This is a genomic window from Pseudomonas sp. D4002 (assembly GCF_013385665.1).
In the GTDB taxonomy this organism is placed as follows: Bacteria; Pseudomonadota; Gammaproteobacteria; order Pseudomonadales; family Pseudomonadaceae; genus Aquipseudomonas.
Map to the genome: position 1 here is coordinate 1 of NZ_JACAPN010000034.1, position 55894 is coordinate 55894.

Below are 55894 nucleotides of genomic sequence, written 5' to 3' on the forward strand. Positions count from 1 at the left end.
GAACCATAAGCCGCCGTTACCGCAGCAACGGATATGTACTCGATCAACCAACCAACCAACCCAAAACCCAAGCCCAAATAAAAGGCCTCGAACTAGCGAGGCCTTTTATTTGGGCTTCAATCTCTTCAACTCTGTGGCCTCATCCCTTGGGACATCCCAAACATGAACAACAACAACTCATGATCAGGCTTGGCCGCGACACCGACCTTGGCGATCCGCGGCATCGGGCATTGCTGCCCGACACCCTGCACCGCACTGAGAACTTGTGTCCGGGGCTGCTCCCAGGCAGCCAGGGCCAGGGCAGCTATGCCCAACGCCCCCAACAGAAACAAACCTCGTGCAATTTCTAGCTTCATTACGTTAAACCCTTGATAGCGCTGCCAAACGCCGTCTCGTAAAAGTAGCTCAGTTTTTGCCAGTCCGTAGCATTCCACGACGAATGGCGGCGCAACTGCAACATGTCATGCCGGGCCGCCCGCAAAGCGGTCAAGCGCTGCCGGCACTTCTCGAAATCCAGCAACGCCACCTCAACCTTCGCCGCGTCACCCTCACCCGTCACCCGCACAAAGATATGCTTGATATACAGGCAACCATGCTGCCAACGCCCCTTGTGCATCCGCGCCAACGTACCAGCCAGTTCCTTGAGCAAACGCTCATGCACCAACTCGCCATACTGCTCACGACCACCGGCGGCGTACCAGTTTTCGATCTCGTCGAAACCGTCCAGCGACGCCGTCACCAACAACGCCTTCCATTGGTGCTCAGGATCGCGACGGGCCTCGCAGAACACCAACTCCGGCACGCGTACATCCAGTAAACGCAGGCCCTTCAGGGCATCACGCTCACGCAACACAGTGGGGCGTCCAAAAGGATGGAGCCAACTGCGGTAGATATGGCCCGTCTGGCGCTTGCTATAGAGCAAACGCCCATGGGTGCCCGTTACCCGTTGCACACCACTTTCACCGCCACGACGACGATTGGGCTCTTCGACCCACTCGCCCTGCTGGCGCCAGAAATAATCAAATCGCTCCTCGGGAGCTACTTCACTACCTGGTAAACACTCGACAGCCATCCTGTTACCTCTTGCGCAATACATACACTCGCCACATGGCGTAGAGCGGTATGAAGTCCAGGGATTCCTGAACACGGAAACCGGCTTGCTCAAACTCTGCCTCAACAGTAGCAGCCGGTAACACGAACCGATTTTGGTAACCTTCCTGCTCACCTTTTTTGCGACGGCGCACTTCGGCACGCTTGCGTTTCCACGCCTTGAAGTTGCCGTCCACCCACAGCGAGATAATCACGCTGTCACGGGTAACACGCTGAAATTCGCGCAGTATTGCCAGCCTGTGCTCGGGGTCACCAATGTGGTGCATCAAGCGCATGCAGAAAATACTGTCGACCGCATTATCTGGCAAATCGATATCAAAGGCAGACGTTTGCAAGGGGCGTACCCGTTTCACCACATCCGCCGGTTGGGCGACGGTGGCAATCTTCAACATCGACGCGGAGTTGTCGGCGCCGATGATCACGCGGTTGGGCTTTTCTGCCAGCAACGGCCAGAAACGCCCGGCACCACATGGCAGGTCCAGCACCAGGCCAGGCTCACCGGCCATGGCCAGCGCACCACGGGCCAATTGCTCGTCGCGTTTGTGGGACAACCGGCGAGCCAGATTGTCCTGGTGTTTGAGTAAATAATTCTGCGCGTGCTGATCGTCGTACTTTTCGGAAAATTCGAGCTTGATCGGGGTAGGCATCACCGGGTCTCCAGTTACTGATGCCTACAACCTTAAAAAGAATCCTGTGATCAACAGGTCAACACGTTGTGAAAAACTTGTCCTGTCGAATCGTATACATTACAAAACTTTGCAGACACAAGTCGTGGCATGGTGCCATCTTCGGCGAAAATCAGGAAGTCTGCCGCAGCTTAGCGGCAGGGCAGGCATCAGGCTTTGACCTGACTCAATTCGACGTGAAAGCGGCAGCCGTTGGGCTCCATGGTGCTGAGGCTGACGCTCCAACCCTGGTTCTCGCAGATGCGCTGAACCAAGGACAAACCCAGGCCAAGGCCTTCACCGCGCTTTTCACTGCCACGCACAAACGGTTCGAACATCGCTTCGCGCTTGTCCTCGGGAATGCCCACGCCAGTGTCTTCCACCACAAAACCGCTCGGTTCCAGGGTAAGGCGGATCAAGCCATGCTCGGTGTAGTGCAGGGCATTACGCAACAGGTTGCCCATGACCGCGTGCAGGAAGGTCGCGTTGTAGCGGGTATCCAGTGGATTGCCCGGTTGATAGATCAGCTCAAGGCCTTTGCGCTCGATCGGCTCGCGCCAGATCCCCAGCAGGTCCTCGGCCACCTGGGCCAGGTTGGCCTGGGGCGACATGCCGGCCTCCTCGCGCTGGGCACGGGCCAGCATCAGGAAGGTCTGCACCAGTTCGCGCATTTCTTCACAGGCCCGCGCAATGCGCTCGACCTGCTTGCGGCCGCGCTGGTCAATCGCGGGGTTCTCCAGCAACAGTTCGCAGGAACTGGCGAGCACCATCAGCGGGGTGCGCAATTCGTGGCTCACGTCACTGGTAAACAGTTGCTCCCGGGACAATGCCTGGCGCAAACGGCCCAGGGTGGCATCGAAGGCCACAGCCAATTCGCCGACTTCATCCGCGGCGTAATCCGGCGCCAGCGGTGGTGCCAGGCCAAGTAACTGGTCGCGGTGCCGCACCTGGCGGGCCAGGCGTACCACCGGCGCCATTACCTTGCGCGCCAGTACCCAACCGAGAAATACCGCCAGCGCCAGGCTGAGTACAAACCCCACCAGCACGACAGCAAACAGCACGCGCTCGCGTTCTTCGAAATCGCTCTGGTCTTGCAGCAGGACATAACGGCGACCGTCAACGATTTCGACCATTGCGTGGTAGGAAAGCTGTTCGCGGAACACCTCGTGAAAACCGGCGTCGAGGTGGCGCAAGTCCTTGGGCAGTTCAAAATCGCCGGGGCCGCCGCTGAAGTAGAACAACTGGTCGGGCTCGGGGCGATGGCTCCAGTCCTCGACGCTGTCCATCAGCAGCAGCCGTTGCAAGTCACCGCCCAGGCCTGCCGATATGAGTTTTTCTTCCACCAGGTGCACCGTAGCGACGATACCCATGGCGAAGGCCCCCGCCACCAACGCGCTCATCAAGGCGAAGGCGATGATGATCCGTTGGGCAAGGCTTTGCTTAAACTCCATCACGACCCTCGGCCAGGCGATAACCCACACCGTGCACCGTTTGCAGCAACGGCTTGGCGAAGGGTTTATCAATCACCTGACGCAGTTGATGGACATGGCTGCGCAGGCTGTCGCTGTCCGGGCAGTCATCGCCCCACAGGGCTTCTTCGAGAATCTCACGGCGCAATACATGCGGGCTTTTCTGCATCAACACCGCCAGCAGCTTCAGGCCGACCGGGTTGAGCTTGAGCAGGCGCCCTTCGCGGGTGACTTCCAGGGTATCGAGGTCGTAGTTCAGGTCACCCACCTGCAAGGCACGGCGCCCGCCGCCCTGGGCACGACGCAGCACTGCTTCGATACGCGCGGCCAGCTCCGACAGCGCAAACGGCTTGAGCAGGTAGTCATCGGCGCCGGACTTGAAGCCCTGCAGCCGGTCATCCAGCTGGTCGCGGGCGGTGAGCATGATCACCGGCGTGTCCCGGCGCGCGTCTTCACGCAGGCGTTTGCACAGGGTGTAGCCATCAATGCCAGGCAGCATGATGTCGAGCACGATCAGGTCGTAATGTTCGGTGGCAGCCAGGTGCAGGCCCGACAAACCGTCCTGCGCACAGTCTACGGTGTAGCCCTTCAGCCCCAGGTAATCGGCCAGGTTGGCCAGAATATCGCGGTTGTCTTCAACCAATAAAATTCGCATGGGCAGTGTCTCCGTACGCGGTAACGGCCGTGTTGGCTCGCGCAGCTTAAGGCCAAGTATGGCTCACGGCTAGGCCTGAAGGCCGCGCCGATTACTGTTTTCAACCGATTGCGAGACTTAACGAGTTTTTCACTATAGGTTCACAACCTGACTACAGTGTCAGCGCGAAGATCGCGCCCATCGAAAATAAGGAACATTGACATGGGTTTTCCCAAAACAGCGCCAATGCGCTATTTGCTGTTGGTAACCGGTGCCTGGCTGGTGGTTTTTCTACTGACCCGCAGCGTGCTGCTGGTAACCCATCTGGATGAAGTGAGCGGTAACCTGCTGCCGGTATTCGGCGTGGGCCTGCTCTATGACCTCGGCTTCCTCGCCTATGCCGCCCTGCCCCTGGGCCTGTATTTGCTGCTGTGCCCGCCAGGCTTGTGGCGCCGTCGCGGCCATCGCTGGTTCCTGCAGGCGGTACTCACCGTCAGCCTGTTCGCCATGCTTTTCACCAGCGTGGCCGAATGGCTGTTCTGGGACGAGTTCGGCGTGCGCTTCAACTTCATTGCCGTGGATTACCTGGTCTACTCCAAGGAAGTGCTGAACAACCTGCTGGAGTCGTACCCGATCGGCAAGCTGCTGAGCCTGCTGGCCGTGATGGCGATCGTCTTGAGCGTGGTCTTGCGTAAACCGTTCAACGCGGCCATGGACGCGCCGTTGCCTGCGATGCGCAAGCGTCTGCTCAGTGCCCTTGGCCTGTTGCTGGTGGCCGGCCTGAGCCTGCAACTGATCAACCAGGACAGCCCGCGCAGCCAGGGCGGCAACGCCTACAACAACGAACTGGCCAGCAACGGCCCCTATCAGTTCTTCGCCGCCTTCCGTAACAACGAACTGGACTACACCCAGTTCTACAAGAGCCTGCCGGCGGATGTAGTCGCCAAGCAGTTGCGCGCCGAACTCAGCGAGCCCAACGCACGGTTTATCGGCACGGATCCGCTGGATATCCGTCGCGCCATTACCAACCCGGGCACGCTGCGCAAACCCAACATCGTGCTGGTGACCATCGAAAGCTTCAGTGCCAAGTACATGGGCAGCAACGGCGACCCGAATAACCTCACGCCCAACCTCGATGCGCTGCGCAAACAGAGCCTGTACTTCAATAACTTCTACGCCACCGGCACTCGCACCGACCGCGGCCTGGAAGCCATCACCCTGGCCATCCCGCCGACGCCCGGGCGTTCCATCGTCAAGCGCATCGGCCGGGAAAGCGGTTTCGGCAGCCTCGGCCAGCAGCTCAACGCCATCGGCTACGACAGCGTGTTTGTCTACGGCGGCCGGGGCTACTTCGACAACATGAACGCGTTTTTCAGCGGCAACGGTTACCGCGTGGTCGACCAGAGCAGCGTGCCCGAATCCGAAATCAGCTTTAAAAACGCCTGGGGCATGGCCGACGAAGACCTCTATAAACAGACGCTGAAACTGGCGGACGCCGACTACGCCAAGCAGCAACCATTCCTGCTGCAACTGATGACCACCTCCAACCACCGTCCGTATACCTATCCGGCTGGCCGCATTGATATCAAATCCGGTGACGGTCGCGACGGCGCGGTGAAGTACACCGACCATGCCATCGGCCAGTTCCTGGAGGCGGCGCGCCAGAAACCCTGGTTCGACAACACGATCTTTATTTTCGTCGCCGACCACACGGCGGGCAGCGCCGGCAAGGAAGACCTGCCGATGGTCAATTACCAGATCCCGCTGTTCATCTACGCACCCAAGCTGGTAGACGCCGGCGAGAACGCGAAGCTGGCCAGCCAGATCGACCTCGCCCCGACCCTGCTGGGCTTGCTGAACCTGAGCTACGAGTCGACGTTTTTTGGCCGCAACCTGCTGCAGGACAACCCGCTGCCGCCACGGGTAGTGGTCGGCAATTACCAGTACCTGGGGTTGTTCGACGGCAAGGACCTGGCGATTCTCAGCCCGCGCCAAGGCTTGCGTCGGCATGACCAGGCCCTGGGCGACAGCCACGAAATCCGCGTTGGCAGCGATGACCCGTTGATCCAGCGGGCCATCACCTACTACCAGGGTGCCAGTTATGGCTACAAGCAACAGTTGCTGAGCTGGAGGGTGCCCAAGGACGAGGTTCCCCAAGTGAGTACACGCTAACCAAAATGCCCCGGCCAGGTCTGACCGGGGCTTTTTTTAGAGTCTGAGTTCGCCATGCACGCAATCGCTGTTCGTCCGTTATCCCTACCCCTCAACTTCTGGCTGTGCCTCGGTGTGCCTGCCGTTCTGGCGGTGGCCATGTTGCTGCTGGAGCTGACGTCGCTGGACATGGACATCGCCAGGCTGTTTTACGACGCGTCCGAAGGCGGCTTCGTGGGCCGGCACAGTTTTTTTCTGGAGGACATTCTTCACGATCGCGCCAAGCAGATGGTGATCGTGTTTTCGGTGCTGGCAATCGCCGGGTTTGCCGGGGCCTTTGTCTTTGAGCGACTCAAACCCTATCGCCGAGAACTGGGCTGCCTGGTGCTGTCGCTGGCACTGGCCACCTCGTTCGTTTCACCGTTGAAGACGGTGACCGGGGTGCAATGCCCGTGGAGCGTCAAGGAGTTTGGCGGCCAGGAGACGTACAGCGAACTGCTGAGCCCCAGGCCGCCGACCGACAAGCCTGGCCGTTGCTGGCCGGGCGGACATGCGGCGACCGGGTTTGCGCTGTTTGCGTTGTTTTTTGCCCTGAGGGATCGCCGACCGCGGATGGCGCGCTCGGCGTTCATGTTTGCGCTGGGCCTGGGCACGGTGCTTTCGGTGAGCCGCACGATGCAAGGGGCGCACTTTCTTTCCCACAACGTGTGGACGGCAATTTTCAGCTGGCTGATTTGTTTGGGCGCCTATTACTTCCTGCTGTACCGGCCGGTGAAAACACCGCAGCCCGCCTTCCGCAAGCAGCCCGTGACGCCGTGATGAACAGCCCTTGCCTAGCCGGGGGCAAGGGCGCAACACTCTGCGCACTTTTTGGCAACGATCCTGCTGAGCCATGTCCGATACCCTGTTGCTGATCGAAGACGACCTGCCCCTGGCGGCACTGACGGCCGAGTTCCTGCGCGCCGAAGGCTTTACCGTCGCAGTGGAACACCGTGGCGACCACGCCGCCCAGCGTATCCAGGATGAACAACCGGCACTGTTGATCCTCGATGTGATGCTGCCGGGCATCGACGGTTTTACCCTGTGCCGACAGATTCGCGACCACTACCCTGGGCTGATCCTGATGATGACGGCCCTGGACGAGAACGCCGAACAATTGGTGGGGTTTGCCGCCGGGGCCGACGACTACGTGGTCAAGCCAATCGACCCGCAACTGTTACTGGCAAGGATCCGCTCGCTGCTGCGCCGCCATCCCCAGGCACCTCGCAGCTACTATCAGTGGGGCGCTTTTCGGCTGGACCTGAACAACCACTTCGCCTGGCTTGGCGAGGCGCCCTTGCAGTTTTCGGTGGCCGAATTCGAGTTACTCGCCATCTTTGCCCGCCATTGCGGCGTATTGCTCACGCGGGAAAAGCTGCTCCAGCGCCTGCGCGGCCTGGAGTACGACGGGCTGAACCGATCGATTGATATGCGGGTGTCGCGCTTGCGCAAGAAACTCATGAGCCTTGAGTGCCCCGTGACCATCCAGACCATCACGGCGCAGGGATACCTGTTCGTCGAAATCCCGAGCGGGAGTCAACATGCTGTCTAAAGTGCGCCCCTGGATGGCAATCGCGGCCGGCACCAGTTGGGCCGCCCTCACCCTTTACCTGTTGTGGCTGTGCACCAACGCTGCGGTGTTTATCGGCGACTACAGCTTTCTGCGCCTGATGGCCGGGCCGGGTTATCTGGTTGCCGAGCAACTCAAGACCCTGCCCCCCGAACAATGGGAGGCGCGTGTCGAGTCGCTGCAAGCACGCTTTCAGTACCCGGTGAGCGTGGTGAAAAAGGACGATATCGAGCTGCCACCCGAAGCCATTGTGATGCTCGACCACCATCAGCCGGCGCAGAACAGTGATGAGGACGTCACCTACTTCCCGCTGGACGATGACACGGTGATTCAATTCGGCCCCTTGTGGGGAACCGCCGAAGTGAAGGACTTGCTGCAATATCCGGTGTACTGGGTGACCGCCTGTGTCGCCGGCCTGCCGGTACTGCTGTTTCTCTGGATTGCCCTGCGTGCCCGGCGCAAATACACCCATGACCTCGATGCCCTTAATGCCTGCATTGCTACCCTCGCCCGCTCGCCCAACACGCTGCTGCCCGCGATGAGCCAGGAGTGGGCGCCGCTGCTGCTGACCTTGCAACGGCACGCGCTGGATATCAGCTCGATGGGCGAACGCCACCGGGAGGTTTCCCAGGCGGTGTCCCACGAACTGCGCACACCCCTGGCGCGGATGCGTTTTGCCCTGGCACTACTGAGTAAAAGCGCCGACCCCGACACCCGCACCCGCCTGCAAGAGCGCCTGCACACCGATATCGAAGAACTGGAGTCGCTGGTTCGCGCCAGCCTCGCCTTTGCCCGGCTGGCCGATGCACCCAGCGACCTGCAGCATGAGCCAATCAATCTCCATGCCTGGCTGCAGCAGGAGTTTGCCCTGCTGGACGGGCACCATCGCTTGCTGACCCTGGACACCGACCCGGCCGACCTGGAACTGATCGGCGACCGCGCCCTGCTGCATCTGATCGTGCGCAACCTGTTAAGCAACGCCATTAACTACGCCCGCGAACGGGTGAATGTCAGCGCAGCGTGCCAGGGCCAGCACCTGGTGCTGCATGTGGATGATGACGGCCCGGGCGTGCTGCCGGAAAACCGCGAAAAGATCTTCGAACCCTTCGTGCGCCTGGCCATGGGCGGCGACGAGCCCAGCGGTTTTGGCCTCGGCCTGGCACTGGCCAAGCGCGCCACCCATTGGCACGGGGGTGAGCTGTCGATCACCCGCAGCCCGTTGGGCGGCGCACGCCTGACCCTGACCCTGGCACTGCGCCCGGCCTAGGCTGTTACAGCCTGTGACAGTGGAACATCCGCGCTGCCGCTAACCTCGCGACCTTGCCCTTTGGATCAGGTTGGAGAGTCAGCTCATGCGTCACCCTAGACGGCATCTGCCCACGCTGCTGTTATCACTGTGCATGGCCGCCGGTTCATGGTCAGGCGGCGTTGCGGCCCAGAATGTCCACGCGCCCTACTACCCCGGCACCATCCTGCCCAATCGCCAGCCCCAGGCGACCATGGATCAACAACTGGTCACGTTCTACAAGGACTGGAAGGCGGTTTACCTGTCGGGGGAATGCGGCAGCGGCCGGTATTTCATCAAGGTCAACGCCGACCACAAATCCGTGGGTGGTGGCGCCGCGCCCAACACCATCACCGTGTCCGAGGCCCATGGCTACGGCATGCTGCTCACTGTGATGATGGCCGACTACGATGACCAGGCCCAACGAACTTTCGACGGCATGGTGCGCTACTTCCAGGATCACCCGGCAGCGTCCGATCCCGGCCTGATGGCCTGGAACCAGATCGAGGGATGCGGTGACTCCACCGATCCTTTCCGTGGTGACGTCAGTGCCACCGATGGCGACCTGGACATCGCCTACGCCCTGCTGCTGGCCGATCAGAAATGGGGCAGCGAGGGCACCATTGACTATCGCAGCGAGGCCAACACGGTGATGGCGGCGATCATGAAACACGAGGTGCACCCCAGGACTCAGCACCTGATGCTCGGCGACTGGGCCGGTACCGACGGTGACGCAGAGCTTGAGTACACCACCCGCAGCTCGGACTTCATGCAGTCGCACCTCTACAGCTTTTTCGCCATGACCGGGGACAAGCGCTGGCAGGCGGTGCGCGACAAGACCTATTCGATCATCAGTGACTTTACCCAACGGTACAGCGCCAACAGCGGGCTGGTGCCGGACTTCATCAGCCACCTGGACACCTCGATCACCCCGGCGCGGCCCGATCTGGTGGAAGGCCCATACGACGGCAGCTATTCGTGGAACGCGGCCCGCTACCCGTGGCGCATCGGCCTGGATTACCTGATGTACGGTGACCCGCGTGCGCTGTACACCTTGACCACCTTCAACCGCTGGGCACGCGCCACCACCCACGATGAGCCGGGCAACTTCAACAGTGGTTACCGGATCGACGGCAGTTCAATCGAGGAAGCGCAGAATGAGCCAGCCTTTGTGGCGGCGCTCGGGGTCAGCGCAATGATCAGCCCCGACAATCAGCTGTGGCTCAATAACCTTTGGGACAACCTGCAACGCCGGTCCATCCGTGACCATGACTATTACGGCAATACCCTCAAACTGCTGGGCATGGTGGTCATGTCCGGCCATTGGGAGCGGTCCCAACCGGCGCCCCTCAAAAAAACCGCACACGTGCCTGTCCATCCGTCATCCGGCACTGCGGCACCGGGACCCGTGGCATCTTTGCCGCCCGCCTCGCACCTGATGCTGGCTCGCGGCTTCATGTTCAAGAAACTGCTGGGGCGTCGCGGCGTCAGCTGAGGCGTGCGCGTAAAGAGAGACGCGGAGCGTCCCTGGCGGCATTCCCACGCAGAGCGTGGGAACGATCAGCATAAAAAAACCCCGCCTGCATCGCTGCAGGCGGGGTTTTTCAGTATCGGGGTAAGGCTGGCTTACATCATGCCGCCCATGCCGCCCATACCGCCCATGTCTGGCATACCGCCGCCAGCTGGAGCATCTTCTTTGATCTCGGCGATCATTGCTTCAGTGGTGATCATCAGGCTGGCAATCGACGAAGCCGCTTGCAGAGCCGAACGAGTCACTTTAGCCGGGTCCAGGATGCCCATTTCGATCATGTCGCCGTATTCGCCGGTAGCAGCGTTGTAACCGAAGTTACCCGAACCCTGCTTGACCTTGTCGACCACTACGCTTGGCTCGTCGCCGGAGTTGGCAACGATCTGGCGCAGAGGTGCTTCAACAGCACGACGCAGCAGAGCGATACCGACGTCCTGGTCAGCGTTGTCGCCTTTGAGCTCGGAGATAGCCTGCAGAGCGCGAACCAGCGCCACGCCACCGCCAGGTACCACGCCTTCTTCAACGGCTGCACGGGTAGCGTGCAGGGCGTCTTCAACGCGGGCTTTCTTCTCTTTCATTTCAACTTCGGAACCCGCGCCAACCTTGATCACTGCAACGCCGCCGGACAGCTTGGCCAGACGCTCTTGCAGTTTTTCACGGTCGTAGTCGGAAGTGGTATCAGCCACTTGAGCGCGGATCTGGGTAACACGTGCCTGGATGTCAGCTTCAACACCGGCACCGTCGATCACGGTGGTGTTTTCCTTGGTCACGGTGACGCGCTTGGCATTACCCAGGTGTTCCAGGGTAGCGCTTTCCAGGCTCAGGCCGATCTCTTCGGAGATAACGGTACCGCCAGTCAGGACAGCGATGTCCTGCAGCATGGCCTTGCGACGATCGCCGAAACCAGGTGCCTTGACAGCAACCACTTTCACGATACCGCGCATGTTGTTCACAACCAGAGTCGCCAGGGCTTCGCCTTCAACGTCTTCGGAAACGATCAGCAGTGGGCGGCCGGCCTTGGCAACGGCTTCCAGAACTGGCAGCAGTTCACGGATGTTCGAGATCTTCTTGTCAACCAGCAGGATCAGCGGGCCGTCGAGCTCGGCGGTCATGGTGTCTGGCTTGTTGACGAAGTACGGGGACAGGTAGCCACGGTCGAACTGCATGCCTTCAACAACCGACAGTTCGTTTTCCAGGCCCGAGCCTTCTTCAACGGTGATCACGCCTTCTTTACCGACTTTTTCCATGGCTTCGGCAATGATGTCGCCGATGGAGCTGTCGGAGTTGGCCGAGATGGTGCCGACCTGAGCGATTGCCTTGGTGTCAGCGCATGGCTTGGACAGGGACTTCAGCTCTTTGACAATGGCGATGGTCGCCTTGTCGATGCCGCGTTTCAGGTCCATCGGGTTCATGCCGGCAGCGACGGCTTTCAGGCCTTCGTTGACGATCGACTGGGCCAGGACGGTCGCGGTGGTGGTGCCGTCGCCTGCGTCATCGTTGGCACGGGAGGCAACGTCTTTGACCAGCTGCGCGCCCATGTTTTCGAAGCGATCTTTCAGCTCGATTTCTTTGGCGACGGAAACGCCGTCCTTGGTGATGGTCGGAGCGCCGAAGCTCTTCTCGATGATCACGTTACGGCCTTTAGGGCCCAGGGTCGCTTTTACTGCGTCAGCCAGGACGTTCACACCGGCGAGCATTTTCTTACGGGCGGAATCGCCGAATTTAACTTCTTTAGCAGCCATGATCGATATTCCTTAAATACTTTGTAGTAACGGGAAGATGAGCGGGGAAATCAGCCTTCCAGAACAGCGAGAATCTCGTTCTCAGCCATTACCAGCAGGTCTTCGCCGTCGATTTTCACAGTGTTGCTGCCGGAGTAAGGGCCGAAAACAACCTTGTCACCCACTTTCACAGCCAGCGCACGCACTTCACCGTTTTCCAGGGTCTTGCCTGGGCCAGCAGCGAGAATCACACCGTGGTTGGCTTTCTCAGCAGCCGAACCCGGCAGCACGATACCGCCAGCGGTTTTCTTTTCTTCTTCACTGCGACGGATGACGACGCGGTCATGCAGAGGACGAAGCTTGCTCATTGTCGATCTCTCCTAATTGTGTTTTTCATCGGCCGGTGTCAATTCCGGCTAGTTAAATTCCGGCGGTGCCGGTCGCGGTTCGCGGTGCGAAACGCGGAAGTCTGTCTGGTGTCGCCACCAGAAACCTTGCGGTGACCGTTACATAAGGGCGCATAAGCTTATTACAAGGGTACCGAGATGAAAATTTTTGTGTCGGGGGGCGTCTTCAAAAGCCGCACGGCACCCGCGGGTGCCGTGCCAGTGAGGGGATTACTTGGGGTCGCGGTGTTCGAACTCGCCTTCGATCACGTCACCCTCACGCCCCAGGGGCTGGCGCGGGGCCGGGCCGCCACGGGGTTGCAGGTCGTCGGCAAAGGCGCGCTGGCGAATGGCAGCCTCTTCGGCACGCTGGCGCATCTTGCCCGCCAGCACTTTGCGGGTGAACGGCAGCAACATCACCAGGCCAACCACATCGCTGATAAAGCCCGGCAGGATCAGCAGGCCACCGGCCAATGCCATCATCAGGCCTTCGAGCATGGTCTGGGCTGGCAGCTCGCCGCGATTCAGGCTTTCACGGGCACGCAGCGCCGTGGCCAGGCCGGCGACGCGCAGCACCAGTACGCCGAGCATCGAGCCGAGAATGATCAGCAGCAGCGCCGGGAAAAACCCGATTGCCCCGCTGACTTGTACGAATACGAACAGCTCAAGCACCGGAAACAACAAAAAGAGCAACAAAAAAGGGCGCATCAAATGGTTCCTCAACGCAAGAATGCCTTGCTACTCCACCTTAGATGACGTCGCCGTTTCGTGAATTCAAGCTTCAGCGGCTGCTTTTTTCGGCCAGACCTCGGCGTGAGCCAGGAAAACCAAGGCTTCGCGTACTTGTGTCGGCGTGTTGCAAGGCTCGGCAAAGGGCAGCCAGTAGAGGGCCTGGCCAATGCGCAAGTGCATGCCTTCGCTGTCGATACCGGCCAGTTGCGCAGGCTCGGAGGTCGGCAGGCCGGCCAGTTCGACATAGTGGGCAATCGCCTTGGTGTGGTCGCTGTTCATGTGCTCGACCATGCTCAGTTCGGCCTTGCCGGCAAACGGATTGGCCAGGGTCAGTTGGTCGACCCAGTGGATCGCGCCGAATCCGCCGATATAACGATGGCGCACCGGCTTGAGCACCCAGAAGTCAAAATCATGGGCCTTATGGTAGTTCGCCGAGTCCGGGAAATAGCGGTAATAACGCTCGGCGGCGGCTTCAATCGCAGCGCCGTCTTCGAGCTTTTCGGCCTCGGCGAGGTAGGTCAGGCGCCCTACCGCTTGCACGTCGTCGGCCTCACGCTCACCGACCAGCAACGAGCACTTGGGGTCTTTCTGCAGGTTATGGGTGTGCTGGGCGATACGGCTGATCAGGATCAGCGGCCGGCCCTCGGCGTCCAGGCAATACGGCACCACCGAGCCAAACGGGAAACCGGGCATGGCCTTGGACAAGGTGGCGAGTGCCCCACGGTATTCCTTGAGCAGTAGTTCTCGGGCATTCTTGGCAACGTGCGCGCTCAACTTATGACTCCTTCGATAAATTTCGTCAAAAAACAAACTTGGATAGCCGCTTAATTCTGCCCACAGGACTTGCGAATGCATCTCAACGACAAAGTAATCATTATCACCGGCGGTTGCCAGGGTTTGGGCCGCTCCATGGCCGAGTATTTTGCCGCCAAAGGTGCCAACCTGGCGCTGGTGGACCTCAATCAGGAAAAACTCGACCAGGCGGTGGCCGCCTGCCAGGCCCATGGAGTGAAGGCCCGCGCCTATCTGTGCAACGTGGCGAATGAAGAGCAGGTGACCCACACCGTGGCACAGATCGCCGAAGACTTCGGTGCGATCAACGGCTTGATCAACAACGCCGGGATCTTGCGTGATGGCTTGCTGCTCAAGGTCAAGGACGGCGAGATGACCAAGATGAGCCTGGCCCAGTGGCAGGCGGTGATCGATGTCAACCTTACCGGGGTGTTCCTGTGCACCCGTGAGGTGGCGGCAAAAATGGTGGAGCTGAAGAACCAGGGCACCATTATCAATATCTCGTCGATCTCGCGGGCCGGCAATGTCGGGCAGACCAACTACTCCGCCGCCAAGGCCGGTGTAGCGGCCGCCACTGTGACCTGGGCCAAGGAGCTGGCGCGCTACGGCATCCGCGTGGCGGGCATCGCACCGGGGTTTATCGAGACCGAGATGACGCTGGGCATGAAGCCCGAGGCCTTGGAGAAGATGACCGCCGGCATTCCCCTCAAGCGCATGGGGCGGCCTGAGGAGATTGCCCATTCAGCGGCGTATATCTTCGAGAACGACTACTACACCGGGCGGATTCTGGAAATGGACGGCGGGTTACGCCTTTAATTACCAGGCGGCTCGTTACCAGGCGACGCCGAACCCTGCGGTGTAGCGGGTCTTGCTCAACGCGCTTTCCGAGTCGCCACTAATAATGTCGCGCTCGGCCTTGAGGTTGAGGGAGGCCCACTCGGTGACTTTGTAGCGCAAGCCCATTTCCGCATCCAGGGAGTACTCGGACGGCCCGGCCAGCGGCTTGCCCACTTCGCCATTGGTGAAGAATTCAACGGTCTTGCCCACCAGGTAGCGGTTGTAGTTCCACTTCATGGCCAGCGAATAGAAGTTGTCCTTGCCGCCGTCCTGGTATTCATAGTCGGTGCGGTTGACCAGCGAACCGAGGGAGAACGCGCCCAGTTCGTCATCCCAGAATTGGTAGCCCGGGCCGGTACCCACGGTGCGCTGGCGGGACAGGTCCTCGACCTTGTCGCGCTTGTAGGTCAAGCGGCCCTGCCAGAACCAGTGTTCGGTAATAAACCGGTCCAGGTCGTACTCCAGCGCCCAGTTGTCGGTGGTGGTCACGTCGTCCTGGAATTCGCGGTTGTACTCGCCCTCGGCGGTATGGCGCCACTGGCCATGGCGGGCAGTGGTCTTGAAGTCGATGTCGTAGTCGTTGGTGTCTTTTTCCGCGCGCTTGTAGTCCAGCGCCATATCGACATTGCCCTTCCACACCAGGTCCTCGATCACCGGCTTGGGCTTGATGATCTGCTGGATGCTCGCCAGCTCGACGGTCTTGGGCGCCTCGCCGTTGGCCAGGATGACCTTGCCATCGTCGGCCGGCTGCAGGGACTTGGCCTTCTCACCGCTGTAGGCATCCTGCTTGACCAGCAATTCCTGATCGCTCTCCAGGGTCTTGACCTGCTTCCAGTCCACCGGGATCGCGCCGGCATAGTCGGTCTGGATCAGCAGCTTGCCACCGTCGAAAACCTTGATCTTGCCGGTCAGGCGGTCACCGTTCTTCAACCAGACGGTGTCGGCGAGCAACGGGGTGGAGGCGCTGAAGACAGCGAGGCACAGCAGGGTTCTGGACAACATAAGCGGATATGGGGCTCGAGTTTGACGAAAAAACGGGCATTATCGGGGTGGATAACTTCTTAGCAAGGACTGACTCGGGTATTCGTATCGAGTTCCGCTCTCAGCCCCCCATTTTGCAGAAATTTCTTACAAATAGACGGATATTTTCATCGGATATGCCACCGTGAACGAACTGACCGACGCTCCGCAAAGCCCCGCTGAAATGCGCCGCACCGTGCTGTACCTGACCCTCGCCCAAGTGCCCGAAGGCTGCGTGATCAGCTACGGGGAGCTGGCACACCTCGCCGGTTTGGGTCGCGCCGCACGTTGGGTGGGTCGCACCCTGAGCCAACTGCCCGAGGACACCAAACTGCCCTGGCATCGCGTGCTGGGTGCCGGTGGTCGGATAAGTCTGCCGGTGGGCAGTGCCTCGGGTGACGAGCAACGTGCGCGTTTGCGCGGCGAAGGCGTCAGCATCCTGAACAATCGTGTTGATATTCAGCGTCATGGCTGGCGCCCGGTAGAGCACAGCGGTTAGAGTGCGCGCTTTATTTGCGTAATTCTGAGGCAGACTCCAGCCCATGCCCCGTAAAACCTGGCGCGCCGCGCTCGCCGCCTATGCCAGCCCCTCGACGTTAGTGCTGTTGCTGCTCGGCTTTGCTGCCGGCTTGCCTTACATGTTGGTGTTCTCGACGCTCTCGGTATGGTTGCGCGAGGCCGGCGTGGCCCGCGAAACCATCGGTTATGCGAGCCTGATCGGCCTGGCCTATGCCTTCAAGTGGGTCTGGTCGCCCCTGCTCGACCAATGGCGCCTGCCACTGCTCGGCAAGCTCGGACGTCGTCGCTCCTGGCTGGTACTGTCCCAGACGCTGGTGATCCTCGGATTGATCGGCATGGGTTTCTGTGATCCGCAAAAGCATCTGTCCTGGCTGATCGCCATCGCCGTGATCGTGGCCTTCGCTTCCGCCACGCAAGATATCGCCGTAGACGCCTACCGCCTGGAAATCGCCAGCGACAGCCAGCAGGCCGCGCTTGCCGCCAGCTATATGTCCGGTTATCGCGTGGCCGCGCTGCTTGCCACCGCAGGTGCGCTGTTTTTTGCCGAAGGCTTCGGTTCCACCGGGTTCAACTACAAGCATTCGGCATGGGCCGGTACGTACGTGCTGTTTGGTGCACTGATGGTGCCTGCGCTGCTGACCACGCTGTTCATGCGCGAACCCAATGTGCCGCTGCGTACCCAATTGCAGGCCGGGCGCTACAGCTTTGCTCACCAGCTGGTCTCGGTGTTCGTGTTGATCGTGCTGCTGGTGTCGGTGCCGGCGATGTTCACCCAGCTGTACAACACTGACTTCGCCAGCGTGCTGTTCCATGGGGTCAGCCTGCTGGACCTGCTGCTGGAAGATCGCGCGTTCCTGCGGGCCATCCTCTACATCATCCTGACCACGCTGTGCCTGTCGACCATGGGCCGCCGAGGCCTGGCGCCGGTGCTCACGCCGGTCAACGATTTTATCCTGCGCTACCGCTGGCAGGCCTTCCTGCTGTTGGGGCTGATTGCCACCTACCGCATGTCGGACACGGTAATGGGCGTAATGGCCAACGTGTTCTATATCGACCAGGGCTTTACCAAGGACCAGATCGCCGGTGTCAGCAAAGTCTTCGGCCTGATCATGACCCTGCTGGGTGCCGGCATGGGTGGCCTGTTGATCGTGCGCTTCGGGATTCTGCCGATCCTGTTCATCGGCGGCATTGCATCGGCCGGCACCAACCTGCTGTTCGTGATGCTCGCCGACATGGGCCCGGACCTGCAGATGCTGATTTTCACCATCTCCCTGGACAACTTCAGTTCCGGCATGGCGACCTCGGCGTTTGTCGCGTACCTGTCGAGCCTGACCAACCTGAAGTTCTCCGCCACCCAATACGCCCTGCTCAGCTCGATCATGCTGCTGCTGCCGCGCTTGATCGGCGGGTATTCGGGGGTGATGGTCGAGAAGTTCGGTTACCACAACTTCTTCATGATCACCTGCCTGCTGGGTGTGCCGACGTTGGTCCTGATCGCCTTGCACTGGTTTCAGGAAAGCCGGCGGATTCGCTTGAATCCTCCCGAGGAAAACGAATCACTGTAGGAGCTGGCTTGCCTGCGATTGCATCACCGCGGTGTAACTGACACACCGTGTTGCCTGCATCGCAGGCATGCCAGCTCCCACAGAAGCCCTGCTCCAGCAACCAGATGCCTGTACGTCGGCAGCAAGCGCCCGTACAATCCCAAGTCATTTCAAGTCCAAGCAACCGACAACGGCCTACCATGCGCACCAGTCAATATTTGCTCGCCACACAGAAAGAAACGCCTTCCGACGCGGTCGTGATCAGCCATCAGCTGATGCTGCGCGCCGGCATGATCCGCAAACTGGCCTCGGGCCTGTACACCTGGCTGCCCATGGGCTTGAAGGTGATGCGCAAGGTCGAAGCCATCGTTCGTGAAGAAATGAACGCTGCCGGCTCTCTGGAAGTGTTGATGCCGAGCACCCAACCGGCTGAGCTGTGGCAGGAATCCGGGCGCTGGGAAGAGTACGGCCCTGAATTGCTGCGCTTCAAGGATCGTCATGGTCGGGACTTCTGCGCCGGCCCGACCCACGAAGAAGTGATCACCGACCTGATGCGCAACGAGTTGAGCAGCTACAAGCAGCTGCCCCTCAACCTGTATCAGATCCAGACCAAGTTCCGTGACGAAATCCGCCCACGCTTCGGTTTGATGCGCGGCCGCGAATTCATCATGAAGGACGCCTATTCGTTCCACGCTGACCAGGCGTCCCTGCAGGTCACCTACGACCGCATGCACACCGCCTACTGCAATGTGTTCACGCGCCTGGGCCTGAAATTCCGCCCGGTTGAAGCGGACAACGGCTCCATCGGCGGTGCCGGCTCCCACGAGTTCCACGTGCTGGCCGAGTCCGGTGAAGACGACATCGTGTTCAGCAACGGTTCCGACTACGCGGCAAACATCGAGAAAGCCGAAGCCGTGCCACGGGAAACTTCCCGCCCTGCGCCAAGCGAAGAGCTGCGCCTGGTGGACACACCCGAGACCAAGACCATCGCGGCCCTGGTGGAGAAATTCAATCTGCCGATTGAAAAGACCATCAAGACCCTGATCGTGCGCGCCGAGGAAGAAGGCAAGCTGATCGCCCTGGTAATCCGTGGCGACCACGAGCTCAACGAAATCAAGGCCGCCCAGCAGCCAGGCGTTGCCAGCCCGCTGGTCATGGCCACCGACTCAGAACTGCGTGATGCCATTGGCGCCGGCGCTGGCTCCCTCGGCCCGCTGAACCTGCCACTGCCGATCATCATCGACCGTTCGGTAGAGCTGATGAGCGACTTCGGCATCGGTGCGAACATCGATGACAAGCACTACTTCGGCGTGAACTGGGAACGCGACCTGCCGGTTCCGACCGTGGCCGACCTGCGCAACGTGGTGGCCGGCGACCCAAGCCCGGACGGCAAGGGCACCCTGGAAATCAAGCGCGGCATCGAAGTCGGGCACATCTTCCAGCTGGGCAACAAGTACAGCAAGGCGATGAAGTGCGAAGTGCTGGGCGAGAACGGCAAGCCGATCACCCTGGAAATGGGCTGCTACGGCATTGGCGTATCCCGCGTGGTTGCGGCTGCCATCGAGCAGAACAACGACGAGAAAGGCATCATCTGGAGCGACGCCCTGGCGCCGTTCCAGGTTGCCCTGGTACCGCTGCGCTACGAAACCGAGCAAGTACGCGAAGCCACCGACAAACTGTATGCCGAACTGACGGCTGCCGGTTTTGAAGTGCTGCTGGATGATCGGGACAAGAAAACCAGCCCGGGCATCAAGTTCGCCGACATGGAATTGATTGGCATCCCGCACCGGATCGTGGTCAGTGACCGCGGCCTGGCCGATGGCAATCTGGAATACAAGAGCCGGACCGAAGCCGAGGCCCAACCGTTGCCGGTGGCTGACGTGCTGTCTTTCCTTCAGGCGCGTATTCGTCGCTGAAAACCAGATCAAGAGTCGTCATGTTCAAGCGAAACACCATAGCCCTGGGGGGCGCCACGTTATGTGGCGCCCTGCTGGTCAGCGGCTGCGCCAACCAAATGTCGCAACGCAGCGAGCACGAGGAACGCATCGAGCGCAAATTGCTCGATCACAGCCTGCAGATCGACGTGGGCGAGCCGAAGGTGCTGGAGCTGCCGCAACGCCGGGTGCGCATTCACGAGCAAAAGACCTTTGAGGTCACCGAGTTCGAAGTTACCCGTCGCTACGACCGCTACACGCCCTACCAGCCCTGGCGCAAACTCTATGAGATGCCCCTGGGCGCGGTCGCGCTCGTGGCGGGCGTCGGCGCCAACGTGGCGAATGTGTTTGCCCTGGGCAACCTGCCTGCCAGCATGACCCGGGATTGGCTCAGCTATGGCGTGGACGGGCTCAACCCGTTCATGAACGTGCAATCCAACGGCCGTGCGCAACAGAACCTGGCGGGTATCGATGAAGTCCAGCGCGACAAGCGCGTGGAGTATTCGAGCCTGCCCTGGAGCGAGCGCCCGGTACAGGTGACTGCCGGCAAGCAAACCCATGAGCTGACCACCGACCGCGATGGCGTGCTGCGCCTGAACCTGTTGGACAGCCCGTTTGCCGAGCAGGACCTGAACCGCATCAGCACCCTGAAGATCAGTGTTGAAGATGCCCAGGATGACGTGCACTCGGACTCATCCCTGGCCATCAGCGGCACCCTGCGGGGCAAATTGCTCGAAGCTCACGGTTTGATCTATGACGACCTGGAAGACGACGAGGTCAACGAGTGGGTGCACCGGGTCAAGCGCCTGTCGGAGCTGGGCCTGGAAGAAGAAGCCAGCGAGCTGGAACAGAGCCTGATCGAACTGACCCGCAATGATCCGGAGTTGCAGCAGGAATTCCTGCAGGCCTTGACCAAGGATGCCGGACGCCTGGTGGCGGATCCCGGAGCACGCTGAAGCCTTTAAATGTGGGAGCGGGCTTGCTCGCGAATGCGGCGTGTCAGCCAGCACATGCGTCAACTGACACACCGCATTCGCGAGCAAGCCCGCTCCCACATTTGGTTTTCGGTTTCTACCAGGGGAATTGGAGCTGCTCGTTGCCGTTGCTCAAATCCAGCAAACGCACGCCTATTCCCAACAATCGCACCGGCTTGTCGCCGCGATTGAACGCCTGGGTCAGCAACTGCCGGTAGCTCTCCAGGTCCCGCCCCGCCCCCGCCTGCTCCAGGGTCGTCTGGGTGAAGTCGTGAAACTTCACTTTGACGAACGGCTTGCCCGCCCGATAACTGCTGTCGATGCGCGCCATGCGCCCGGCCAGGGTGTCCATCAGCTCCGGCAGTTTTTCCAGGCAACTGGGCAAGTCCGGCAGGTCGACATCGTAGGTATTTTCCACGCTGATGGATTGCCGGCGGCTGTCGTTCTGCACCACCCGGTCATCAATCCCACGCGCCAGGCTCCAAAGCCGCTCGCCAAAACTGCCGAACTCTCGCACCAGCGCCAACTTGTTCCACTCCCGCAGTTGCAGGCAGTCCTCGATCCCCAGCCGCGCCAGCTTGTCGGCCGTCACCTTGCCCACGCCGTGGAGCTTTTTCACCGGCAGCGCCGAGACAAAGTCTTCCACCTGGTCGGGGGTGATCACAAACAGTCCGTTGGGCTTTTTCCAGTCGCTGGCGATCTTGGCGAGAAACTTGTTCGGCGCCACGCCCGCGGAAACGGTGATGTGCAACTGGTTGGAGACCCGCCGGCGAATGTCCTGGGCAATGCGCGTGGCACTGCCGCCGAAATGCGGGCTGTCGGAGACGTCCAGGTAGGCTTCGTCCAGGGACAACGGTTCGATCAGGTCGGTGTAGTCGCGAAAGATCGCCTGGATTTCCTTTGATGCTTCTTTATAAGCATCCATGCGCGGCTTGACGATGGTCAGGTCCGGGCACAGCTTCAGGGCATGGCGGGACGACATGGCCGAACGCACACCATAGGCCCGTGCTTCATAGTTGCAGGTGGCGATCACCCCGCGACGGTCTGCCGAGCCACCGACAGCCAGGGGCTTTTGCGCCAGGGTCGGGTCGTCGCGCATCTCGATGGCGGCGTAGAAGCAATCACAGTCGACGTGGATGATTTTGCGCTGCGTCATATATAAGGCAGTGGTTCTGGGCAGAAAACGGACAGGCCGGCAGTATCTCACTCACACCTGTATATAGCACCAGTAGTTTGAATCTTCCGCTTAAGCGGTAGGAAAATTCACAGGTGAATTCATTTTCTCAATCGAAACACACCCCCCAATAGAGCTGAAAGCCTCGGCCAGACTGGCCCCGCGGCCTATCAAGGGGCCACCTTGGAGAGCTAACCGATTGAACCACAAGCGCTTTTCTTTGAATCAGCGGTTGACACACTCGCGTTCCTCTGTAGAATGCCGACACACAGACGCGGGATGGAGCAGTCTGGTAGCTCGTCGGGCTCATAACCCGAAGGTCGTCGGTTCAAATCCGGCTCCCGCAACCAAACATCAAAAAAGGCTACTCGAAAGAGTGGCCTTTTTTGTGCCTGTCTGTTTTAGCCCTCGCGTCGATTGTCTGACAAAAAACCTTTCCCAATCGCGCACTTACCGCACCCGCGTGACAATCCGACGCTAAATTGCACTTATTTGACCCATCGTTCGATTAACGGTTGACACCCCGCCGTTGCTCTGTAGAATGCCGCCACACAGACGCGGGATGGAGCAGTCTGGTAGCTCGTCGGGCTCATAACCCGAAGGTCGTCGGTTCAAATCCGGCTCCCGCAACCAAACATCAAAAAAGGCTGCTCGAAAGAGTGGCCTTTTTTGTATCTGACGAAAAAGTCCTTTTGAAACAATGGCATGGCATCTTTCATGAAACCGTACACGGTTTGTAGAGTCCATCTCATTGCAAGCTATGCTAAGTCTTCAAGCACTGTCCTTCTACGACCAATGGGCGCTGTCGCCGCACTTCGCGATACGCGTTAATATTTGTAATTATTTTGTCCATAGGGATTGGTAACTTGGCTGGATACCTCCATCCTGTCGCGCACAATCCACGAGGTGATTGATGCGCGCCAACTCGTCTGAACCACAAGACTCTGTCACAGCGACACAACCGATCACTCCCACCCGTTTGCGCTGGCTGGATCTGTTGAGCAAATACCGCCAACCCATCGGGCTGGCCGTCACCTTGTTGCTGTTCGCAATCGCCCTTATCGCCTGTCGCCACCTGCTGCTTGAACTGGATCTGTACGCGCTCCACGATTCGATCCTTGAAGTACCCAAGCCCGCACTGCTGGGTGCGTTCGGTGCCGCGGTCGCCGGCTTTATCATTTTGTTGGGCTATGAATTTTCCGGTGCCCGTTATGCCGGCGTGAAGCTGCCTGCCAAGACCCTGGCCTACGGCGGCTTTACCGCATTCGCCATCGGTAACGCGATTGGTCTGTCGATGCTCTCGGGCGGCTCGGTACGCTACCGTTTATATGCACGGTATGGCATCGGCGCTTCGGAAGTGGCGCGCATGACCGTGTTTGCCAGCCTGGCCCTGGGTTGCGCCCTGCCGCCGCTCGCTGCGCTGGCCACCCTGAGCAACCTGCCTGCCGCGTCCAATGCCTTGCATCTACCCGCCAGCCTGCTCGGCGGCATCGCCGGCGCTGTGTTGCTGTTAACAGCCGCACTGTGCATCGGCATCTACCGCCGCCGCCTGCCGGAACAACCGTATCCGGACAACCTGCTGGTCAAGGCTGGGCGTCGCACCTTGCGCCTGCCGGGCCGTCGCCTGACCTTCCTGCAACTGATCATCACCGCCCTCGACGTGGCTGCGGCCGCTACCGTGCTGTATATGTTGCTGCCGGAAGCGCCGCCCTTTGGCCCGTTCCTGCTGGTGTACCTGCTGGCCCTGGCCGCCGGTGTGCTCAGCCATGTACCCGGTGGCGTCGGGGTGTTCGAAGCAATCCTGCTGGCTGCCTTCGCCGACAAGCTCGGTGCCGCGCCACTGGCGGCCGCACTGCTGCTGTACCGGATGATCTATGTGGTGCTGCCGCTGTTGATCGCTTGTGTGTTCCTGCTGGTCAACGAAGCCCAGCGCCTGTTCCATACGCAACAAAGCCTGCGCGCGGCCTCGGGCCTCGCTGCGCCGATCCTGGCCGTACTGGTTTTTTTGTCAGGCGTGGTCCTGCTGTTTTCCGGCGCAACCCCGGAAATCGACTCACGCCTGGAAAACATCGGCTTCCTGATTCCTCATCGCCTGATTGACGCGTCGCACTTTGGTGCCAGCCTGATCGGCGTGCTCTGCCTTCTGTTGGCCCAGGGCCTGCGTCGACGGTTGTCCGCGGCGTGGATGCTGACCATGGTGCTGCTGCTGACCGGCGCCCTGCTCTCCCTGCTCAAGGGTTTCGACTGGGAAGAAGCCAGCCTGATGACCATGACGGCGGTGCTGCTGGCGATCTTCCGGCGCTCGTTCTATCGCGCCAGCCGCCTGACCGAACTGCCGTTCTCGCCGCTGTACCTGGTGGCCAGCGTGTGCGTACTCGGTGCGTCGATCTGGCTGCTGTTGTTCGCCTACCAGGACGTGCCCTATAGCCATCAGTTGTGGTGGCAGTTCACCCTCGACGCCAACGCCCCGCGGGGCCTGCGTTCGCTGCTGGGCGCGGCCGTGGTGCTGGTGGTGGTGTCGCTGACCTGGCTGCTGCGTACCGCGCGCCCGATCATCCACTTGCCGACACCGGATGAACTGGAGCGCGCCACCAAGATCCTGATGAACTCTGCACAACCCGACGGCGGCCTGGCGCTGACCGGCGACAAGGCCCTGCTGTTTCATCCCAACGACGAAGCGTTCCTGATGTACGCTCGTCGCGGTCGCAGCCTGGTGGCCTTGTACGATCCGATTGGCCCGACCCTGCAACGGGCCGAGATGATCTGGCAGTTCCGCGACCTGTGCGACATTCACCACGCCCGCCCGGTGTTCTACCAGGTGCGCGCGGAGAACCTGCCGTACTACATGGACATCGGCCTCACCGCGATCAAACTGGGTGAAGAAGCCCGGGTCGACCTCAAACGCTTTGACCTGGAAGCCAAGGGCAAAGAGATGAAGGACCTGCGCTACACCTGGAACCGCGGGACCCGTGATGGCTTGTCCCTGGAGATCCACGAACCCGGCCAGGCCCCGATGGAGGAGTTGAAAGTCATCTCCGACGCATGGCTGACCGGCAAGAACGTGCGGGAAAAAGGCTTTTCCCTTGGACGATTCAGCGACGACTACCTCAAGCACTTTCGTATTGCGATCATTCGCTTCGAAGGGCGCCCGGTAGCGTTTGCGAACCTGCTTGAGACCTACAGCCACGACCTGGCCAGTCTCGACCTGATGCGTGCGCACCCGGACGCGCCGAAACTGACCATGGAATTCATGATGGTCGGCCTGATTCAACATTATAAGAACCATGGCTACGCCCGCTTCAGCCTCGGCATGGTGCCGTTGTCGGGCCTGCAACCACGACGTGGCGCCCCGCTGACCCAACGCCTGGGCTCGATGGTGTTCCGCCGTGGCGAGCAACTGTATAACTTCCAAGGCTTGCGCCGCTTCAAAGACAAGTTCCAGCCTGACTGGGAACCCCGTTATATGGCCGTGCCCGCAGGACTTGATCCGCTGGTGGCACTGGCCGACACCGCCGCCCTGATTGCGGGCGGCTTGACTGGATTGGTGAAACGCTGATGATTCGACGCTCCTGGCGGTATGTATTGGCATTTTTGGTGGTACTGGCACTGATCCTCGGTGGCGGCTACTGGTACTGGAACCGCCCTGCACCGCAACCGACTCTGGAACAACTGCCCCAGGCCGATGGCACGGTCCTGACCCGCGTCACCCCGGGTACCGCGCCCAAGGCCCGCGTGGCCGTGGCCGTGCTGGCCGACGAAACCCTGACCGACAGCCAACTGATCGCCCTGAGCCAGGGCGGAGCAGCGCAGATCGTCCAGGTAATCCTGCCCAAGGATGACTGCAAGCTGCAGGAACAAGCCCTGCAAACCGCCCTCGGCCAGCTCGCCGGCCCGGCGACCCTGGTCAGCGGCATCGGCCCTGGCGCAGCCCTGGCCTGGCGCTGGCTGGCCGCGCAGAACGACGACAAGGCCAATGCCATCTCCGTCGGCTTCGCGCTGGCGCAGCCAGGCTGCAACGACCCGCTGCCGAAGACTTCGGCCCACGGTAGCTGGCTGGTGGCCTGGAACGATAACCCTGACGACGATGCTGCCAGCTTCGTACGCGATACACCGCGTGCTACCACCAGCATCAGCGACTACGACGTTCACTACCCGCAAGTGCTGAACAACGAGCTGCGCAAGCAACTGGTGGGCTCGGACAACGGCGGCCTGGCGATTCCGGTGGTCGAAGTGCCGGCTGGCCAGGCCAAGGACACCGTCACCCTGTTCCTCTCCGGTGACGGCGGCTGGCGTGACCTGGACCGCGACGTGGCCGGTGAAATGGCCAAGATCGGCTACCCGGTGGTGGGCATCGATACCCTGCGCTACTACTGGCAGCACAAGACCCCGGAACAAAGCGCCAAGGACCTCGCCGAGCTGATGCAGCACTACCGGCAGAAATGGGGTACCAAGCGCTTCGTGCTGACCGGCTACTCGTTCGGCGCCGATGTGCTGCCGGCCATCTACAACCGCCTGCCGGAAAACGAGCAGCAGCGTGTAGACGCGATCATCCTGCTGGCCTTCGCCCGCACCGGCAGCTTCGAGATCGAAGTGGAAGGCTGGCTGGGCAACGCCGGCAAGGAAGCTGCGACCGGCCCGGAAATGGCCAAGCTGCCGGCCGACAAGGTGGTGTGCATCTACGGTGCCGAAGAAGTCGACGAGAGTGGCTGCACCGACAAGACCGCTGTCGGCGAAGCCGTGAAGCTGCCTGGCGGCCATCACTTCGACGAGAACTATCCGGCGCTGGCCAAGCGTCTGGTAGACATCATCGAGAAGCGCCAGGGCAAGACCCCGGCCGAATAAGCGCCCACAAAAAAGCCCCCGCTGCCGCAAGGCACCGGGGGCTTTTTGTTGGGCTTACATTTCTACTTGAGTGCCGAGCTCGATCACCCGGTTAACCGGCAACTTGAAGAAGCGCAGGTTGCCGTTGGCGTTCTTCAGCATGAACGCGAACAACCCTTCGCGCCAACGCGCCATGCCCTTGATGCGGGACGCGATCACGGTTTCGCGGCTGAGGAAGTAGGTGGTGCGCATCGGGCTGAAGTCCAGGTCATCCAGATGGCACAGCTTCAGCGCTTCGGGCACGTCCGGTTCATCGACGAAACCAAAGTGCAGGATCACCCGGAAGAAGCCCTCGCCATAGGAATCGACCTCGAAACGACGCTGGGCCGGTACACGCGGGATGTCTTCGTAGACCACCGTCAACAGCACCACCTGCTCATGCAGCACCTGGTTATGCAGCAAGTTATGCAGCAAGGCGTGGGGCACGGCATCCGGGCGTGCGGTCAGGAACACCGCCGTGCCTTGCACGCGATGAGGCGGCTGCACACGGATACTGCTGATAAAGATCGGCAGCGGCAGCCCACCTTCGTCCAGCCGGTCCACCAGCAGCTCCTTGCCGCGCTTCCAGGTGGTCATGAGGATAAACAACACAATCCCCGCCAATACCGGAAACGCACCACCCTGCACGATCTTCGGCACGTTGGCGGCAAAGAACAGCCCATCCACCAACAGGAAACCGATCAACACCGGGATAGCCAGTACCGGCGGCCATTTCCACAGCAACAGCATCACCGCCGACACCAGAATGCTGGTGATCAACATGGTGCCCGTCACCGCCACACCGTAGGCCGAAGCCAGGGCGTTGGAGGACTCGAAGCCCAGCACCAGCAGGATCACGCCCACCATCAGTGACCAGTTCACCGCGCCGATGTAGATCTGGCCTTGCTCGGCGCTGGAAGTGTGCTGGATATGCATGCGCGGGATGTAACCGAGCTGGATCGCCTGACGGGTCAGGGAGAACGCCCCGGAGATCACCGCCTGGGAAGCAATCACGGTGGCTAAAGTGGACAACGCCACCAGCGGGACCAGAGCCCACTCCGGTGCCAGCAGGTAGAACGGGTTGCGGGCTGCCTCTGGATTTTCCAGCAGCAGCGCGCCCTGGCCAAAGTAGTTGAGCACCAACGCCGGCAGCACCAGGGCGAACCAGGCACGGGCAATCGGCTTGCGTCCGAAGTGGCCCATGTCGGCGTACAGCGCTTCGGCGCCGGTCAATGCCAGTACCACCGCACCGAGAATCGCCACGCCCATGCCAGGGTGAACGATGAAGAAGCGCACGCCCCACACAGGGTTGAGGGCGTTGAGCACCTCAGGGTGCTGGATGATTCCATGGATGCCCAGGCCGGCCAACACCAGGAACCACAGCACCATCACCGGGCCGAACAGCTTGCCGATGCGGTCAGTGCCATGTTTCTGGATCAGGAACAGCCCCACCAGCACCACCAGCGAAAGCGGCACCACCCAGCGCTCAAGGCCATCAAACGCCAGTTCCAGGCCTTCGACCGCCGACAATACCGAGATCGCCGGGGTGATCATGCTGTCGCCGTAAAACAGCGCCGCACCGATCAGGCCGAGAATCACCAGCACCGAACGCAACTTGGGGTAAGGTGCCGCCGCCCGCCGGGCCAAAGCCGTCAGGGCCATGATGCCGCCCTCGCCCTGGTTATCCGCGCGCAGGATAAACAGCACGTACTTGATCGAAACGACCCAGACCAGCGACCAGAAAATCAGCGCCAGGATCCCGAAGACCCCGTCGTGATTGACCTGAACCCCATAACCGCCAGCAAACACCTCTTTAAGGGTGTAGAGCGGGCTGGTGCCGATATCGCCGTAAACCACCCCCACTGCCGCCACCAGCATGCCGATCGGCTTTGCGTTGGACTGCTCGGCACCTGCTGCCTGACTACTTGCCTGACCCATCAACCACTCCTGCCCTTTGACCTGCGGTCTTTTATAAACAGCGCGCCTGCTGCGGGCGCCTATGCTGTCCACAGCATGCGCTGTTTTACTTCTCGTTACAGACGATTTATTGACCGAGGAAATTCACTCAGGTGCAACGGCGCGAAGCATAGCGCAGCACTCGTCGTATTTCCCTGCATAAAGCTGGTCAAGAGCGATTCCCGTCGCTAGAATTGCGCACTTTTTGATCAGAGGCACACCAAGTGCCCATCCGCCACCTTTCGTGCACGACGGGCGGCGTCATTCAATACCGAGGTTAGACATGTCCACCACCATCGCAAAAGCCAACCCCAAGGTCGGCTTTGTATCCCTGGGTTGCCCGAAGGCTCTGGTCGACTCCGAACGCATCCTTACGCAACTGCGCATGGAAGGCTATGACGTCGTGTCCACCTACCAGGACGCGGACGTGGTGGTGGTCAACACTTGCGGCTTCATTGACTCGGCCAAGGCCGAGTCCCTGGAAGTGATCGGCGAAGCCATCAAGGAAAACGGCAAGGTGATCGTCACCGGCTGCATGGGTGTGGAAGAAGGCGCCATCCGCAACGTGCACCCGAGCGTGCTGGCCGTGACCGGCCCGCAGCAGTACGAGCAAGTGGTCAACGCCGTGCACGACGTAGTGCCGCCGCGCCAGGACCACAACCCGTTGATCGACCTGGTGCCGCCGCAGGGCATCAAGCTGACGCCGCGCCACTACGCCTACCTGAAGATTTCCGAAGGCTGCAACCACAGCTGCAGCTTCTGCATCATCCCGTCGATGCGCGGCAAACTGGTGAGCCGCCCGGTGGGCGACGTGCTGGACGAGGCCCAGCGCCTGGTCAAATCCGGCGTGAAAGAGCTGCTGGTGATCTCCCAGGACACCAGCGCCTACGGCGTCGACGTCAAATACCGCACTGGCTTCTGGAACGGCGCGCCGGTGAAAACCCGCATGACCGAACTCTGCGAAGCCCTGAGCAGCCTCGGCGTATGGGTGCGCCTGCACTACGTTTACCCGTACCCGCACGTTGACGAGTTGATCCCGCTGATGGCCGCCGGCAAGATCCTGCCGTACCTGGACATCCCGTTCCAGCACGCCAGCCCGAAAATCCTCAAGGCCATGAAACGCCCGGCCTTCGAAGACAAGACCCTGGCGCGCATCAAGAACTGGCGCGAGATCTGCCCGGACCTGATCATCCGCTCCACCTTCATCGTCGGCTTCCCCGGCGAAACCGAAGAAGACTTCCAGTACCTGCTGGACTGGCTGACCGAGGCCCAGCTGGACCGCGTCGGCTGCTTCCAGTACTCGCCGGTGGAAGGTGCTCCGGCCAACCTGCTGGACGCTGCCATCGTGCCGGACGACGTCAAGCAGGACCGTTGGGAGCGCTTCATGGCGCACCAGCAGGCCATCAGCTCGGCGCGCCTGCAACTGCGCATCGGCCGTGAGATCGAAGTACTGATCGACGAAGTCGACGAGCAAGGCGCTGTAGGCCGCTGCTTCTTCGATGCACCGGAAATCGACGGTAACGTGTTCATCGACGATGCCAGCGGCCTGAAGCCGGGCGACAAGGTCTGGTGCACCGTGACCGACGCCGACGAGTACGACCTGTGGGCTGAAAAACGCGCATAAGGTGTAAAGAATTGAAAAAGCCCTGCCTCTGGACAAGATGCGGGGCTTTTTTAGGTCTATCGTTTTGCCCATCGGCGCCAATCATCGGCAAGGGGCAGCGGGCATGCGTCAGCATTCGGTTATCCATACACCCAAATCCAGCGACTATCAGGAACTGACCCGCATCTGGGAGGCTTCGGTGCGGGCCACCCATGATTTCCTGCCGGACAGTTACATCGAGTTGCTGAAAAACCTGGTGCTGACACGCTACCTCGACGCGGTGATGCTGATCTGCACCAAGGACTCGCGCCAGCGCATCACCGGGTTTGCCGGGGTGGCCGCGGGCAAGGTCGAGATGCTGTTTATCGACCCCGAGCACCGTGGCCAGGGCCTGGGCAGGCAATTGCTGCGCTATGCCATCGAGTCGATGAATGCCGATCAACTGGACGTCAACGAACAGAACCCGCAGGCCCTGGGCTTTTACTTCAAGCAAGGCTTTGAGGTGATCGGACGCACGGACCATGACGGCATGGGGCAGCCTTATCCGTTGCTGCACATGCGTTTGCGCCAGGCCCAGCCACAGGCACGTCGCGGCTAAATGAAATGGAGCCGGGATTAACCGGCGCCACACAGGTACAATAGCCGCCCCCTTTTGTTTCGGCCCTTGTCATGACTGAACCCCTACGCCTCTCCAAACGCCTCATCGAACTGGTCGGTTGCTCCCGTCGGGAGGCTGAGCTGTTCATCGAAGGCGGCTGGGTCACGGTGGACGGCGAAGTGATCGACGAGCCGCAGTTCAAGGTCACCACCCAGAAGGTCGAGCTTGACCCTGAGGCCAAGGCCACAGCGCCGGAGCCGGTGACCATCCTGTTCCACGCCCCCGCCGGCGTGGATGCCGAGACAGCCATGGCGTCGATCAACGCCGAGACCCTGTCGGAAGAACACCGCTTCAGCAAGCGCCCGCTCAAGGGCCACTTCCTGCGCCTGACCGCCAGCAGTGACCTGCAAGCCAAGGCCAGCGGCCTGCTGGTGTTTACCCAGGACTGGAAGATTTTGCGCAAGCTGACCGCTGACGCGAACAAGATCGAACAGGAATACGTGGTGGAGGTGTCCGGCGACATGGTCGCCCACGGCCTGAACCGCCTCAACCATGGCCTGACCTACAAAGGTAAGGAATTGCCTGCGGTGAAAGCCAGCTGGCAGAACGAGAACCGCCTGCGCTTTGCGCTGAAAAACCCGCAACCGGGTGTGATTGCCTTGTTCTGCGAAGCCGTCGGCCTGAAAGTCGTCGCCATTCGACGCATCCGCATTGGCGGAGTCTCCATCGGCAAAGTGCCGGTAGGCCAATGGCGCTATCTGTCCGGCAAAGAAAAGTTCTAAGACTTTTTTCGCCGCCGAATCTCTCGATACCGCCTGCCTGGGCGGTGTCCACAGTTGAATGACCAGGATTGCCCACCATGATTCACAACGACGTACTGCGCAGCGTGCGCTACATGCTCGACATCAGCGACAACAAGATGGTCGAGATCATCAAGCTCGGCGGCATGGAAGTCACCAAGGACGACCTGCTGACCTACCTCAAGAAAGACGAGGAAGAAGGCTTCGTGTTCTGCCCGGACGAAGTCATGGCGCATTTCCTCGATGGCCTGGTGATCTTCAAGCGCGGCAAGGACGAGAGCCGTCCACCGCAGCCGATCGAACTGCCGGTGACCAACAACATCGTCCTGAAGAAACTGCGCGTGGCCTTCGAACTGAAGGAAGACGACATGCACGCAATCCTCAAGGCCTCCGAGTTCCCGGTGTCCAAGCCTGAGCTGAGCGCACTGTTCCGCAAGTTCGGCCACACCAACTACCGCACCTGTGGTGACCAGCTGTTGCGCAACTTCCTCAAGGGCTTGACCCTGCGCGTTCGCGCCTAAGCCCGTGAACTACAGCGTCTCGCCCATCGGTTTTGTCCGCTCCTGCTTCAAGGAGAAGTTCGCCATCCCGCGCCAGCCACAACTGGCGCCTGCCGCCCGGGGCGTGCTGGAGTTGGTGGCGCCATTCGACCAGGGTGAGGCGGTGCAGGGTTTGGAACAGGTCAGCCATGTGTGGCTGCTGTTCCTGTTCCACCAGGCGCTGGAAGACAAGCCCCGCCTGAAAGTGCGCCCGCCTCGCCTGGGTGGCAACACGTCCATGGGCGTGTTCGCCACCCGCGCGACGCACCGGCCCAACGGCATCGGCCAGTCAGTGGTCAAGCTGGACAAGGTGGAAGATGGACGCCTGTGGATATCCGGGATCGACCTGCTGGATGGCACACCGATTCTCGACATCAAGCCGTACGTGCCGTACGCAGACATAGTTGACACTGCGACCAACAGCATCGCCAGCGCTGCGCCACAGCTGATTCCCGTGCAGTGGCTGAAGACTGCGCTGCAACAGGCAGAAGGCCACGCTCAGCGCCTTGGCGAGCCATTGGTGGCGTTGATCGAGCAGTGCCTGGCGCAGGATCCACGGCCGGCGTACCAGACGCCGGGGCCGGAGCGGGAATACGGGGCGCAGTTCTGGGATGTTGATGTGCGCTGGCACTATCCCGAAGCCGGGATGATTTGTGTGCTGGAAGTCGTGTCGGCCGGGTAAACCGGAAACAAATGTGGGAGCGGGCTTGCTCGCGAAAGCGGTGGATCAGTCAATACATCTGGTGACTGTTACACCGCTTTCGCGAGCAAGCCCGCTCCCACATTTTTTTGCGTCGCGCTTATTTCTCGACGAACGCACGCTCGATCAGGTAGTCGCCCGGCTCACGCATACGCGGGGAAACCTTCAGGCCGAAGCTGTTCAGCACTTCGCTGGTTTCATCCAGCATGCTTGGGCTGCCGCACAGCATGGCGCGGTCGTCTTCAGGATTGATCGGCGGCAGGCCGATGTCACTGAACAGCTTGCCGCTGCGCATCAGGTCGGTCAGGCGGCCCTCGTTTTCGAACGGCTCACGGGTCACGGTCGGGTAGTAGATCAACTTGTCACGCAGGGCCTCGCCGAAGAACTCGTTCTGCGGCAGGTGCTCGGTGATGAATTCGCGGTAGGCGACTTCGTTGACGTAACGCACGCCGTGGCACAGGATCACTTTTTCGAAACGCTCGTAGGTTTCCGGGTCCTGGATCACGCTCATGAACGGCGCCAGGCCAGTGCCGGTGCTGAGCAGGTACAGGTGTTTGCCCGGCTTCAAATCGTCAAGCACCAGGGTGCCCGTCGGTTTTTTGCTGATGATGATCTCGTCGCCTTCCTTCAAGTGCTGCAATTGGGAAGTCAGCGGGCCATCAGGCACCTTGATGCTGAAGAACTCCAGATGCTCTTCCCAGTTCGGGCTGGCAATCGAGTAAGCGCGCATGAGCGGGCGGCCGTTGGGCTGTTGCAGGCCGATCATCACGAACTGACCGTTCTCGAAGCGCAGGCCCGGATCGCGGGTGCACTTGAAGCTGAACAGAGTGTCGTTCCAGTGATGAACACTGAGGACACGCTCGTGGTTCATGTTGCTCATGTACGGGGGACTCCTGGAAATGGGTCTGCGCCAAATGATGGATGCGCAATTGCACAGCATTCTAATGGCGGCGACAATATCTGTTAACTGGATTATTAAGATAAGGGTTATCGGTTATATCGATATGCGATTTACTCTACGTCAACTGCAAGTCTTCGTCGCCGTCGCCCAGCAGGAAAGCGTCTCGCGCGCTGCTGGCCTTCTGGCCTTATCTCAATCCGCCGCCAGCACGTCGATTACCGAGCTGGAGCGTCAATCCAGCTGCCAGTTGTTCGACCGCGCGGGCAAACGCCTGAGCCTCAACGCCCTCGGTCACCAGCTATTGCCCCAGGCGGTGGCACTGCTGGACCAGGCCAAGGAGATCGAGGACCTGCTCAACGGCAAGTCGGGCTTCGGCTCCCTGGCGGTCGGGGCCACGCTGACCATCGGCAACTACCTGGCCACGCTGCTGATCGGCAGCTTCATGCAGCAGCATCCCGAGAGCCAGGTGAAGCTGCATGTGCAGAACACTGCGCATATCGTGCATCAGGTGGCGCACTACGAAATTGATCTGGGTCTAATCGAAGGCGACTGCAGCCACCCGGACATCGAGGTGCAAACCTGGGTGGAAGATGAACTGGTGGTGTTCTGCGCCCCCCAGCATCACTTGGCCAAGCGCGGCCAGGCGACCATGGAAGAGCTGACCCATGAAGCCTGGATCCTGCGGGAACAAGGCTCTGGAACACGCCTGACCTTTGACCAGGCCATGCGGCATCACCGCAGCGCGCTGAATATCCGCCTGGAGCTGGAACACACCGAGGCAATCAAACGCGCGGTGGAATCAGGCTTGGGGATTGGCTGCATTTCCCGGCTGGCGCTGCGCGACGCCTTCCGGCGTGGCAGCCTGGTACCGGTGGAAACCCCGGACCTGGACCTGGCCCGGCAGTTCTACTTCATCTGGCACAAGCAGAAGTACCAGACCTCGGCGATGCGCGAATTCCTCGAGCTGTGCCGGTCGTTCACCGCCGGGGTGCAGCGCAGCGACGAGATCGTACTGCCGACCATTGCCTAGATCAGGATCACGGCCCACACCAGGGTAATCATGGTCAGCGCTACGAACTGCGCGGCGCTGCCCATGTCCTTGGCATTTTTCGACAAGGGGTGCAGGTCCAGGGAAATCCGGTCGATCGCCGCTTCGACGGCGGAGTTGAGCAACTCGACGATCAATGCCAGCAGGCACACGGCGATCAGCAGCGCCCGCTCTACCCGGCTGACGTTAAGGAAGAAACTCAGCGGGATCAGGATGACATTGAGCAACACCAGCTGACGAAACGCCGCCTCGCCGGTGAAAGCCGCACGCAGGCCATCCAGGGAATATCCGCCTGCGTTGAAAATACGTTTGATACCGGTTTGACCCTTGAAAGGCGACATAGAGTAGGCAACTGAGCAAAAAGGTGTGGGGAAACTAGAGCAAGCAAAGTCAAAAAAACGTGAATGAACAGCGTCTTAATGCTGCGAAATTGACTCAAGTTGTTGCAAGAGCAGCGCCGCCTGGGTTCGCGTACGTACGCCGAGCTTGCGGAAGATCGCCGTGACGTGAGCCTTGATGGTCGCTTCCGACACGCTCAGCTCGTAGGCAATCTGTTTGTTCAATAGACCTTCGCAGACCATGGTCAATACGCGGAACTGCTGGGGCGTGAGGCTGGCCAGGCCATCACGCGCGGCCTTGGCTTCGTCGGAGACGTTGATCTCTTCAAAGGCCTGCGGCGGCCAGGAGACATCGCCATCCAGCACCGTGCGCACGGCTTTCTGGATGTCTTCCATGGAGCTGGACTTGGGAATGAAACCACTGGCACCGAACTCCTTGGAGCGCACCACCACCGACGCCTCTTCCTGGGCCGACACCATCACCACCGGTATCTGCGGGTATTGCCCACGCAGCAGCACCAGCCCGGAAAAACCGTAGGCACCCGGCATGTTCAGGTCCAGCAGGACCAGGTCCCAGTCGGACTTTTCGGTAAGACGGGTTTCCAGCTCGGCAATACTGGCCACTTCGACGAGGCGTACATCCGGCCCCAGGCCCAGCGTGACCGCCTGGTGCAGCGCACTGCGAAACAGCGGGTGGTCATCGGCAATCAGGATTTCGTATGTGGCCATTTATTAAATGATCCTGTTTTTTAGGGCGGCACTGATGGGTTCAGTGCTCGCCAACGCGCAAGGTGGCTGCCAGGCCAGCAGTCACCAAAGGGCGCGCTCAACGTCAAAAAGCGACGTATCCAATCTGTGACAGCGCCCCAATCGGCGCCAAGCATGCCCAGCGTAGCCTGGGTGGTCAAGCGCTACGCCCGTGGCTATTTTAGCGGGCTGCGCGTTTGCGCGGCCATCATGCAAAGGTCGGCTGGCCATGACACCTAGAGATAAGGTGCAAGGCGAGTATGGACGACATCGGCCGGGTCCAGCGCCAGTTGAAACTTGGCGGCCAGGTAGTGAGTGCTGAATACGTCCAGATAGGCATCCAGGACTTCACTGGCTGCGGCATCTTCAGCCAGCTCCAGGCACAGCGCGGCGACTTCGGCGGTGCAGAAGTGGTCATCACGCTTGGAGCGACGCAGCTTGTAGCGCGACAGTTGCTCGGGCGCCAGGCTCAGCACCGGCAAGTGCTCCAGGTACGGGCTCTTGCGGAACATCTTGCGCGCCTCGCTCCAGGTGCCGTCCAGCAAAATAAACAGCGGGCGCTTGCCCTCCTCCAGCTTGACCTGATGGACCACCCGCTCCGGGGCCACGAATTCGCCGGGAAAGACGATGTATGGCTGCCATTGCGGGTCGGCCAGCAAGGTCAGCAACTCCGGCTCAACCTCAGTGCGCGACCAGGGGAACGCGGTCGTGTCGTTGATCACATCGGCAATCAGCCAGCCGGTGTTGCTGGGTTTCATCGGCTCTACGTCGTGCATCAGCAGGCACATGCCGGATCTGGCCTGGACCTTGGGCCGCCAGGCGCACAGGCAGTACTCGGGAATCACCCGGCAGCCGGGGCAGCGTTCGGCCCGCGAGCCTCGCGCTACAAACGGTTTTACGGCACGGGCCAGGCGCTGCGTGCGCAAACGGGAGACGGCATGGCTCATCGGGTGCGCCGCAGGGAAGTGGAAATCGACACGGATAGAACTCGGAAGGCAAAAGTTACCGCAGTTTACCAGAGCCGCCCCCGGCCACCTGCACTTCCCGGCAATAGGCTGGCCCTAGGGGCAAGCGGTCACCTATAATCCCGCGCCACTGAACGCACAGCGCAGTGGCTGGTCTATGCACCAGTAACCGAATCAGGAGAGTTTCATGCTGCGTCTTATGCCACGCCTTGTAGTTCCGTCCGTCGCCCTCGCGCTGGTGTTGCCTCTGGGTGCCCAAGCGGCCTCGTTGCTGGAGGCTCAACTGAACAGGAAGCTGCAAAGCGTCGCAGAGGAAACCAACAAAGAACTGCCACGGGAAATTGACGAAAAGACCCTGGAAGTTGCCTACACCGTTGAAGGCTTGCAGCTGATTGACCATTTGAGCGTACTGCCCGACCGCGCCGAGCAAATGCGCGCCAACCCCAAGGCTGTGTACTTCCAGCTCGGCCAAAGTGTGTGCCTGAACAAGGGTTACCGCGAGCTGATGGCCAAGGGCGCGATCATGCGCTATGAAATCACCGAGAACAAAACCAACCGCCCGGTAGCTTCGGTGAAGTTCCAGGAAGCAGATTGCCCGGCACCGGCTGCCGCGAAGAAGAAAAAGTAAGTGACACCTCCTGTCGCGCGCCGCTGACCAGCGGCGCGCAATATCCCCCTCTGCACTCTCCGCCATTGTCCGCTCGCGGCAGCGTCTAAACTCCCTCAGAAGTGATCAATAAGCGGTTGCCAGCCAAGACTTTATAGGCTCATGATCAATTCATCCTGAACGCCTGGAACATCGGGTTTTCACACCGTCCTGTAACATTTTCAGGGCAAAAGAGGGTTGCCCTCCTGAGCGTGCAATGCAAAGGTTTTTAATCATAAGGAATATACAGAACCGGTATCGCCCACCTCGTTAATCAGAGGCAACGACACATGCAGTGTCGTGGTCCCGACGAATTTCTCGCCGGCACCCAGGGTTCTGTGAAGAAGGAGAAGTTGAATGCCTTACGAACCGAATGAACTCCTGATCCGTCAATTTGAAGAAAACGGCACCGACCTCACGCAGCAGGTCGACGCGCAACTCCACTTGATTGCGCCCAACAGCCCAAATATCCCCCTTTATCGCGACATGATCTTCACCGTGTTGCGCATGGCCCAGGACGACCGCAGCCGCTGGAATGCCAAGATCACCTTGCAGGCGATCCGGGAACTGGACCACGCCTTCCGCGTGCTCGAACAGTTCAAGGGGCGGCGCAAAGTCACGGTGTTCGGCTCGGCGCGCACGCCGGTGGAAAGCCCGCTGTATGCACTGGCCCGGGAAGTGGGCGCGGTCCTGGCCCGTTCGGACCTGATGGTGATAACCGGCGGCGGCGGCGGCATCATGGCGGCGGCCCACGAGGGTGCCGGCCTGGAGCACAGCCTGGGGTTCAACATCACCCTGCCCTTTGAACAGCACGCCAACCCGACCATCGATGGCACCGAGAACCTGCTGTCCTTCCACTTCTTCTTTACCCGCAAGCTGTTCTTCGTCAAGGAAGCCGACGCCTTGATCCTGTGCCCGGGCGGTTTCGGTACCCTGGATGAAGCGCTGGAGGTGCTGACCCTGATCCAGACCGGCAAAAGCCCGCTGGTACCGGTGGTACTGCTGGATGCACCGGGCGGTAGCTTCTGGCAAGGCGCACTGGACTTTATCCGCAGCCAGCTTGAGGCCAATCGCTACATCCTGCCCACCGACCTCAAGCTGGTCCGCCTGGTGTACAGCGCCGAAGAGGCGGTGGACGAAATCAACCAGTTCTACGCCAACTTCCACTCCACCCGCTGGCTGAAGCGCCAGTTTGTGATTCGCATGAATCATCCGTTGAGTGACCGCGCACTGGCCCATCTGCAGGAGGCATTTGCCAGTCTTCGCCTCAGTGACGACTTCCAACAAATCGCGTACACCGGCGAAGAGCATGACGAGCCAAGCTTCAGCCATCTGACGCGGCTGGTGTTCAACTTCAACGGGCGTGATCAGGGACGGTTGCGGGAATTGGTGGATTACATCAACTTGCCGGAAAACTGGGCCCAGGCTCAGGGGAAAACGCAGCAGCGGGTGACGGAGACGGCGTGACCTGACACTGAAACGAAAAAAGGCCCGCTATTTTCATAGCGGGCCTTTTGGGTTGTGTCAGGTAGAACGATGCGCAGGTTAGGGCCGCTGCGCAGCCCAGCGGGAGCAAGCTCCCTCGCCACACCAAGCCCCGCAATGATCAGAGCAACCATTTACCAGGCGCAGACTTCAGTCATCCATATCCCGACCGCTCAACAGGCGACTGATCATCTCCATCGAAAACCCGCGATAACTCAGGAAGCGACCTTGCTTAGCCCGCTCACGCGCATCAATGGGCAGATGACCGGCAAACTTGCGCCGCCAGGTTTCTTCCAGTTGTGCCTGCCAACTGATGCCGCACTCACGCAACGCGAGTTCGATATCAGCCCGCTGCAGGCCACGCTGGCTCAGCTCTTCACGAATTCGTGCAGGGCCATAGCCGGATCGGGCTCGGTAGGAGACGAAACTTTCGAGGTAACGGGACTCCGACAGCAGCCCTTCTTCCGTCAAACGGTCAAGGGCTGCGTCGATCATCTCGGGATCTGCGCCACGCTGACGCAGCTTACGCGTCAGCTCGACTCGACCATGCTCGCGCCGTGCGAGCAGGTCCATTGCAGTGCGCCTTACGGCGACGGGTGTATCCAGGACAACGCTCATCGTTTGCTTCAGATGTCAGTGTCGACTTCTTCTACTTCTTCAACCGGCTCGCGGTTGGCGGCAGCCTTGACGTCAGGTGCCGGGGTCAGCAACTTGTCGCGGATCTGCTTCTCGAGCGTAGCGGCAACATCCGGGTTATCCGCAAGGAACTTGGCCGAGTTGGCCTTGCCCTGGCCGATCTTGCTGCCGTTGTAGGCATACCAGGCACCGGATTTCTCGACGAAACCGTGCAGCACGCCCAGGTCGATCATCTCGCCGTTCAGGTAGATACCCTTGCCGTAGAGAATCTGGAACTCGGCCTGACGGAACGGCGGGGCCACCTTGTTCTTCACGACTTTAACGCGGGTTTCGCTACCGACAACCTCGTCACCTTCCTTCACCGCGCCAGTACGACGGATGTCCAGACGGACCGAAGCGTAGAACTTCAGCGCGTTACCACCGGTGGTGGTTTCCGGGCTGCCGAACATCACGCCGATCTTCATCCGGATCTGGTTGATGAAGATCACCAGGCAGTTGGCGTTCTTGATGTTACCGGTGATTTTACGCAAGGCCTGGGACATCAAGCGGGCTTGAAGGCCCACGTGCATGTCGCCCATTTCGCCTTCGATTTCAGCCTTGGGTACCAGGGCTGCCACGGAGTCGACCACGATCACGTCGATGGCGTTGGAGCGCACCAGCATGTCGGTGATTTCCAGCGCTTGCTCACCGGTGTCCGGTTGCGAAACCAGCAGGTCGTCAACGTTGACGCCCAGCTTGCCGGCGTATTCAGGATCCAGGGCGTGCTCGGCATCGACGAACGCACAGGTGGCGCCCATTTTTTGTGCCTGGGCAATCACCGACAGGGTCAGGGTGGTTTTACCGGAAGATTCAGGACCGTAGATCTCAACGATACGGCCTTTTGGCAGGCCGCCAATGCCGAGCGCGATGTCCAGACCCAGAGAGCCAGTGGAGATAGCCGGGATCGCCTGACGGTCGTGATCGCCCATACGCATTACGGCACCCTTGCCGAATTGACGTTCGATCTGACCCAGGGCCGCAGCCAAGGCTTTCTTCTTGTTGTCGTCCATTAAAGTCCTCACGTAATCAATAAGGCCTGGCGGCCAACACCTGTATAAGTAGACAGTATTGTTCCACAAAGATCCGTGATCGCCTACCCCTGATTTTCTATTTCTGCTGCAGCTCGTCGCAACAAGCCCTCTAGCGCGGCCTTTACCGTTTGTCGGCGGACCTCGTCGCGGTTGCCGGGGAAGTGTTCGAGCTCGGCGGTAACCTCATCGCCCACGCCCCAGGCCAGCCATACGGTGCCCACCGGCTTGTCCGGCGAACCGCCATCGGGCCCGGCCACGCCGCTGACTGCCACGGCAAAACGCGCCAGGCTTTTCTCCTGGGCGCCCCGCACCATCGCCTCCACCACTTCGCGACTGACGGCACCGACCTTGGGGAACAGGGCCTCCGGCACATTCAGCTGCCGGGTCTTCTGGCGATTGGAATACGTGACATAGCCCGCCTCGAACCAGGCCGAACTCCCGGGAATCCGCGTGATTGCCTCGGCGATACCGCCGCCGGTGCACGACTCGGCCGTCGTGACGTGGGCATTGAGAACCTGCAAGCGTCGGCCAAGTTCAGCGGCGAGTTGAGTAATTTCCTTCACGGTCATCTCCTGGAGTGGACGGGCATTCGCCTACCCTACAGGAGCCCATGGGCCATGCAAGTTACAAGAGACTAACGCGCGACAGCCCGGACATACGCCTGGCAGGCGCGCAAGGCGATCATTGCGTTATCGCCGTCGTCGGTGATGCCGATAATTCGTTGAGCATGCGCCGGGTCAAGTCGGGCTCGCGGGGCGCCATGAACCAGGCTGCCGGAGGGGGCGGTGGCTGGCATTGTACAGCCGCTGGCTGAATCGCTGGCGTCGAGAAGGACTGACAACCGCACATCAGCAGTGGCCAGGCGATCCCGCAGGTGAGCCTGAGCGCGTTGTGCATCGGAAAGCTCCCGGGTGTGTTGTTGGTCGCTGGCGCTGAGTTGTTGCTCCAGTGCCAGCCGTTTGTCCTGTTCGGCCTGTTGTTGCTGGCTGAGTGCTGCGGCATGCAGAGCCTGCAGGTGCTCGAGTTGTGCGCCATATCGCCAAGCCTGTACCTGCCAGGCAACACCCGCCGAAACTGCGAACAACAGGCAAAACCCAAGCAGGCGATACGACGTCAGGAAGCCCATGACACCGCCTTCGCCCGCGCCCACAGTTGCATACGGTTCTCCAGACCGTTGAGGCCACCATTGATGCGCCGGGTGATCGTGGTGAACTGGTCCTGGTCAGCCAGCTCGTTCAAGCCATTGCGCTGCCAGAACCACGCGGCAGATTCGCACGCCCATTGCGGCGTCTCCAGCAACTCCGGTTGGTGCAACAAACGCTCATCGCCGAACAGTGCCTGACTGCACGCCAGGTAGTTGCGCCGGCCGGTGATCTGGATCAGGCCGCGGCCGCGATACTTCTGGCCATCGCCATCAGCTTCCGGGGAGTTGCCCAGGCGGGCGGCCAAGGTACCGGTGTCGTATTTGCTCAGGTATTGATCGCTGCCCAGTTCACGTACGTAGCGCAGTTCGCCGGATTCGTGGCCGATTTGGGCGAGGAAGGCGGCGATGCGTTTGGGTGTGGTGATTTGGTGACGTGCAGTAGCCTCGTTTAAAGGAGCTAAAAAAATGCCCGCTCTAAGGCGGGCTCCAGGCATTACCTGGATAAGTTGAGGGAGTGTTATCAGCATCGTTTTTTACTCTCACACGCCCAGATATTTACTGAGCAACAGCGTCCAACCAAGGCCATCCAGCGGGCCGTTTGGCTATCGAGGGGATAGGGTAGAAGGAACCGATCGAGCACGTCATTGCGGTGACGACAATCCGTTCGCCTTGATCGTGCATCGGTAGCTTTCCTTGCGTTTGCCGACGGCCGTCAGCGTGTCGATGGACCAGCGCCCCTGCATGAAGCCGGGCCAGGTTTCATCCAGCACCAGCAGCCCTTCGGCCTGGAACGCCGGGTTGCCGGGGCATATCACATTGATCTGCAGGCCTTCACGGCTAACCCGGCGCATCTCGCCTTCGGCCGCCGTCCTGGCTTCGTCTTCGCTCTGGTAGCGCTGGGCAAGGACTTTGAACGGCGCACCGCCCACCTCCACCTCACGTTTCTTGCAGGTAGCGACATCCCACCAGGACGCCTTGGCCCCTTCGAACTTGGCCCGGCTGGTCTCGGTAAAACTGGCGCTGATAAACGCGCGGTCGCCCGGACGGTTATCACGAGTGACCGACAGCCGCACTTCTTGCAGCGGCTTGCCCGACAGCGAGGTGATCTGGCCTTTACGGCCCAGCACATACAGCTCGTCGACAGGCTTGGCCACCGCATCAAAACGCTTGGCAAGTCGGGTCAGGAAGCTCATGTCGCTTTCGTTGGTCTGGTCGATGTGAGCGATCTTTTCAGCGTCCAGATCCGGCGCGACCCTGGGTGAGAATCCATAACGTATGGTCAGTTGGCGGAACAGTGCGCCCAGGGTGGTCGGCCCATGGCTGGCTGTGCGGCGCTGTTTGAATTCGTCCTGGTCGAACGGCGCCGCCGTGGCCACCAACACCAGGCGCAGGGGGAACAGGTACGGGGTGCGCTGGGTAATCTTGAAGAGCCCCTTGTCCTCCAGGCCGGTCTCCAGGTAACCGACCCGCAGGCCGATCCTCCCACCCAGGCTGGGCAATCCCTCAAGCCCTTCGATGTCGAGGGTCAGCTTGAGCTGGTCGGAGACGAAGCCTGCGGCATCGGTGTGTTCCCACTCCAGTAATCGCTCGTTGAGCAGCGCGGCATTGGTCCCGTAAATTTCCACCGCCGGTGTGAATCCAAGTGCCATGGTTCCTCCTTAATCCCAAACCGAAACCGTTTTTTTTGCGGCGGGCCGCGCGTCCAGCTCCGGTACGATTACACCGATGCCGGCCGGCAATACCGCCCCGTGTTCCGCGAGGTCCGGGTTGAGATGCCACAGTGCTTCCTCGGCAGCGTCGTCGCTGCGACCCAGTTCGCGGTAGAGCAGCAGGTTGACGGAGTCACCGGCAATACTTCGGACTCTACGCATTGACGAATTCCTCCAGTATCAACGTCCAATTGATCAGCATGGCGGTGCCGTCGTCGATCACGTTGGCTTGTTTCTCGTCCACCGATTTGATCGTCCACAGCCCCCAGTTACGGCCAATCCCGTCCACCAACGGCAGCGGTGTACGCAAGGCCTGCAAGTCGCGCAGTTCGTCGAGCCTGGCCATGCCAATGCCACGCGCCGCCTTGCCGGCAAAGGTCAATGTTTCGAGGGCCTGGCCGGTCTGGCTGGACTTGGGTTTGCCGGCAATGATGTCCAGCGCGACCCAGCCACCGCTACTGTTACGGTCGAGGGTCGCGTAGGCAAACCCGCGCGACAGCCCGAAAATAAAGCTGCCCAACACCATTTGTTGTCGCATTAAACCGCTCCATCGGTGAGTGCCGCGTCGCGTCGCGTCGCCAGCAGGTTGTCCATCGACAGCGGCGTGAACTGCGCCTCGATCTGTTGCACGACGAGCGCCGCCAGCGCCTGGTAACTGGTCTGCTCGGGTGCGGTAATGTTGATCTGCGGGGCGAAGTTGATTTGCCGGTTGTCTGTTTGAGCGTTGGGAAGGCTTTGGCTGACCTGTTCGGGTGGCGGGAGACGGTCGTCACTGCTCATGACTTTCTCGCCCAGGCTCGCCCCGACGTCGCTGCCGACGAACGTGCCGACGACGCCGCCCACCACCTTACCGATTGCACCGCCGGCAAAGCCGCCGATCACACCGCCCAACACTGTGCCGGCGCCCGGAATAATCGAACCCAGCGCCGCCCCGGCGAGCGTGCCAACGGCTCGCCCAATGGCCAGCCCTGCAACCTCGCCGGCCACACCACCCGCGACGCCACCGCCTATCGACCCCACACTGGCGCCAACGGACTCTTTCAGGGTGCCATTGCTCGCGCCCTTGATGAGATTGATACCCGCGTCTGCCACCACCAACGCCAACGAACCGCGCTTCGCGATTCGGCTGGCTCTGTTGGTTTTCGTGGGCGCATCAGGGCCTGAGTTTTTGCCTGGCGTGCGCTCGCCCTGGCGTGTGTCGCTACCTTGTGACTTCCCTTTGCTGCCGGACGGGTCGGACTTGTTGCCACCGGCATCGCGGGGCGCGTCACCCTCGCCCAGGACTTTCCCGGCGACCTTGTCGAAGACTTTGTCCACGACAGTGCCGCCGAGCTTCTTCGCCAGCGGCACCATCACCACCGCGGCCAATGTGAGGGCGGCCGTGGCTTTGGGCAGCGATTCAGCCAGCCAGCCCAAGCCATTGACCACTGAGGTCAGCACCGTCAGTGCGCCGTTTTTCAGGGGTGCAATCGCCGTATCGGAAGCTGTCTCCAGGCGGGTGGTACTGGCCTGGAAGGCTTGTTCATGAGCTTGCGTGGAGTCTGCCCGCCCGGTCGCCGAACGCATGACCGAGCCCTGGTCTCCCAGGACCGAAGTCGCGTAAGTCGACTTGTCGGCCACCGCCGAAAAGGCCTGCTTCAGCGTGTCGATTACCGGCACCAGGCTCAGAATCGAGCGGTTACCGTCGAACAACTGCGTGGCCAGTGCCGCCTGCCTTTCCTGGGGCTGCGCCTTGAGCGCCTCGAGGACCGTCAGCACTGTTTGCGGTGCGTCCTGCTTCATGCCTGCCGCAAGCACCTTCGGGTCAAGCTTGAGCTCTGCCCAGGCAGCACGCTGCCCCTCGGAGGCACCGTCACCCTTGGCCAGCGCGGCGCCGACTTTTTCCACCGCAAGCCCGGCAGACGCCCGGTTGTTACCAACCGTCAGCAACGCCGCCGAAAACGCCGCTACCTGCTCGGGGCTCATGCCCGACGTTCTCGCGGCAGTGCTCTGGCGCACAATCGAACCAATATCCACCGCATCGGCCTTGAGCGAAGCGTGGGAACCCAGCACGTTGGTGGCGTCAGCCAGATCCAGCGCCTGCGGGCGATCCAGCTTCATCGACCCACGCCAGCCGCCCATCATCTCGCCGGCCGTCTTGATATCGGTCTGAAAGGCCGCGGCGATGAGCGCGCTATCGCGGGCGAACTGCAGCAAATCAGCCTGGCGAGTTTCAAGGTCCTTGCCTACGCCGGACCGGGCCCCCACCTGCTCCACCCTTGCCAGGTCGACAGCATCTGCGCCACTTGCGGCAACCATCGGGTCTGACGCCAAGGCCAGGTTGGCTTCGCGCAGTTGTGTGCGCTCATGCCCGGCAAACCCCACCACTTCATGCAGGTCGGTCATCGCCGTTTCCAGCGCCTGCGAGGGTTTGACGGTATCGGATGAGGCGCCGCCCTTGCTATTGCCCTTGCCGGTTTTCAGGGCACCCATCACATCGAGCAATGAGCCGTTGAACCTCTCCAGCGTGTCGATGAGCCGGGTCTGCCCCGTGACCAGTTGCGTCAGTTGCGCACCGACATTCGCCAGTTCCTGGCCCGGCACGGCCTTGGGTACGGTATCAAGCAAGGACGGGCCGGCAAGCATCGGCGCAATCGGCTGGATGCTGGCGCCTGCCCCGGCCGTTTCAAGCGAGCCGTAAATCGCCTCGCCGTCCCTGGCGATGAGCGACCTCAATCCAAATTTACTGTCTGCCATCCGCTCTACTCCTGTTTGACGCCAAGGCGAGTGATCGCGATGTCGTAGCGGCGCAATGCTTTTCCGGCGTCCCAGTCCAGGATTTCCGCTTCATTTACCGAGTAAATGAGCGGCACGATGTCGAGAATTACTTCGATGTCGCGCTCCGAAAGAAGTCCGCCGGTTTGTTTAAAAAATCGTCGATGCGCCCCTGCAGTTCGGTCCAGTCGGGCACGCTGAGGTCGGCGAGATCCGGGATCATCAGGCCGGTGCAGTGGGCAGTGATGAACTCGGCGCGCTCTTTGTTGGTGGCGAGTTTTTTCATCGCCTTGGTGGCACGCAGGGCGGGCATTTCCAGGATCAGGCTGGTGAGACGGCGGCCGCCGGTGTCAAGCGGCAACAGCAGCGAGACGTGCTCACTGGTCGCCGATTCGCGGGGCTGCTCGTCGGCGTCGAGGAAGTACGAGGCAGGCCGGGTCGACATGTCGTGCACGTACTGGGCGATGCTCACATAGTCCGGACGCTTGAGTTGGTCGAGTTCTTTTTCCGACAGGCCGGTGGCGAGTTTGGCCAGTTCGAAGAACTGATCGTCCTCGTCATCACCGGCCCGGGCCAGCGCGTCTTTTTGCGCGGCGTAGAACAACGGCTTGAGTTGAATCTGCTCGATCAGCGCGCCGGTATCAGCGGTGATCGGCGACAGCAGGATGTGCAGCGGAGGCATCCAGGCCATGAATCAATTCCTTGGTGAAGTATGGGAGCGGGAAAACCCGCTCCCGGGGGCTTAAGGCATCAGTACCGCGCGGCGGGCATCGCCAAGGATGTCGACGCCGTTGAGCACAAACTTCTGGGTACGCACGTCGATGTCGATCACCGGGATGCCGTTTTCCAGGCGGTTGTAGGTGCGGCAGGAGAACTCCAGGGTGAGGGCGGGTTTATCGCCCATCTTCAGGGTTGTCTCGGTCAGGGTTTTCAGCTTGCCGCCGATGGTGTGGTAGGTGAAGTAAGTCTTGCCGTCCTGGTCCTGGCCGGCTTCACGCACGTTCAACAAAATGTCATCGCCCAGGCGCACCCCCAGGGCAAGCATGATTTCCGGACCCGCACCTTGCAGCTCCAATGTGGCGTTGAGCACTTTGGCGCTCTTGGCCATTTCTTCGGCGATGAAACGTCCGCCGGTCATCTGTTCCATGTCGAAGTCGATCTTCGGCGGTGCGAACGAGGTGACCGTCGCCGACAACGGCAGGCCTTGAAGGGTGGCCGCCATGGCCTGTCTGATTCGGTTGGTAAACATTAGAGAACGTCCTCCAGGAACTGCTCGATGATTTCATCGCGGGCGTTGAGTTGATAAATCATGTGTTCGTTCGGCGCGTAGCGGCCGTAGTCGATGACGATGAACCAGGTGCCGTTCTTGTACTTCTCGACACTGTTCAGTTCAGGGTGCAGGTACACGCTGCCGCCTGGAATGGTCTCGTCGGCCACCAGGGTTTGCAGCCAGTCGTTGATGCGCTTGACCTCCTGGTCCATGAACGACTTGGTGAGGTTCTTGGCCATGGCTTTCTGGCCGGCCTTGACCAGCTTGCGGCTGATCGCATCTTCCAGGCCCACGTAGCTGATGAACTTGCCGGTGATGGAGCGGTTACCCAGCAGCGAGAAGCCGCCGAGGATGGTGCGGGCGTAGTAGCTCACGCCGTAGCGGTTGAGCAGGTCGCCTTCGGTGGAGGTGTCGAGGATGTTGTACTCAACCACGCGGGACACGTCTTCGGCGAAGGTCACCTGATTGCCCGGGCTTTCCCATTGCTTGACCTTGGCCAGCGCGGCGATGGCCAGGGACGACGGCGCCAGGAACACGTTTTTCTTCGCGGCCTTGGAGTACACCGACGGCATGTTGTGCACCAGCAGGCAACGGTCGAAACCGAGATCGGCACCGCCCAGTTCGCCGCTGTAGGTCACCTGGTCGGCGACGGTTGCGTCCTTGCCGTCCAGCACCACACGGGCCTTGATGCGCTTGCCGAAGGAGGCGAATTCGCCGGCCACGGCCTTGGTGCCGGTGAAACCCGGGGCGCCGATGATGGTCAGGTCTTCGGGGACGCTGGCCAGGGCGGCGAGGCCCAGTTTGCGGCCGGTGACCGGCTCTTCACCGCCGATTACGTTATTGATGGTGTCGGCCGGGGTGGTGCCCTCGTCGACGATCACTACGTAGACCGGCACCTTGACCACTTTGAGGATCTGGTACACGGCGTGGAACAGCGTGCCGGTTTCAGCGCCGGTGGGGTCCAGCAGCGCCTGGGTGGTGAAGCTGTTGATGCGGAACGGGGCGTTTTTCGGAATCGACGCATGGGCGTTGGGGGCGGTGCCCACCAGGCCGATGACGTTATCGCCCAGGCCACCCATGGCCTCGGGGGATTCAGTGGCATTCACGGTGATGCCGTTATGTTCGAAGTTCAAAACCTCAGCCATGATCAGTCAGCCTTCTTCGGGGTGGAGTTGAGGACGCTGGTCAGTTCCAGGCGGCCAGCGGTGCGCAGGGCGGATGCTTCGACGTCCAGCAGTTCCAGTTCCTCGCCGGCGGTAGACCAGTGGCCGTTGCCGGTGGGGAATGGAATGAGGACGGTGTAGGTTTGGCGATTGGCCATAGGTGGATCTCCAGGCGAAAAAAAACCGCGAAGGCGGTTTTGTGTGACTGTCACGAGAATGGAACATGGGACCGTTAGGCGATCTGCTAACGCTCTTTTTAAGGAAGTGCTAGTTGTGGTAATTCAGAAACGAAATCTTGCGGACTGAACACCTCGCGCGTCTCCTGCTCGACGGCATCAAACTGCTCATAGCAGTAAGCCCAGCACAGCGACCGCCAGGAACGGAAGGCCTGGCCCTGAGCCTGAAAGCGCGGTACTGCCGGCTCATCGGCATAGCTAATCGCATTCTTGATATCGTCATATCCTGCGGACTTGGCCGTCTGATCCAGAAACGCCTGAACTACCGCAACACACTCAAGCTTGCGCTGTTCCCACGTCAATTCGGGCGGTTCCAAAATAATGGGGCGATTACCATCGGCCCCGATCACTTTGCCAGAGGCTTGAGCTGCGAAAAGTGCTTGGTACTCTTCAAGACTGACTTCCCGCAGCTCTCCTGCGAGCGGCAGGCAGCAGTCCGGATTTGCCACTTCAATCAAGGGTGGTTCTGCCGTGACATCTGCAATGCCAACGGTAGGCCGTTGCGCTTCAGGGGCGCTGGGATCAACTTCCCAAGCGGGATCCGGAATGTTGACCATAGGCCTTTCCCACGTCGGATCGGGGATCCGAAGTGTCCGCTCGCCATGGGCTCGGGTATCGTAAAAACCTAATGTTTGGGCATGAAAGAAAATCGTCATAGTCAGTAGCCTGTGGCCTCCCAGTAAATATCATCAGGTGAGTTGAACGGGCCGGAAATAACCGAAAACTGCGTATTGCTGACGATCAAGGTATTAGTGCCCGTTGCGGCATCGGAGTAAAAGAGACTCGTCCGGCTTGCAACAAGCGATGCACACCGATTGGGGAACGCGATAGGAAAACTGCGATGGGTGACGGTATCCGAAGCGCCCAAGGTAATTCCCCACTGCTTGATCATTCCCGTCTGGGCACATTTCCACCAACCATTGGGCCCAAGTGAGGCCGTATTTTTAAGCACGGCTCCCGGCACGTCGGCTGTGGCCGGCGGCAGGTTTGTCAGGCCGGCGGCGTTGCCGCTGTAGATGCCTGAGATCGACAAATGCCCCCCTTCGGTAAGGGTCATGGCGTTATTCGTTCCGCCCACATGAGTGACGACCTGTGCCGGCGAGGTGCTGGTTCCGCCGGAATAGGCCTCCATTGCCGCGAGGTGTCGCTCATTCCAGCACGTTGCTCGCCACACCATGTATGCCAAGTAGTTTGCCGGCGCATTGATCTGCACAGCTGGCGAGCGGCCTCGCCATGCTACAAATCCGCCGCCCATGTCAGGTAGTTCAAAGCTGGCGGTGCCTGACATCAAGCCACCCGTGGTGGGTAACTTGGAGTTGTCGGAAATCGCGATGTTGGCCGAGCCATCGAATGGCACACCATTGATTTGGCGTGGTGTTGCCAGCCGGGAGGTTGTTCCGGAGTTTCCGGACACATCAATATTGTAGGAACCTTGCAGTCGTGCAGCGGGTACCGCCCCCTTCGTCAGGGCGCTCGCGTTAAGGTTAATGAGTTGGCCACCCTCGCCGATGTAGGCGCCCTTGATGGTCAAGTTACCTTGGCCTTCAAATAGGAAAGCGCTCGGCACAGCTCCCATATGAAGTGCTACTACCGGGAGCGAGGTAGACGTTCCACCAGAGTAGACATCCATGGACGCCAGATGACGTTCCCCCCACATCGTCCCCTTCCAAATAGAGTAACCATACGAGTTGATCGGACAATTGATCTGGATGGCGGGGATACGCTTTTGCCAATCGACAAAGGCCCCTCCCATGCCAGAAAACTCTGCGCTGATTGCGCCAGTCATAGTTCCGCCTTTTACGGGCAACTTCGACTCATCCGTCAGTTTCCCGAACATCGACGCAACTTCATCTTTCGTATAGGCATCCCTGATGCCCATCTCAGCCAACGTTCCAGGGTTCGTGCCGCCTATGGTTCGACCATATTTGTCGACAGTCAGAACTTTGTAGGTGCCCGCCTGAACACCACTTCTTCCCGCCAGCATCTCGAATACCAGCGGGGTGGAGCCCAACGCGATAACCCCTTTGCTGACCAACTGCCACAAAGAGCCTCCATAGGCAGTGCCCTCTTCGACAATTACGCTAAGTCCAGGAGTGACTCTTTGACTGGAGCTGGCATCCATCGAGCGCGACCAGGCACTATTGGCAACAATATAAATACCGTTGTCCTTCGCCAACGTCTGACCTGCGACCAGTACGCGTTGGCCAGCAATCACTGCAACCCCATCGATTTGCTGCGCGCCACTCAGGACGATATTTGCCGTAGCCGCCACACGAACCGACTGCTTGCTATCAAGCTTGGCCAGCTCGTCGCCGAGATAATCAACAACCCATGCCCGAGTTGCCTTGACGACAGTGTCATCAATCAGCAATGTCACCAGAGACGCATTACTCGTTTCGAAAATCGAGCGGATGTAAAACTCTTTGCCCGACCCAGATGTCGCCAGTACGGGTTTGAACGACTCCGGATACTTGACGATGGCGTACAACACGCCGCTATCGGTCCAGATACCCGCCTCGCGCACATACCACCCACCGACATCTGACGGAATCGTCACCTCTGCCAGGAGCCAGCTGGGATTTTTCTCGTCTTGGAAAAGGGCATTCAATGGCCCCCGCCATACCTCACGCTTCAATGCTTTGGCGGTCGCATCCGGGTTATAGACAGCGCCGTTGCCATCACCAACCGAAATTTGTGCAAGCTTGATCGGAAGCCCAGCAGCCTTGCAGGCAGTTTCGTAGGCAATTCCATCATTGGTAAGAAGAGTATAAAAGTCGGCCATTTAGGACCTCTGTGGATAAATAGTGAGCGTCTCGACGCTATAAAGCCCCGCGGCAGAGAATGCATTGCCGGCGGCTTTCAGACCGTCGATAACAATCGGATGGATAATGGTAAGTTCGCCGCATACCGTCGCGGCAGCGATGGAATGGGTACCAGATGCGCTCAATCCCACAGAGACCGACAGGATGTCGCGTTCGCTTTTTGCAGCGACTAATCGCTGGTCCAGTCGAGCGTCCATTTCTTCGCTGTAGGCCAGGCTTGTGAACGCTCTCACCGAAAAACTGTAAGGCGCACCGATTGGCGTTTGCTCGTACCACGAGCGAACCTGCGGGACCAACTGCAACCCTGTAGCGGCGTTTTCCAGCGCTTTACGTGTACCGGACTGGCGAGCGGTCGGCCAAGCGAGCTTCACCGTGCCCCTCTTTTCAGCCTCAGGAGCACTGGAACTCCATTCAGTAACACCACGATCTGCAGCCAGGTACGGTAAGAATTCCACTGGCGTCTGCAGCGGGTTCATCAGGGCGGGAAAGGGGGGCGTCACCCGATCGAGCAATTGCCCGAAACCCAGGTCCAGCGCCTTCTCCAACGGCGAACTGTTGGCGGGCAGCAAACTGCCTTTGGGCTCACTCATAGCGTGCGCACCTCCACCTCGACACCCGTGCAATACGGAGCCTGGAACGCGGTGGTGACGATCGGCTCCAGCGGTTCAAGGATTTGCAGTTGTGCAGCTCCCGCCGAGTGGATGGCGTAGTCGATCCAGCTCGGGTCCACCCGCCCTTCCAGGCGATGACAGGACTCTGCATAGTCTTGCAGCAGTTTCTGGGCGGCGACTTGAGTGAGCCCGGAATCCGGGCCGGCGTTGATCTTCGCCACCACGCGGATTTTGTAGCGCAGGATCTGCGCCCCCTGCACCGTGACGAGATCCGTTTCCGGTCGCACGTCAGGCCGGGCGAAATGCCGACGTACACCGTCAAGCAGATCAGCAGAAGGTGTGCCATCCCCGTCTCTGGACAGGACCGTGACCATCACTTCGCCGGGCGCGGTTCGACGGCCATTACCATCCTTGACCCGTGCCGCGTAGCCGTCCGGGTCGAAGGTATAAGTGACCGTCACCACACCCGGGGTAGCACTTTGCACTTTCACCGATGGACGCTCACCGAGGGTGAAAACCTCCCGGCGATACTGCATCCGCGAACCCGCCGCCGGAGCGTGAGGCGCGAGGTAATAACGCAACCGGGCGTCATCGTCGCTCTCCAATGTTGGCGGTACCGGCGGGAAAGCCGCCGGGTCACCAGGGTCGAGCACCTGGCGCTCAAGGCCCATGTCCGCCAGGCGCGCATCGAGGTTGCTGCCGGTAGCCCACCACGCCAGCATCTGCTTGATGCGGGCGTTGTATTTGCGCTCGTGGGTTTGCAGGCGAACGCAAAAAGCTTCCAGCGCCAACGTCAGCAACTCGCTCTCGTTCTCCAGGCTGACCTTCAGCTTGGCGGCATTTTCTGGTGCACGAGTGGCGACGTAATCGACGACAAACGCCTTGAACTCCGCCAGCAACGGTTCGAACTCATCGACGGCAATGATCGCTGGCTCAGCCAGCTGGTTCTGGCCGGGTATCAGCATGCTCATGTCACCACCTCGAAGGATTGCTTGCGGTTTTTCCAGGTGCCGGCGAAGCGCAGCAACAGGCCGGCGCCCTGGCGGTTGGCGACGATGACTTGCGGCTCGAAGTCGGCGATGCCGTTCTGCGGGTTGTAGAACGCCTGGGCGGCATGGCTCTGGGCGAGAATCAGCAGGTCATCGCCGAGGTTTTGCCCGAGCAGCTGCGGGATCATCGAGCCGTACAGCGGGCGCTTCTGGCGAGTGCCCAAGGGCGTGGTCAGCGCTCGGGTAGCGCGCTGCACAAATTGCAGCCAGTCATCGACCGCCGCCCCGGTGTTTCTATCGATTCCGATCATGGGATGTCCTTGTCAGGGGCTGATGACTCGACCCTGGTGGTCCACCACCGGGCCGCTGAAGTGCGCGCCGCCTGCATCCAGCAACAGGCTGGTGCCGCCGACTTGCAGCGTGACGCCCTGGGCGCTCATCGTGAGGCTGGCGGCGCCGACCTTGATGTCGACCTGTTCGCGGGAACCTGTGAACGTGGTGGGGCCATTGACCCAGTTGAAGGTATGGCTGGCGTCGTCGTAGTCGCTCTGGGTACCGTCCTGATGGCGGCGCCGGGTCAGTGTCGAAGCGCTGGAGACCGGTGGAAAACGGTCACTGTTCAAGCCGAACAAGGCCACCGATTGCGCCCCGCCCTCCCCGGCGCCGTAGTTGAGCAGCAAACATTGCTCGCCTACTGACGGGATGCGGGTTTCCGTCTGCGCTCCGGCGCTGGGGTTGAAAAAGCGGATCGCCGGGGTGAGCAGTTCGCCGTGGCTGACCTTGCAGGTATTGCTGGCGGCGTCGACCTCCTGGCACACGCCGATTCGGCAGAAACTTTCGGCGCGTCGATACAGGTCTTCGAGCTGGCTTTCCATTTCCGCCAGGCGCTCCACGATCGGCCCCAGCTGCATGCGTAACAGCGCGTCGAACATGGGCTACTCCGCCAGCGGCTTGTATTGGTCGGGGTCGTCGATGTTCGACACGTCCCAGGTGCAGGCAAAAAGCGGCTTGCCTGTGGGATCGTTGAGCAACGGCGGCCCGATATAGAGGGTTTGGGTGAACGTGACGGTCCAGGTGTCGTAGTCCGTCTCCGCGCTGGTGCGTATTGAAGGCGCAGCGACAATGCTGGTCGGCAGGTCGCACTGCGCCTGCGGCAGGTTCCAGCGGTTATCCAGCACCAGGTCCATCAGTTGGCTGGCCAGGTCGCAGGCATCAAAGGGCAAGGCACCCGGGGCCACCATGGCCTTGAGTGAAATCCCTAGAGCATGGGCCTTGCGCCCCTCGCGGGAGCGAAGGCCCGGCCCATTGCCTTCGACCGTGATCAACACGCCGGTGTTGTTCGCGCCGCCCTGAAAGTCCTGATGAGTGCCGACCTTAAGTTCCGGAAACGCCCTGCGCAGTGCCTCGCTGATGGCCTGGGGCAATTGGGAGGGTTTTTCGATAAGTGTCATTTAAGTAGCGTCCTTGCAACGGTTACTGCGGGTCCCGGCCAGGGCCTTCGTTGACGCCGATGCGCTTGGCCGCCCAGCGTTCATAAAGGCCGATGGCCACGTCGGCGCCGGCCATGGCGGTCAGGCACCCAATGGCGCCGGCCGTCCAGATCGACATGCCGGCGGCGTAGCACAGCATCAGGGCTGATACCCCGCACACCATGCAGGCCCCCGAACGCAGGGCCAGGCGCCGCATAAGCGACCAACCACGGGCGCCTTCCTTGTCGGCGCGCCACATTTCTCCGGAAACCCCGCCAATCACCGCCAATACGATGACCAGCCAGATAGGCATTTCCGCCAACGCTTGCTGCTCGTTTGTCATGTCACGCCTCCTGGAATGAGTGATACCGGCAGGTCGCCGGTTGTAGGTGTTTGTTTCAATTTGAATGGGTTCTCTAGGTAGGCATTCCAAAAAGCCCGGTTGCCCGGGCTTTTCAGTAATGATGTCCTCGAACTTTCGGCGCTACTGGCGCGGTACGGTTCTTTCCTCAATGTTTTTCCGACCACGATCCCTGTCTGCCGGATAACTGCTTCTGGTGCTTTACGCTGCACACCCGGGCCAGTTGCCAACCCTCTGAACCGTTAAGGCCGGTTCATCGCTGCCTGTTCTTGAAGCGGTTTGAAACTAAAGAGCGTCGGCATCCTTGCCGGTATTGCCTGGCATCCTTGCCATCGCTTCGATGGCGTCCTTGCCGGTGTTGCGTAACGTCCTTGTCTTCCTTGGCAGCAT

Annotated in this window: 57 protein-coding genes and 2 tRNA genes; 22 read left to right on the top strand and 37 right to left on the bottom strand. The window is 60.5% G+C overall.

Going from position 1 to position 55894, the window contains the following annotated elements:
* Window positions 1-125: 125 nt before the first annotated feature.
* The 5 genes from HX824_RS23645 to colR all read right to left on the bottom strand — a co-directional run bounded on the left by HX824_RS23645 (window position 126) and on the right by colR (window position 3899).
* Complete coding sequence (locus HX824_RS23645) at window positions 126-356, bottom strand: hypothetical protein (protein ID WP_008433604.1); 231 nt, start codon at window positions 354-356, stop codon at window positions 126-128.
* Window positions 356-1072, bottom strand: coding sequence for a lipopolysaccharide kinase InaA family protein (locus HX824_RS23650; protein WP_008433603.1), 717 nt, complete (start codon window positions 1070-1072; stop codon window positions 356-358). The genes HX824_RS23645 and HX824_RS23650 overlap by 1 nt, the downstream gene beginning before the upstream one ends.
* 4 nt (window positions 1073-1076) lie before the next feature.
* On the bottom strand, window positions 1077-1757 hold the full coding sequence (locus HX824_RS23655) for a class I SAM-dependent methyltransferase (protein WP_003208584.1): 681 nt from the start codon (window positions 1755-1757) through the stop codon (window positions 1077-1079).
* 188 nt (window positions 1758-1945) lie between these two features.
* Window positions 1946-3226: a HAMP domain-containing sensor histidine kinase gene (locus HX824_RS23660; RefSeq protein ID WP_008433601.1), complete on the bottom strand. Its 1281-nt coding sequence runs from the start codon at window positions 3224-3226 to the stop codon at window positions 1946-1948.
* Window positions 3216-3899 carry a two-component system response regulator ColR gene (gene colR, locus HX824_RS23665; protein ID WP_003208587.1) on the bottom strand — a complete coding sequence of 228 codons (684 nt, stop codon included), beginning with the start codon at window positions 3897-3899 and terminating at the stop codon, window positions 3216-3218. Before colR ends, HX824_RS23660 begins: the two co-directional genes overlap by 11 nt.
* Window positions 3900-4100: 201 nt before the next feature.
* On the opposite strand from colR, the gene HX824_RS23670 reads away from it, so the two are divergent.
* From HX824_RS23670 to HX824_RS23690, 5 genes are all read left to right on the top strand, one after another.
* Window positions 4101-6050 (top strand): LTA synthase family protein, encoded by a 1950-nt coding sequence (locus tag HX824_RS23670; protein ID WP_003208588.1) that lies wholly within the window; start codon window positions 4101-4103, stop codon window positions 6048-6050.
* A 54-nt stretch (window positions 6051-6104) separates the two neighbouring features.
* Window positions 6105-6848: a phosphatase PAP2 family protein gene (locus HX824_RS23675; protein WP_177055175.1), complete on the top strand. Its 744-nt coding sequence runs from the start codon at window positions 6105-6107 to the stop codon at window positions 6846-6848.
* Between the two features lie 73 nt (window positions 6849-6921).
* Complete coding sequence (locus tag HX824_RS23680) at window positions 6922-7620, top strand: response regulator transcription factor (RefSeq protein WP_177055177.1); 699 nt, start codon at window positions 6922-6924, stop codon at window positions 7618-7620.
* A complete protein-coding gene (locus tag HX824_RS23685; RefSeq protein ID WP_177055179.1) occupies window positions 7610-8905 on the top strand; it encodes an ATP-binding protein in 1296 nt (431 codons plus the stop codon). Before HX824_RS23680 ends, HX824_RS23685 begins: the two co-directional genes overlap by 11 nt.
* A gap of 85 nt (window positions 8906-8990) precedes the next feature.
* A complete protein-coding gene (locus tag HX824_RS23690; RefSeq protein ID WP_177055181.1) occupies window positions 8991-10418 on the top strand; it encodes a glycosyl hydrolase family 8 in 1428 nt (475 codons plus the stop codon).
* Window positions 10419-10549: 131 nt separating this feature from the next.
* Here HX824_RS23690 and groL read toward each other — a convergent pair whose 3' ends face one another.
* The 4 genes from groL to HX824_RS23710 form a co-directional block, all read right to left on the bottom strand.
* Window positions 10550-12193 (bottom strand): chaperonin GroEL, encoded by a 1644-nt coding sequence (gene groL / locus HX824_RS23695; protein WP_003208597.1) that lies wholly within the window; start codon window positions 12191-12193, stop codon window positions 10550-10552.
* 50 nt (window positions 12194-12243) lie between these two features.
* Window positions 12244-12540 carry a co-chaperone GroES gene (gene groES, locus HX824_RS23700; protein ID WP_003208599.1) on the bottom strand — a complete coding sequence of 99 codons (297 nt, stop codon included), beginning with the start codon at window positions 12538-12540 and terminating at the stop codon, window positions 12244-12246.
* Window positions 12541-12789: 249 nt separating this feature from the next.
* A complete protein-coding gene (locus HX824_RS23705) occupies window positions 12790-13266 on the bottom strand; it encodes an FxsA family protein (protein ID WP_003208601.1) in 477 nt (158 codons plus the stop codon).
* A 66-nt stretch (window positions 13267-13332) separates the two neighbouring features.
* Window positions 13333-14064: a HugZ family protein gene (locus tag HX824_RS23710; protein ID WP_003208603.1), complete on the bottom strand. Its 732-nt coding sequence runs from the start codon at window positions 14062-14064 to the stop codon at window positions 13333-13335.
* Between the two features lie 75 nt (window positions 14065-14139).
* Between HX824_RS23710 and HX824_RS23715 the strand changes: the two genes are divergently transcribed.
* Window positions 14140-14898, top strand: a complete 759-nt coding sequence (locus HX824_RS23715) for an SDR family oxidoreductase (protein WP_003208604.1) — start codon at window positions 14140-14142, stop codon at window positions 14896-14898.
* A 15-nt stretch (window positions 14899-14913) separates the two neighbouring features.
* Here HX824_RS23715 and HX824_RS23720 read toward each other — a convergent pair whose 3' ends face one another.
* Complete coding sequence (locus tag HX824_RS23720; protein WP_003208606.1) at window positions 14914-15921, bottom strand: DUF481 domain-containing protein; 1008 nt, start codon at window positions 15919-15921, stop codon at window positions 14914-14916.
* Window positions 15922-16123: 202 nt separating this feature from the next.
* Here HX824_RS23720 and HX824_RS23725 point away from each other — a divergent pair, with 202 nt between their 5' ends.
* From HX824_RS23725 to HX824_RS23740, 4 genes are all read left to right on the top strand, one after another.
* The gene (locus tag HX824_RS23725) at window positions 16124-16438 is read left to right on the top strand and encodes an MGMT family protein (RefSeq protein ID WP_218166212.1); all 315 of its coding nucleotides are present in this window, start codon (window positions 16124-16126) and stop codon (window positions 16436-16438) included.
* A 43-nt stretch (window positions 16439-16481) separates the two neighbouring features.
* Entirely contained in the window at window positions 16482-18023 is a 1542-nt protein-coding gene (locus tag HX824_RS23730; protein WP_008433581.1) for an AmpG family muropeptide MFS transporter, read from the top strand.
* 179 nt (window positions 18024-18202) lie between these two features.
* On the top strand, window positions 18203-19918 hold the full coding sequence (locus HX824_RS23735) for a proline--tRNA ligase (RefSeq protein WP_003208614.1): 1716 nt from the start codon (window positions 18203-18205) through the stop codon (window positions 19916-19918).
* A 20-nt stretch (window positions 19919-19938) separates the two neighbouring features.
* The gene (locus HX824_RS23740) at window positions 19939-20892 is read left to right on the top strand and encodes a hypothetical protein (RefSeq protein WP_003208616.1); all 954 of its coding nucleotides are present in this window, start codon (window positions 19939-19941) and stop codon (window positions 20890-20892) included.
* A 115-nt stretch (window positions 20893-21007) separates the two neighbouring features.
* On the opposite strand, the gene dinB is transcribed toward HX824_RS23740, so the two are convergent.
* Window positions 21008-22066 (bottom strand): DNA polymerase IV, encoded by a 1059-nt coding sequence (gene dinB, locus HX824_RS23745; protein ID WP_134327257.1) that lies wholly within the window; start codon window positions 22064-22066, stop codon window positions 21008-21010.
* Window positions 22067-22357: 291 nt separating this feature from the next.
* Between dinB and HX824_RS23750 the strand changes: the two genes are divergently transcribed.
* The 4 genes from HX824_RS23750 (at window position 22358) to HX824_RS23765 (ending at window position 26926) form a co-directional block, all read left to right on the top strand.
* Window positions 22358-22434: transfer RNA gene (locus HX824_RS23750), tRNA-Met, on the top strand.
* 206 nt (window positions 22435-22640) lie between these two features.
* Window positions 22641-22717, top strand: a tRNA-Met gene (locus tag HX824_RS23755).
* Window positions 22718-22997: 280 nt separating this feature from the next.
* Complete coding sequence (gene mprF, locus HX824_RS23760) at window positions 22998-25640, top strand: bifunctional lysylphosphatidylglycerol flippase/synthetase MprF (RefSeq protein WP_003208619.1); 2643 nt, start codon at window positions 22998-23000, stop codon at window positions 25638-25640.
* Entirely contained in the window at window positions 25640-26926 is a 1287-nt protein-coding gene (locus HX824_RS23765) for a virulence factor family protein (protein WP_003208620.1), read from the top strand. The genes mprF and HX824_RS23765 overlap by 1 nt, the downstream gene beginning before the upstream one ends.
* A 54-nt stretch (window positions 26927-26980) precedes the next feature.
* Here HX824_RS23765 and HX824_RS23770 read toward each other — a convergent pair whose 3' ends face one another.
* On the bottom strand, window positions 26981-28882 hold the full coding sequence (locus tag HX824_RS23770; protein ID WP_003208622.1) for a potassium transporter Kup: 1902 nt from the start codon (window positions 28880-28882) through the stop codon (window positions 26981-26983).
* 301 nt (window positions 28883-29183) lie between these two features.
* Here HX824_RS23770 and rimO point away from each other — a divergent pair, with 301 nt between their 5' ends.
* From rimO to tsaA, 5 genes are all read left to right on the top strand, one after another.
* On the top strand, window positions 29184-30524 hold the full coding sequence (rimO, locus tag HX824_RS23775; protein ID WP_003208624.1) for a 30S ribosomal protein S12 methylthiotransferase RimO: 1341 nt from the start codon (window positions 29184-29186) through the stop codon (window positions 30522-30524).
* A gap of 103 nt (window positions 30525-30627) precedes the next feature.
* The gene (locus HX824_RS23780; RefSeq protein ID WP_003208626.1) at window positions 30628-31101 is read left to right on the top strand and encodes a GNAT family N-acetyltransferase; all 474 of its coding nucleotides are present in this window, start codon (window positions 30628-30630) and stop codon (window positions 31099-31101) included.
* Between the two features lie 71 nt (window positions 31102-31172).
* The gene (locus HX824_RS23785; RefSeq protein ID WP_003208627.1) at window positions 31173-31883 is read left to right on the top strand and encodes an rRNA pseudouridine synthase; all 711 of its coding nucleotides are present in this window, start codon (window positions 31173-31175) and stop codon (window positions 31881-31883) included.
* A gap of 77 nt (window positions 31884-31960) precedes the next feature.
* Window positions 31961-32422, top strand: coding sequence for a DUF1456 family protein (locus HX824_RS23790; RefSeq protein WP_003208629.1), 462 nt, complete (start codon window positions 31961-31963; stop codon window positions 32420-32422).
* Window positions 32423-32426: 4 nt separating this feature from the next.
* Window positions 32427-33122 carry a tRNA (N6-threonylcarbamoyladenosine(37)-N6)-methyltransferase TrmO gene (gene tsaA / locus HX824_RS23795; protein ID WP_003208631.1) on the top strand — a complete coding sequence of 232 codons (696 nt, stop codon included), beginning with the start codon at window positions 32427-32429 and terminating at the stop codon, window positions 33120-33122.
* Between the two features lie 118 nt (window positions 33123-33240).
* Here the strand turns inward: tsaA and fpr are convergent, their stop codons facing one another.
* Entirely contained in the window at window positions 33241-34020 is a 780-nt protein-coding gene (gene fpr, locus HX824_RS23800) for a ferredoxin-NADP reductase (protein ID WP_003189055.1), read from the bottom strand.
* A 124-nt stretch (window positions 34021-34144) separates the two neighbouring features.
* Between fpr and HX824_RS23805 the strand changes: the two genes are divergently transcribed.
* Window positions 34145-35071 carry a LysR family transcriptional regulator gene (locus tag HX824_RS23805; RefSeq protein WP_003208633.1) on the top strand — a complete coding sequence of 309 codons (927 nt, stop codon included), beginning with the start codon at window positions 34145-34147 and terminating at the stop codon, window positions 35069-35071.
* Here HX824_RS23805 and HX824_RS23810 read toward each other — a convergent pair.
* From HX824_RS23810 to HX824_RS23820, 3 genes are all read right to left on the bottom strand, one after another.
* Window positions 35068-35430 carry a diacylglycerol kinase gene (locus HX824_RS23810; protein WP_003208635.1) on the bottom strand — a complete coding sequence of 121 codons (363 nt, stop codon included), beginning with the start codon at window positions 35428-35430 and terminating at the stop codon, window positions 35068-35070. The genes HX824_RS23805 and HX824_RS23810 overlap by 4 nt on opposite strands.
* A gap of 75 nt (window positions 35431-35505) precedes the next feature.
* A complete protein-coding gene (gene erdR, locus HX824_RS23815; protein ID WP_003208636.1) occupies window positions 35506-36156 on the bottom strand; it encodes a response regulator transcription factor ErdR in 651 nt (216 codons plus the stop codon).
* A 254-nt stretch (window positions 36157-36410) separates the two neighbouring features.
* Window positions 36411-37121 (bottom strand): tRNA-uridine aminocarboxypropyltransferase, encoded by a 711-nt coding sequence (locus HX824_RS23820; RefSeq protein ID WP_177019277.1) that lies wholly within the window; start codon window positions 37119-37121, stop codon window positions 36411-36413.
* A 205-nt stretch (window positions 37122-37326) separates the two neighbouring features.
* Between HX824_RS23820 and HX824_RS23825 the strand changes: the two genes are divergently transcribed.
* Together HX824_RS23825 and HX824_RS23830 are read left to right on the top strand one after the other, a co-directional pair.
* Window positions 37327-37767: a PA3611 family quorum-sensing-regulated virulence factor gene (locus HX824_RS23825; protein WP_003208640.1), complete on the top strand. Its 441-nt coding sequence runs from the start codon at window positions 37327-37329 to the stop codon at window positions 37765-37767.
* A gap of 375 nt (window positions 37768-38142) precedes the next feature.
* Complete coding sequence (locus HX824_RS23830; protein WP_087695311.1) at window positions 38143-39252, top strand: TIGR00730 family Rossman fold protein; 1110 nt, start codon at window positions 38143-38145, stop codon at window positions 39250-39252.
* A 168-nt stretch (window positions 39253-39420) separates the two neighbouring features.
* Here the strand turns inward: HX824_RS23830 and recX are convergent, their stop codons facing one another.
* From recX to HX824_RS23935, 21 genes are all read right to left on the bottom strand, one after another.
* Window positions 39421-39888 carry a recombination regulator RecX gene (recX, locus tag HX824_RS23835; RefSeq protein WP_003208644.1) on the bottom strand — a complete coding sequence of 156 codons (468 nt, stop codon included), beginning with the start codon at window positions 39886-39888 and terminating at the stop codon, window positions 39421-39423.
* A gap of 8 nt (window positions 39889-39896) precedes the next feature.
* On the bottom strand, window positions 39897-40955 hold the full coding sequence (gene recA / locus HX824_RS23840) for a recombinase RecA (protein WP_003208645.1): 1059 nt from the start codon (window positions 40953-40955) through the stop codon (window positions 39897-39899).
* Between the two features lie 83 nt (window positions 40956-41038).
* Window positions 41039-41539, bottom strand: coding sequence for a CinA family protein (locus tag HX824_RS23845; protein WP_003208648.1), 501 nt, complete (start codon window positions 41537-41539; stop codon window positions 41039-41041).
* Between the two features lie 71 nt (window positions 41540-41610).
* The gene (locus tag HX824_RS23850; RefSeq protein WP_177055183.1) at window positions 41611-42102 is read right to left on the bottom strand and encodes a lysis system i-spanin subunit Rz; all 492 of its coding nucleotides are present in this window, start codon (window positions 42100-42102) and stop codon (window positions 41611-41613) included.
* A complete protein-coding gene (locus tag HX824_RS23855; RefSeq protein WP_023659218.1) occupies window positions 42090-42647 on the bottom strand; it encodes a glycoside hydrolase family 19 protein in 558 nt (185 codons plus the stop codon). The genes HX824_RS23850 and HX824_RS23855 overlap by 13 nt, the downstream gene beginning before the upstream one ends.
* A gap of 114 nt (window positions 42648-42761) precedes the next feature.
* A complete protein-coding gene (locus tag HX824_RS23860; RefSeq protein ID WP_177009847.1) occupies window positions 42762-43769 on the bottom strand; it encodes a phage late control D family protein in 1008 nt (335 codons plus the stop codon).
* 9 nt (window positions 43770-43778) lie between these two features.
* The gene (locus tag HX824_RS23865) at window positions 43779-43991 is read right to left on the bottom strand and encodes a tail protein X (protein WP_177055185.1); all 213 of its coding nucleotides are present in this window, start codon (window positions 43989-43991) and stop codon (window positions 43779-43781) included.
* The gene (locus tag HX824_RS23870) at window positions 43984-44367 is read right to left on the bottom strand and encodes a phage tail protein (protein WP_003208656.1); all 384 of its coding nucleotides are present in this window, start codon (window positions 44365-44367) and stop codon (window positions 43984-43986) included. The genes HX824_RS23865 and HX824_RS23870 overlap by 8 nt, the downstream gene beginning before the upstream one ends.
* Window positions 44367-46565, bottom strand: coding sequence for a phage tail tape measure protein (locus HX824_RS23875; RefSeq protein ID WP_134327262.1), 2199 nt, complete (start codon window positions 46563-46565; stop codon window positions 44367-44369). The genes HX824_RS23870 and HX824_RS23875 overlap by 1 nt, the downstream gene beginning before the upstream one ends.
* 127 nt (window positions 46566-46692) lie before the next feature.
* A complete protein-coding gene (locus HX824_RS23880) occupies window positions 46693-47274 on the bottom strand; it encodes a phage tail assembly protein (RefSeq protein WP_003208660.1) in 582 nt (193 codons plus the stop codon).
* A 51-nt stretch (window positions 47275-47325) separates the two neighbouring features.
* A complete protein-coding gene (locus tag HX824_RS23885; RefSeq protein WP_102604880.1) occupies window positions 47326-47832 on the bottom strand; it encodes a phage major tail tube protein in 507 nt (168 codons plus the stop codon).
* The gene (locus tag HX824_RS23890) at window positions 47832-48998 is read right to left on the bottom strand and encodes a tail protein (protein ID WP_003208663.1); all 1167 of its coding nucleotides are present in this window, start codon (window positions 48996-48998) and stop codon (window positions 47832-47834) included. The genes HX824_RS23885 and HX824_RS23890 overlap by 1 nt, the downstream gene beginning before the upstream one ends.
* A 2-nt stretch (window positions 48999-49000) precedes the next feature.
* Window positions 49001-49174 (bottom strand): hypothetical protein, encoded by a 174-nt coding sequence (locus HX824_RS23895; protein WP_008433539.1) that lies wholly within the window; start codon window positions 49172-49174, stop codon window positions 49001-49003.
* Window positions 49175-49272: 98 nt separating this feature from the next.
* Complete coding sequence (locus tag HX824_RS23900; protein WP_177055187.1) at window positions 49273-49908, bottom strand: hypothetical protein; 636 nt, start codon at window positions 49906-49908, stop codon at window positions 49273-49275.
* 2 nt (window positions 49909-49910) lie between these two features.
* Window positions 49911-52034: a phage tail protein gene (locus HX824_RS32680; RefSeq protein WP_008433537.1), complete on the bottom strand. Its 2124-nt coding sequence runs from the start codon at window positions 52032-52034 to the stop codon at window positions 49911-49913.
* Window positions 52035-52664 (bottom strand): phage tail protein I, encoded by a 630-nt coding sequence (locus tag HX824_RS23910; RefSeq protein ID WP_008433535.1) that lies wholly within the window; start codon window positions 52662-52664, stop codon window positions 52035-52037.
* Window positions 52661-53656 (bottom strand): baseplate J/gp47 family protein, encoded by a 996-nt coding sequence (locus tag HX824_RS23915; RefSeq protein WP_087695286.1) that lies wholly within the window; start codon window positions 53654-53656, stop codon window positions 52661-52663. Before HX824_RS23915 ends, HX824_RS23910 begins: the two co-directional genes overlap by 4 nt.
* A complete protein-coding gene (locus HX824_RS23920; RefSeq protein WP_003208675.1) occupies window positions 53653-53985 on the bottom strand; it encodes a phage baseplate protein in 333 nt (110 codons plus the stop codon). The genes HX824_RS23915 and HX824_RS23920 overlap by 4 nt, the downstream gene beginning before the upstream one ends.
* A gap of 12 nt (window positions 53986-53997) precedes the next feature.
* Window positions 53998-54606, bottom strand: a complete 609-nt coding sequence (locus HX824_RS23925; RefSeq protein WP_003208676.1) for a phage baseplate assembly protein V — start codon at window positions 54604-54606, stop codon at window positions 53998-54000.
* Between the two features lie 3 nt (window positions 54607-54609).
* Window positions 54610-55125, bottom strand: coding sequence for a hypothetical protein (locus HX824_RS23930; RefSeq protein WP_177055190.1), 516 nt, complete (start codon window positions 55123-55125; stop codon window positions 54610-54612).
* A 22-nt stretch (window positions 55126-55147) separates the two neighbouring features.
* Window positions 55148-55486 (bottom strand): phage holin family protein, encoded by a 339-nt coding sequence (locus HX824_RS23935; RefSeq protein ID WP_003208680.1) that lies wholly within the window; start codon window positions 55484-55486, stop codon window positions 55148-55150.
* Between the last annotated feature and the right edge of the window lie 408 nt (window positions 55487-55894).

What these genes read in the sequence shown, in the direction of transcription:
- HX824_RS23645 (WP_008433604.1), bottom strand. Translation starts at nt 356, where the DNA reads ATGAAGCTAGAAATTGCACGAGGTTTGTTTCTGTTGGGGGCGTTGGGC.
- HX824_RS23650 (WP_008433603.1), bottom strand. Translation starts at nt 1,072, where the DNA reads ATGGCTGTCGAGTGTTTACCAGGTAGTGAAGTAGCTCCCGAGGAGCGA.
- HX824_RS23655 (WP_003208584.1), bottom strand. Translation starts at nt 1,757, where the DNA reads ATGCCTACCCCGATCAAGCTCGAATTTTCCGAAAAGTACGACGATCAG.
- HX824_RS23660 (WP_008433601.1), bottom strand. Translation starts at nt 3,226, where the DNA reads ATGGAGTTTAAGCAAAGCCTTGCCCAACGGATCATCATCGCCTTCGCC.
- colR (WP_003208587.1), bottom strand. Translation starts at nt 3,899, where the DNA reads ATGCGAATTTTATTGGTTGAAGACAACCGCGATATTCTGGCCAACCTG.
- HX824_RS23670 (WP_003208588.1), top strand. Translation starts at nt 4,101, where the DNA reads ATGGGTTTTCCCAAAACAGCGCCAATGCGCTATTTGCTGTTGGTAACC.
- HX824_RS23675 (WP_177055175.1), top strand. Translation starts at nt 6,105, where the DNA reads ATGCACGCAATCGCTGTTCGTCCGTTATCCCTACCCCTCAACTTCTGG.
- HX824_RS23680 (WP_177055177.1), top strand. Translation starts at nt 6,922, where the DNA reads ATGTCCGATACCCTGTTGCTGATCGAAGACGACCTGCCCCTGGCGGCA.
- HX824_RS23685 (WP_177055179.1), top strand. Translation starts at nt 7,610, where the DNA reads ATGCTGTCTAAAGTGCGCCCCTGGATGGCAATCGCGGCCGGCACCAGT.
- HX824_RS23690 (WP_177055181.1), top strand. Translation starts at nt 8,991, where the DNA reads ATGCGTCACCCTAGACGGCATCTGCCCACGCTGCTGTTATCACTGTGC.
- groL (WP_003208597.1), bottom strand. Translation starts at nt 12,193, where the DNA reads ATGGCTGCTAAAGAAGTTAAATTCGGCGATTCCGCCCGTAAGAAAATG.
- groES (WP_003208599.1), bottom strand. Translation starts at nt 12,540, where the DNA reads ATGAGCAAGCTTCGTCCTCTGCATGACCGCGTCGTCATCCGTCGCAGT.
- HX824_RS23705 (WP_003208601.1), bottom strand. Translation starts at nt 13,266, where the DNA reads ATGCGCCCTTTTTTGTTGCTCTTTTTGTTGTTTCCGGTGCTTGAGCTG.
- HX824_RS23715 (WP_003208604.1), top strand. Translation starts at nt 14,140, where the DNA reads ATGCATCTCAACGACAAAGTAATCATTATCACCGGCGGTTGCCAGGGT.
- HX824_RS23720 (WP_003208606.1), bottom strand. Translation starts at nt 15,921, where the DNA reads ATGTTGTCCAGAACCCTGCTGTGCCTCGCTGTCTTCAGCGCCTCCACC.
- HX824_RS23725 (WP_218166212.1), top strand. Translation starts at nt 16,124, where the DNA reads ATGCGCCGCACCGTGCTGTACCTGACCCTCGCCCAAGTGCCCGAAGGC.
- HX824_RS23730 (WP_008433581.1), top strand. Translation starts at nt 16,482, where the DNA reads ATGCCCCGTAAAACCTGGCGCGCCGCGCTCGCCGCCTATGCCAGCCCC.
- HX824_RS23735 (WP_003208614.1), top strand. Translation starts at nt 18,203, where the DNA reads ATGCGCACCAGTCAATATTTGCTCGCCACACAGAAAGAAACGCCTTCC.
- HX824_RS23740 (WP_003208616.1), top strand. Translation starts at nt 19,939, where the DNA reads ATGTTCAAGCGAAACACCATAGCCCTGGGGGGCGCCACGTTATGTGGC.
- dinB (WP_134327257.1), bottom strand. Translation starts at nt 22,066, where the DNA reads ATGACGCAGCGCAAAATCATCCACGTCGACTGTGATTGCTTCTACGCC.
- mprF (WP_003208619.1), top strand. Translation starts at nt 22,998, where the DNA reads ATGCGCGCCAACTCGTCTGAACCACAAGACTCTGTCACAGCGACACAA.
- HX824_RS23765 (WP_003208620.1), top strand. Translation starts at nt 25,640, where the DNA reads ATGATTCGACGCTCCTGGCGGTATGTATTGGCATTTTTGGTGGTACTG.
- HX824_RS23770 (WP_003208622.1), bottom strand. Translation starts at nt 28,882, where the DNA reads ATGGGTCAGGCAAGTAGTCAGGCAGCAGGTGCCGAGCAGTCCAACGCA.
- rimO (WP_003208624.1), top strand. Translation starts at nt 29,184, where the DNA reads ATGTCCACCACCATCGCAAAAGCCAACCCCAAGGTCGGCTTTGTATCC.
- HX824_RS23780 (WP_003208626.1), top strand. Translation starts at nt 30,628, where the DNA reads ATGCGTCAGCATTCGGTTATCCATACACCCAAATCCAGCGACTATCAG.
- HX824_RS23785 (WP_003208627.1), top strand. Translation starts at nt 31,173, where the DNA reads ATGACTGAACCCCTACGCCTCTCCAAACGCCTCATCGAACTGGTCGGT.
- HX824_RS23790 (WP_003208629.1), top strand. Translation starts at nt 31,961, where the DNA reads ATGATTCACAACGACGTACTGCGCAGCGTGCGCTACATGCTCGACATC.
- fpr (WP_003189055.1), bottom strand. Translation starts at nt 34,020, where the DNA reads ATGAGCAACATGAACCACGAGCGTGTCCTCAGTGTTCATCACTGGAAC.
- HX824_RS23805 (WP_003208633.1), top strand. Translation starts at nt 34,145, where the DNA reads ATGCGATTTACTCTACGTCAACTGCAAGTCTTCGTCGCCGTCGCCCAG.
- HX824_RS23810 (WP_003208635.1), bottom strand. Translation starts at nt 35,430, where the DNA reads ATGTCGCCTTTCAAGGGTCAAACCGGTATCAAACGTATTTTCAACGCA.
- erdR (WP_003208636.1), bottom strand. Translation starts at nt 36,156, where the DNA reads ATGGCCACATACGAAATCCTGATTGCCGATGACCACCCGCTGTTTCGC.
- HX824_RS23820 (WP_177019277.1), bottom strand. Translation starts at nt 37,121, where the DNA reads ATGAGCCATGCCGTCTCCCGTTTGCGCACGCAGCGCCTGGCCCGTGCC.
- HX824_RS23825 (WP_003208640.1), top strand. Translation starts at nt 37,327, where the DNA reads ATGCTGCGTCTTATGCCACGCCTTGTAGTTCCGTCCGTCGCCCTCGCG.
- HX824_RS23830 (WP_087695311.1), top strand. Translation starts at nt 38,143, where the DNA reads ATGCCTTACGAACCGAATGAACTCCTGATCCGTCAATTTGAAGAAAAC.
- recX (WP_003208644.1), bottom strand. Translation starts at nt 39,888, where the DNA reads ATGAGCGTTGTCCTGGATACACCCGTCGCCGTAAGGCGCACTGCAATG.
- recA (WP_003208645.1), bottom strand. Translation starts at nt 40,955, where the DNA reads ATGGACGACAACAAGAAGAAAGCCTTGGCTGCGGCCCTGGGTCAGATC.
- HX824_RS23850 (WP_177055183.1), bottom strand. Translation starts at nt 42,102, where the DNA reads ATGGGCTTCCTGACGTCGTATCGCCTGCTTGGGTTTTGCCTGTTGTTC.
- HX824_RS23855 (WP_023659218.1), bottom strand. Translation starts at nt 42,647, where the DNA reads ATGCTGATAACACTCCCTCAACTTATCCAGGTAATGCCTGGAGCCCGC.
- HX824_RS23860 (WP_177009847.1), bottom strand. Translation starts at nt 43,769, where the DNA reads ATGGCACTTGGATTCACACCGGCGGTGGAAATTTACGGGACCAATGCC.
- HX824_RS23865 (WP_177055185.1), bottom strand. Translation starts at nt 43,991, where the DNA reads ATGCGTAGAGTCCGAAGTATTGCCGGTGACTCCGTCAACCTGCTGCTC.
- HX824_RS23870 (WP_003208656.1), bottom strand. Translation starts at nt 44,367, where the DNA reads ATGCGACAACAAATGGTGTTGGGCAGCTTTATTTTCGGGCTGTCGCGC.
- HX824_RS23875 (WP_134327262.1), bottom strand. Translation starts at nt 46,565, where the DNA reads ATGGCAGACAGTAAATTTGGATTGAGGTCGCTCATCGCCAGGGACGGC.
- HX824_RS23880 (WP_003208660.1), bottom strand. Translation starts at nt 47,274, where the DNA reads ATGGCCTGGATGCCTCCGCTGCACATCCTGCTGTCGCCGATCACCGCT.
- HX824_RS23885 (WP_102604880.1), bottom strand. Translation starts at nt 47,832, where the DNA reads ATGTTTACCAACCGAATCAGACAGGCCATGGCGGCCACCCTTCAAGGC.
- HX824_RS23890 (WP_003208663.1), bottom strand. Translation starts at nt 48,998, where the DNA reads ATGGCTGAGGTTTTGAACTTCGAACATAACGGCATCACCGTGAATGCC.
- HX824_RS23895 (WP_008433539.1), bottom strand. Translation starts at nt 49,174, where the DNA reads ATGGCCAATCGCCAAACCTACACCGTCCTCATTCCATTCCCCACCGGC.
- HX824_RS23900 (WP_177055187.1), bottom strand. Translation starts at nt 49,908, where the DNA reads ATGACGATTTTCTTTCATGCCCAAACATTAGGTTTTTACGATACCCGA.
- HX824_RS32680 (WP_008433537.1), bottom strand. Translation starts at nt 52,034, where the DNA reads ATGGCCGACTTTTATACTCTTCTTACCAATGATGGAATTGCCTACGAA.
- HX824_RS23910 (WP_008433535.1), bottom strand. Translation starts at nt 52,664, where the DNA reads ATGAGTGAGCCCAAAGGCAGTTTGCTGCCCGCCAACAGTTCGCCGTTG.
- HX824_RS23915 (WP_087695286.1), bottom strand. Translation starts at nt 53,656, where the DNA reads ATGAGCATGCTGATACCCGGCCAGAACCAGCTGGCTGAGCCAGCGATC.
- HX824_RS23920 (WP_003208675.1), bottom strand. Translation starts at nt 53,985, where the DNA reads ATGATCGGAATCGATAGAAACACCGGGGCGGCGGTCGATGACTGGCTG.
- HX824_RS23925 (WP_003208676.1), bottom strand. Translation starts at nt 54,606, where the DNA reads ATGTTCGACGCGCTGTTACGCATGCAGCTGGGGCCGATCGTGGAGCGC.
- HX824_RS23930 (WP_177055190.1), bottom strand. Translation starts at nt 55,125, where the DNA reads ATGACACTTATCGAAAAACCCTCCCAATTGCCCCAGGCCATCAGCGAG.
- HX824_RS23935 (WP_003208680.1), bottom strand. Translation starts at nt 55,486, where the DNA reads ATGACAAACGAGCAGCAAGCGTTGGCGGAAATGCCTATCTGGCTGGTC.